Annotated in this window: 48 protein-coding genes and 1 pseudogene (1 of these 49 running past the window's edge); 28 read left to right on the top strand and 21 right to left on the bottom strand. The window is 67.7% G+C overall.

Features of this window, described 5'->3' with window-relative positions:
- Nucleotides 1-967 carry the 3' portion of a flavohemoglobin expression-modulating QEGLA motif protein gene (locus PSEK12I1_RS0109165; RefSeq protein ID WP_007162583.1) on the top strand. 332 nt of this gene lie to the left of the window's left edge, so only the last 967 of its 1299 coding nucleotides appear in the window; the start codon falls outside the window, past its left edge; its stop codon occupies nucleotides 965-967.
- A 71-nt stretch (nucleotides 968-1038) separates the two neighbouring features.
- Here the strand turns inward: PSEK12I1_RS0109165 and PSEK12I1_RS0109160 are convergent, their stop codons facing one another.
- Complete coding sequence (locus PSEK12I1_RS0109160) at nucleotides 1039-2967, bottom strand: AAA family ATPase (protein ID WP_027599065.1); 1929 nt, start codon at nucleotides 2965-2967, stop codon at nucleotides 1039-1041.
- A gap of 196 nt (nucleotides 2968-3163) precedes the next feature.
- Between PSEK12I1_RS0109160 and PSEK12I1_RS0109155 the strand changes: the two genes are divergently transcribed.
- The gene (locus PSEK12I1_RS0109155; protein ID WP_051399198.1) at nucleotides 3164-3937 is read left to right on the top strand and encodes an NAD-dependent deacylase; all 774 of its coding nucleotides are present in this window, start codon (nucleotides 3164-3166) and stop codon (nucleotides 3935-3937) included.
- A gap of 4 nt (nucleotides 3938-3941) precedes the next feature.
- On the opposite strand, the gene PSEK12I1_RS0109150 is transcribed toward PSEK12I1_RS0109155, so the two are convergent.
- Nucleotides 3942-4709 (bottom strand): hypothetical protein, encoded by a 768-nt coding sequence (locus PSEK12I1_RS0109150; RefSeq protein ID WP_007162580.1) that lies wholly within the window; start codon nucleotides 4707-4709, stop codon nucleotides 3942-3944.
- 152 nt (nucleotides 4710-4861) lie between these two features.
- Between PSEK12I1_RS0109150 and PSEK12I1_RS0109145 the strand changes: the two genes are divergently transcribed.
- Nucleotides 4862-5116 carry a hypothetical protein gene (locus tag PSEK12I1_RS0109145; protein ID WP_007162579.1) on the top strand — a complete coding sequence of 85 codons (255 nt, stop codon included), beginning with the start codon at nucleotides 4862-4864 and terminating at the stop codon, nucleotides 5114-5116.
- Between the two features lie 67 nt (nucleotides 5117-5183).
- Here PSEK12I1_RS0109145 and PSEK12I1_RS0109140 read toward each other — a convergent pair whose 3' ends face one another.
- The gene (locus PSEK12I1_RS0109140; protein ID WP_007162578.1) at nucleotides 5184-5456 is read right to left on the bottom strand and encodes a hypothetical protein; all 273 of its coding nucleotides are present in this window, start codon (nucleotides 5454-5456) and stop codon (nucleotides 5184-5186) included.
- A 124-nt stretch (nucleotides 5457-5580) separates the two neighbouring features.
- Nucleotides 5581-6393, bottom strand: coding sequence for an HDOD domain-containing protein (locus PSEK12I1_RS0109135; RefSeq protein WP_197027429.1), 813 nt, complete (start codon nucleotides 6391-6393; stop codon nucleotides 5581-5583).
- Nucleotides 6394-6734: 341 nt separating this feature from the next.
- Here PSEK12I1_RS0109135 and PSEK12I1_RS0109130 point away from each other — a divergent pair, with 341 nt between their 5' ends.
- Nucleotides 6735-7754 (top strand): GGDEF domain-containing protein, encoded by a 1020-nt coding sequence (locus tag PSEK12I1_RS0109130; protein WP_027601338.1) that lies wholly within the window; start codon nucleotides 6735-6737, stop codon nucleotides 7752-7754.
- A gap of 27 nt (nucleotides 7755-7781) precedes the next feature.
- Here PSEK12I1_RS0109130 and PSEK12I1_RS0109125 read toward each other — a convergent pair whose 3' ends face one another.
- Nucleotides 7782-9320 (bottom strand): sensor domain-containing diguanylate cyclase, encoded by a 1539-nt coding sequence (locus PSEK12I1_RS0109125; protein ID WP_027601337.1) that lies wholly within the window; start codon nucleotides 9318-9320, stop codon nucleotides 7782-7784.
- A gap of 205 nt (nucleotides 9321-9525) precedes the next feature.
- On the opposite strand from PSEK12I1_RS0109125, the gene PSEK12I1_RS0109120 reads away from it, so the two are divergent.
- Nucleotides 9526-9786 carry a hypothetical protein gene (locus tag PSEK12I1_RS0109120; RefSeq protein ID WP_007162574.1) on the top strand — a complete coding sequence of 87 codons (261 nt, stop codon included), beginning with the start codon at nucleotides 9526-9528 and terminating at the stop codon, nucleotides 9784-9786.
- Between the two features lie 21 nt (nucleotides 9787-9807).
- Here the strand turns inward: PSEK12I1_RS0109120 and PSEK12I1_RS0109115 are convergent, their stop codons facing one another.
- Nucleotides 9808-10878, bottom strand: coding sequence for an AbrB family transcriptional regulator (locus PSEK12I1_RS0109115; protein ID WP_027601336.1), 1071 nt, complete (start codon nucleotides 10876-10878; stop codon nucleotides 9808-9810).
- Between the two features lie 130 nt (nucleotides 10879-11008).
- Nucleotides 11009-12973 (bottom strand): choline BCCT transporter BetT, encoded by a 1965-nt coding sequence (betT, locus tag PSEK12I1_RS0109110; protein ID WP_177323744.1) that lies wholly within the window; start codon nucleotides 12971-12973, stop codon nucleotides 11009-11011.
- 247 nt (nucleotides 12974-13220) lie between these two features.
- Between betT and PSEK12I1_RS0109105 the strand changes: the two genes are divergently transcribed.
- From PSEK12I1_RS0109105 to PSEK12I1_RS23620, 3 genes and pseudogenes are all read left to right on the top strand, one after another.
- Nucleotides 13221-13625: a response regulator gene (locus tag PSEK12I1_RS0109105; protein WP_256204047.1), complete on the top strand. Its 405-nt coding sequence runs from the start codon at nucleotides 13221-13223 to the stop codon at nucleotides 13623-13625.
- A 73-nt stretch (nucleotides 13626-13698) separates the two neighbouring features.
- Complete coding sequence (locus PSEK12I1_RS24295; RefSeq protein ID WP_074584988.1) at nucleotides 13699-13989, top strand: nucleotidyltransferase family protein; 291 nt, start codon at nucleotides 13699-13701, stop codon at nucleotides 13987-13989.
- Nucleotides 13986-14326, top strand: a pseudogene (locus PSEK12I1_RS23620) (DUF86 domain-containing protein). Before PSEK12I1_RS24295 ends, PSEK12I1_RS23620 begins: the two are co-directional and overlap by 4 nt.
- Before the next feature lie 143 nt (nucleotides 14327-14469).
- Here PSEK12I1_RS23620 and PSEK12I1_RS0109095 read toward each other — a convergent pair.
- The 4 genes from PSEK12I1_RS0109095 to PSEK12I1_RS0109080 form a co-directional block, all read right to left on the bottom strand.
- The gene (locus tag PSEK12I1_RS0109095; RefSeq protein WP_027601333.1) at nucleotides 14470-16299 is read right to left on the bottom strand and encodes a glycoside hydrolase family 15 protein; all 1830 of its coding nucleotides are present in this window, start codon (nucleotides 16297-16299) and stop codon (nucleotides 14470-14472) included.
- On the bottom strand, nucleotides 16292-17095 hold the full coding sequence (locus PSEK12I1_RS0109090; RefSeq protein WP_027601332.1) for a glucose 1-dehydrogenase: 804 nt from the start codon (nucleotides 17093-17095) through the stop codon (nucleotides 16292-16294). The genes PSEK12I1_RS0109095 and PSEK12I1_RS0109090 overlap by 8 nt, the downstream gene beginning before the upstream one ends.
- 85 nt (nucleotides 17096-17180) lie before the next feature.
- A complete protein-coding gene (locus tag PSEK12I1_RS0109085) occupies nucleotides 17181-18827 on the bottom strand; it encodes a methyl-accepting chemotaxis protein (protein ID WP_027601331.1) in 1647 nt (548 codons plus the stop codon).
- A 128-nt stretch (nucleotides 18828-18955) separates the two neighbouring features.
- The gene (locus PSEK12I1_RS0109080; protein WP_007162567.1) at nucleotides 18956-20185 is read right to left on the bottom strand and encodes an MFS transporter; all 1230 of its coding nucleotides are present in this window, start codon (nucleotides 20183-20185) and stop codon (nucleotides 18956-18958) included.
- Nucleotides 20186-20488: 303 nt separating this feature from the next.
- On the opposite strand from PSEK12I1_RS0109080, the gene PSEK12I1_RS0109075 reads away from it, so the two are divergent.
- From PSEK12I1_RS0109075 to PSEK12I1_RS0109060, 4 genes are all read left to right on the top strand, one after another.
- Nucleotides 20489-21934, top strand: coding sequence for a cytochrome ubiquinol oxidase subunit I (locus tag PSEK12I1_RS0109075; protein WP_007162566.1), 1446 nt, complete (start codon nucleotides 20489-20491; stop codon nucleotides 21932-21934).
- Nucleotides 21931-22953, top strand: a complete 1023-nt coding sequence (gene cydB, locus PSEK12I1_RS0109070; protein ID WP_007162565.1) for a cytochrome d ubiquinol oxidase subunit II — start codon at nucleotides 21931-21933, stop codon at nucleotides 22951-22953. The genes PSEK12I1_RS0109075 and cydB overlap by 4 nt, the downstream gene beginning before the upstream one ends.
- Nucleotides 22953-23114 carry a DUF2474 domain-containing protein gene (locus PSEK12I1_RS24290; RefSeq protein WP_081737540.1) on the top strand — a complete coding sequence of 54 codons (162 nt, stop codon included), beginning with the start codon at nucleotides 22953-22955 and terminating at the stop codon, nucleotides 23112-23114. Before cydB ends, PSEK12I1_RS24290 begins: the two co-directional genes overlap by 1 nt.
- Before the next feature lie 277 nt (nucleotides 23115-23391).
- Entirely contained in the window at nucleotides 23392-24285 is an 894-nt protein-coding gene (locus PSEK12I1_RS0109060) for a proline iminopeptidase-family hydrolase (RefSeq protein WP_027601330.1), read from the top strand.
- On the opposite strand, the gene PSEK12I1_RS0109055 is transcribed toward PSEK12I1_RS0109060, so the two are convergent.
- Nucleotides 24282-25658: a GTPase/DUF3482 domain-containing protein gene (locus PSEK12I1_RS0109055; RefSeq protein ID WP_007162562.1), complete on the bottom strand. Its 1377-nt coding sequence runs from the start codon at nucleotides 25656-25658 to the stop codon at nucleotides 24282-24284. The two genes, PSEK12I1_RS0109060 and PSEK12I1_RS0109055, sit on opposite strands and share 4 nt — an antisense overlap.
- Complete coding sequence (locus PSEK12I1_RS0109050) at nucleotides 25655-27043, bottom strand: DUF2868 domain-containing protein (protein WP_027599053.1); 1389 nt, start codon at nucleotides 27041-27043, stop codon at nucleotides 25655-25657. Before PSEK12I1_RS0109050 ends, PSEK12I1_RS0109055 begins: the two co-directional genes overlap by 4 nt.
- Nucleotides 27044-27124: 81 nt before the next feature.
- On the opposite strand from PSEK12I1_RS0109050, the gene PSEK12I1_RS0109045 reads away from it, so the two are divergent.
- Together PSEK12I1_RS0109045 and PSEK12I1_RS0109040 are read left to right on the top strand one after the other, a co-directional pair.
- Nucleotides 27125-27640, top strand: coding sequence for a dihydrofolate reductase (locus tag PSEK12I1_RS0109045; protein ID WP_027601329.1), 516 nt, complete (start codon nucleotides 27125-27127; stop codon nucleotides 27638-27640).
- A 121-nt stretch (nucleotides 27641-27761) separates the two neighbouring features.
- The gene (locus PSEK12I1_RS0109040; RefSeq protein WP_027601328.1) at nucleotides 27762-28664 is read left to right on the top strand and encodes a hypothetical protein; all 903 of its coding nucleotides are present in this window, start codon (nucleotides 27762-27764) and stop codon (nucleotides 28662-28664) included.
- Between the two features lie 116 nt (nucleotides 28665-28780).
- Here the strand turns inward: PSEK12I1_RS0109040 and PSEK12I1_RS0109035 are convergent, their stop codons facing one another.
- The 4 genes from PSEK12I1_RS0109035 to PSEK12I1_RS0109020 form a co-directional block, all read right to left on the bottom strand.
- The gene (locus PSEK12I1_RS0109035; protein ID WP_007162558.1) at nucleotides 28781-29218 is read right to left on the bottom strand and encodes a hypothetical protein; all 438 of its coding nucleotides are present in this window, start codon (nucleotides 29216-29218) and stop codon (nucleotides 28781-28783) included.
- A gap of 321 nt (nucleotides 29219-29539) precedes the next feature.
- Nucleotides 29540-30547: a nucleoid-associated protein YejK gene (gene yejK, locus PSEK12I1_RS0109030; RefSeq protein ID WP_027601327.1), complete on the bottom strand. Its 1008-nt coding sequence runs from the start codon at nucleotides 30545-30547 to the stop codon at nucleotides 29540-29542.
- A 78-nt stretch (nucleotides 30548-30625) separates the two neighbouring features.
- Nucleotides 30626-31501, bottom strand: a complete 876-nt coding sequence (locus PSEK12I1_RS0109025) for a GntR family transcriptional regulator (RefSeq protein ID WP_027601326.1) — start codon at nucleotides 31499-31501, stop codon at nucleotides 30626-30628.
- Between the two features lie 88 nt (nucleotides 31502-31589).
- Entirely contained in the window at nucleotides 31590-33044 is a 1455-nt protein-coding gene (locus PSEK12I1_RS0109020) for an amino acid permease (RefSeq protein WP_007162555.1), read from the bottom strand.
- A gap of 218 nt (nucleotides 33045-33262) precedes the next feature.
- Between PSEK12I1_RS0109020 and PSEK12I1_RS0109015 the strand changes: the two genes are divergently transcribed.
- Both PSEK12I1_RS0109015 and PSEK12I1_RS24760 read left to right on the top strand, forming a co-directional pair.
- Nucleotides 33263-34306, top strand: coding sequence for a GlxA family transcriptional regulator (locus PSEK12I1_RS0109015; RefSeq protein WP_007162554.1), 1044 nt, complete (start codon nucleotides 33263-33265; stop codon nucleotides 34304-34306).
- Between the two features lie 173 nt (nucleotides 34307-34479).
- On the top strand, nucleotides 34480-34635 hold the full coding sequence (locus tag PSEK12I1_RS24760; protein ID WP_007162553.1) for a hypothetical protein: 156 nt from the start codon (nucleotides 34480-34482) through the stop codon (nucleotides 34633-34635).
- 69 nt (nucleotides 34636-34704) lie between these two features.
- On the opposite strand, the gene PSEK12I1_RS0109005 is transcribed toward PSEK12I1_RS24760, so the two are convergent.
- Entirely contained in the window at nucleotides 34705-35604 is a 900-nt protein-coding gene (locus PSEK12I1_RS0109005; protein WP_027601324.1) for a DMT family transporter, read from the bottom strand.
- A 97-nt stretch (nucleotides 35605-35701) separates the two neighbouring features.
- Here PSEK12I1_RS0109005 and PSEK12I1_RS0109000 point away from each other — a divergent pair, with 97 nt between their 5' ends.
- From PSEK12I1_RS0109000 to PSEK12I1_RS0108960, 9 genes are all read left to right on the top strand, one after another.
- A complete protein-coding gene (locus tag PSEK12I1_RS0109000) occupies nucleotides 35702-36562 on the top strand; it encodes a LysR family transcriptional regulator (protein ID WP_027601323.1) in 861 nt (286 codons plus the stop codon).
- A 166-nt stretch (nucleotides 36563-36728) separates the two neighbouring features.
- Complete coding sequence (locus tag PSEK12I1_RS0108995; protein WP_027601322.1) at nucleotides 36729-37919, top strand: MFS transporter; 1191 nt, start codon at nucleotides 36729-36731, stop codon at nucleotides 37917-37919.
- 217 nt (nucleotides 37920-38136) lie between these two features.
- Nucleotides 38137-39453 carry a sn-glycerol-3-phosphate ABC transporter substrate-binding protein UgpB gene (ugpB, locus tag PSEK12I1_RS0108990; protein WP_037006855.1) on the top strand — a complete coding sequence of 439 codons (1317 nt, stop codon included), beginning with the start codon at nucleotides 38137-38139 and terminating at the stop codon, nucleotides 39451-39453.
- A gap of 75 nt (nucleotides 39454-39528) precedes the next feature.
- Nucleotides 39529-40416, top strand: a complete 888-nt coding sequence (gene ugpA, locus PSEK12I1_RS0108985) for a sn-glycerol-3-phosphate ABC transporter permease UgpA (protein WP_027601320.1) — start codon at nucleotides 39529-39531, stop codon at nucleotides 40414-40416.
- Entirely contained in the window at nucleotides 40413-41258 is an 846-nt protein-coding gene (gene ugpE, locus PSEK12I1_RS0108980; RefSeq protein WP_027601319.1) for a sn-glycerol-3-phosphate ABC transporter permease UgpE, read from the top strand. Before ugpA ends, ugpE begins: the two co-directional genes overlap by 4 nt.
- A gap of 2 nt (nucleotides 41259-41260) precedes the next feature.
- On the top strand, nucleotides 41261-42343 hold the full coding sequence (locus PSEK12I1_RS0108975; protein ID WP_027601318.1) for a sn-glycerol-3-phosphate import ATP-binding protein UgpC: 1083 nt from the start codon (nucleotides 41261-41263) through the stop codon (nucleotides 42341-42343).
- A 194-nt stretch (nucleotides 42344-42537) separates the two neighbouring features.
- On the top strand, nucleotides 42538-43743 hold the full coding sequence (gene sbcD, locus PSEK12I1_RS0108970; protein WP_027601317.1) for an exonuclease subunit SbcD: 1206 nt from the start codon (nucleotides 42538-42540) through the stop codon (nucleotides 43741-43743).
- Nucleotides 43744-43843: 100 nt separating this feature from the next.
- A complete protein-coding gene (locus tag PSEK12I1_RS0108965; RefSeq protein WP_027601316.1) occupies nucleotides 43844-44683 on the top strand; it encodes an SRPBCC family protein in 840 nt (279 codons plus the stop codon).
- Nucleotides 44683-45858, top strand: a complete 1176-nt coding sequence (locus PSEK12I1_RS0108960) for a zinc-dependent alcohol dehydrogenase (RefSeq protein ID WP_027599041.1) — start codon at nucleotides 44683-44685, stop codon at nucleotides 45856-45858. The genes PSEK12I1_RS0108965 and PSEK12I1_RS0108960 overlap by 1 nt, the downstream gene beginning before the upstream one ends.
- A gap of 43 nt (nucleotides 45859-45901) precedes the next feature.
- Here the strand turns inward: PSEK12I1_RS0108960 and PSEK12I1_RS24560 are convergent, their stop codons facing one another.
- A complete protein-coding gene (locus tag PSEK12I1_RS24560) occupies nucleotides 45902-46039 on the bottom strand; it encodes a hypothetical protein (RefSeq protein WP_155951402.1) in 138 nt (45 codons plus the stop codon).
- Between the two features lie 172 nt (nucleotides 46040-46211).
- On the opposite strand from PSEK12I1_RS24560, the gene PSEK12I1_RS0108950 reads away from it, so the two are divergent.
- The 3 genes from PSEK12I1_RS0108950 (at nucleotide 46212) to treA (ending at nucleotide 53419) form a co-directional block, all read left to right on the top strand.
- The gene (locus PSEK12I1_RS0108950; protein ID WP_027601315.1) at nucleotides 46212-49637 is read left to right on the top strand and encodes an AAA family ATPase; all 3426 of its coding nucleotides are present in this window, start codon (nucleotides 46212-46214) and stop codon (nucleotides 49635-49637) included.
- Between the two features lie 125 nt (nucleotides 49638-49762).
- Nucleotides 49763-51676, top strand: coding sequence for a PAS domain-containing sensor histidine kinase (locus PSEK12I1_RS0108945; protein WP_027601314.1), 1914 nt, complete (start codon nucleotides 49763-49765; stop codon nucleotides 51674-51676).
- Nucleotides 51677-51775: 99 nt separating this feature from the next.
- Nucleotides 51776-53419: an alpha,alpha-trehalase TreA gene (gene treA / locus PSEK12I1_RS0108940; protein ID WP_051398732.1), complete on the top strand. Its 1644-nt coding sequence runs from the start codon at nucleotides 51776-51778 to the stop codon at nucleotides 53417-53419.
- A gap of 334 nt (nucleotides 53420-53753) precedes the next feature.
- Here the strand turns inward: treA and PSEK12I1_RS24755 are convergent, their stop codons facing one another.
- Nucleotides 53754-53906: a hypothetical protein gene (locus PSEK12I1_RS24755; RefSeq protein ID WP_007162537.1), complete on the bottom strand. Its 153-nt coding sequence runs from the start codon at nucleotides 53904-53906 to the stop codon at nucleotides 53754-53756.
- Nucleotides 53907-53971: 65 nt separating this feature from the next.
- Nucleotides 53972-55783: an ABC transporter ATP-binding protein gene (locus tag PSEK12I1_RS0108925; protein WP_027601313.1), complete on the bottom strand. Its 1812-nt coding sequence runs from the start codon at nucleotides 55781-55783 to the stop codon at nucleotides 53972-53974.
- Nucleotides 55784-55985 lie beyond the last annotated feature (202 nt).

The following is a 55985-nucleotide window of genomic DNA, read 5'->3' as shown; positions in this document are numbered from 1 at the left end:
GCTGCAGGCGCGCGGCACCCCGGACTTCGGCCTGATCTCCCAGGAACTCTATGGCGCGGCCTCGGATGCCTTCCACGCCGGCGATCCGACCCTGGCCGATCTGGGCATGATGATGTCCAGCTACCTCGACAACATCGCCCATCGCGGCGCCCTGGAAGACGAGCCCAAGACCCTGACCGCCAAGGACGCCGTGCCCATCCTGCAGGCGCGGCTCAACCGGGTGTTCGGCGAGACGGAAGGCACCATCCGGGTGTTCGAGTCCGACGGCATCGTCGCCGATGCCGCGGCCGGCGCCGACTACATCAAGGTGCGCGCCGACGCCCTGTTCAACGAGCGCGACGTCCGCGCCCTGGAGGTCCATGAAGGCCTGGTACACGTCGGCACCACCCTCAATGGCCAGAACCAGCCGATCTGCACCTTTCTGGCCAAGGGCCCGCCGTCGTCCACCGTGACCCAGGAAGGCCTGGCGATCCTCATGGAGGTGATCGCCTTCGCCTCCTATCCGACCCGGCTGCGCAAGCTGACCAATCGCACCCGCGCCATCCACCTGGCCGAGGACGGCGCCGATTTCCTCGAGGTCTTCCGCTTCTTCCAGGAGCAGGGCTACGACCTGGAATCGGGCTACCAGAACGCCAGCCGGGTGTTTCGCGGCTCGACGCCGACGGGGCTGCCCTTCACCAAGGACCTGTCCTATCTGAAGGGCTTCATCCTGATCTACAACTACATCCAGCTGGCGGTGCGCAAGGGCAAGCTGGAGCAGATCCCGCTGCTGTTCTGCGGCAAGACCACCCTGGAAGACATGCGCATCCTGCGTCAGCTGGTGGACGAAGGCGTGGTGGTACCGCCCAAGTACCTGCCGGCGCAATTCCAGGACCTCAACGCCCTGGCGGCCTGGATGTGCTTCTCCAACTTCCTCAACCACCTGAGTCTGGATCGGATCGAGGCGGATTACGCCAACATCCTCTGAGGCCTGCCCAGGCGCTGACATGAAAAAGCCCCGGCGGACCGAGGCTTTTTCGTTGCAAGGCGTCGCGGGTATCACTCGCCCTTGAAGGCGGCCGCGATGCTGCGTTCGCCGTCACCCGCGCGCGGGTCGGTCGAACGCTCCGGCACGAAGGCCAGGGCGCGATTGAGGGCGCCGCAGGCTTCCAGGCCGCTGGCGCGGGCGATGGCTTCGGCCACGGCGCTGCCGGGGATGGTCTCGTCGCGCAGCAGCTGGTCGGTGATGTCGTCCAGCGCCGGCTTGAGCTCGGTGATCAGCGCCAGGCAGCGATGATCCAGGCTGTGCAGCAGCTGATCGGCGGCGGCGATGCTGGGCGCGGCGTCGAATTCGATACCGGCATCGCGCAGGGCCTGCAGGCTGAGCAGCGAGCCGCTCGGACCCATGCCCAGGGAGGCGACCATGGACAGCGCCAGCTTGGAGGCTTCCTGCAGATCCTGGGCGGCACCCGAGGAGACCTCGTTGAAATACAGCTGCTCGGCGCAACGACCGGCCAGCAGCATCTGGATGCGGCCTTCGAGTTCCGACTTCAGATGCAGGCGCTTGTCTTCGGTGGGGGTGATCAGGGTCACGCCCAGGGCTTGGCCACGCGGCAGCAGGGTGACCTTTTCCACCCGACCGACATTGAGCACCGCGGCGACCAGGGCATGACCGGCTTCGTGCACGGCGATGCGGGTGCGCTCGGCCGAACCCAGCGGGGTGACGCCGACGGGTTGCTCGCCGATGCGGCAGGTCTCGATGGCCTCGACGAAGTGGGCCATGGTCACGGCGCTGGCGTTCTCGCGAGCGGCCAGCAGGGCGGCGTGGTTGCTGATGTAGGCGATGGCCGCCGGGGTCAGGCCCACGGTGCCGCGGGAGAGGGCGGCCAGATCCAGTTCGCCCTGGCAGGGCAGCTTGCCGGCATAGAGTTCGAACAGCGCGCGGCGGTCTTCCAGACTCGGCAGCGGCACGGCGATGGTGCGGTCGAAGCGACCTTCACGGCGCAGCGCCGGATCCAGGGAATCGGCGAAGTTGGTGGCACCCAGCACCAGCACGCCGCTGGTGCCGTCGAAGCCGTCCAGCTCGGTGAGGAACTGGTTGATGATGCGGTTGGCCTCGGCATCGCTGGAGCGCGACTGCTCGGCGCGGCGGCCGATACCGTCGATCTCGTCGATGAAGATGATGCAGGGCGCCTTCTTGCGCGCGGTGCGGAACAGCGACTTGACCTTCTGGATGCCGACCCCGAAGAACATCGAGGAAAAGTCGCTGCCGGTCACCTGGATGAAGTGGGCGTTGCACTCGGTGGCCAGGGCCTTGGCCAGCTGGGTCTTGCCGGTGCCGGGTTCGCCGGTCAGCAGCACACCCTTGGGCGGACGGGCACCCAGGGCAGCGAAGGCCTTGGGATTGCGCAGGCAGGTGGTGACGTCTTCCAGCGCCCGCTTGGCTTCGGCGGCGCCGACCACGTCCTTGAAGGAGATGCCGGTGCCCTTGCGGTGCAGCTTGAAGGGGCTGGCGAAACGCAGCGCCAGGGGCACGGCGAGCAGCAGCAGGAGCAGATAGCCCGGCAGGTTGATCAGCAGGGCGTCCAGCCAGGGATGGCGCTGCCCGGATTCGCTCCAGGTGGCGACCGGGAACAGCGGCTCGGCCTGGGTGGCGTAGTCGGCCAGCAGGCGATCGGCGATGCGGCCGCCGTTGTCGGCCACGGCGTAGTGTTCGCCGCGGGTGGTGTCTATGTAGAGGGTGTGATCCCCGATCACGGCGCCGCTGATGGCCTGGGCGCGCAGATCGGCCAGCAGCACGGAGAGGTCACGTGGCTGCCCGGTCCAGTGTTCGGGCGCCTGCTGCACGCTGGCGAGCATGGCGGTGGCGGTCGGGGCCGGCGTGGCGGGCTTGAGCCACAGCCAGCTGGCCAGGCCGAGGACGGTGACGAGGGCCAGAGCGCCGGCGACGAGCAGGCGCGGATACTTGGAAACGACGGACTTCTTCATTCACATACCGTTAGGGTCGGAGCGACATCGGACGCGGACTCCCGGATTATCGGCCTGTGGCGAAAAGGGTGAACCTCAGTTCCCCGGAAAACGATGAGTGGACTCACCATCCGTCGAGTAGCGTCACACTTCCGGCCTTTTTCGCGGTCCGCAAGACCCTGTTGTTTTGCCGCAGATGTCAGGAGTCAACGCATCCATGCCCGATCCCATCGATTGTCGAAGCGGTCTTGCCGCCTTGCCGGCGGTGTTGCTCGACCGCCTGCGCCAGGCCGACGAGGTGCTGGTCCTGACCGGTGCCGGCGTGTCGGCGGAAAGCGGCATCGCCACCTTTCGCGAAGCCCTGACCGGGCTCTGGGCGCGCTTCGACCCGGCGCAACTGGCCACCGCCGAGGCCTTTATCGAGGATCCGGTACGGGTCTGGAGCTGGTACGAGGGACGCCGCGCCCAGGTGCTGGCGGCCCAGCCCAACCCGGCCCACCGCGCCCTGGCGCAGTGGGGCGACAGGCACGGCCGCCTCCACCTGGTTACCCAAAATGTCGACGAGCTGCACGAGCGCGCGGGCAGTCGCGCGGTGATCCATCTGCACGGCAGCCTGCACGCGCCGCGCTGCTTCGAGTGCGCGCGCTCGCTGACGGCGCCGGCGTTGCCGGAAGCGGCGGAGCAACTCGTGGCGCCGCCGCGCTGTCCCGCCTGCGGCGGCCTGGCCCGGCCGGGCGTGGTCTGGTTCGGCGAGTCGCTACCGGAAGAGGCCCTGGCCAAGGCCTGGGCCCTGGCCGAGCGCTGCGACCTCTGCCTGGTGGTCGGCACCTCCGGCCTGGTGCAGCCGGCGGCCAGTCTGCCGGGGGTGGCGCGCCAGCAGGGCGCCACGGTGGTCCGCATCGATCCGCAGCCGGCGGCGGAATTCAGCCATGACTGGCAACTGCTGGGCGCGGCCGGGGTGATCCTGCCGGCGCTGCTGGAGCGCCTCTAGACCGTCAGTGCAGCGCCTGGCCACCGGTCCCCAGGGCATCCAGGGTGCGCTTGAGGGCGGTGTAGGCCTGGCGCTGGTCATCGTCTTCGGTCAGCAGGCCGTCGAACAGGGTGGCGACCAGCGCCGGATCCTGGGCGACGAAGCGATCGATGAGAACGTCGTTCTCCTGGCGCCCGGCGGTGATCAGCAGCACGGCGAGCTGGGCGACATAGCGCGCCGCCAGCGGATAGGCCTTGAGAAAGACCTTGAAGGGGGCATCGGCCAGCCCGGGGGCGAAGCCCTTGGCCAGGCCTTGCTGGGCGGCGGCGATGGCCTGGCGGACGGCGTCCTGCCAATTGCCGGCGGTCACGGCACCCGCCGGCAGGGCGCGGCGCATCTGGCCGAGCAGGCTGTTGAGAAAGATACGGCGATTGGCCTGGTAGTCGTCATCGGTGTCGAGCAATTCGCGGCGAATGCGGGTCAGCACGCGGTCGTCCTCGGCATCGGCGGTCACCGCCTGCTTGAAGGCCAGGGTCAGTTCGCGATCCAGCAGACCGGGCTTGCGGCCTTCCAGTTCGGCCTGCAGCAGCGGACCGCTGGAATCGGCGAAGAAGAAGCGCTCGGCGTGGGGCGCCAGGCGTTCGCGCAGGCGCGGCCAGAGCTCCGCCGCGAACAGTTGCTCGGCCGTGCCGCCGGAAACGATGACGCGGTGCTGCGGCGCCTCGGCCAGATAGTCGAACAGCGCGGGGGTATCGAGCGCGGTGCGATCGACGATGAGGTAACGGTGCTTCACGGCAACTCCTGAACGCGGCGGCCGCACCTGTCGAGGTACGGCGGGGATGGCCATTAGTCTATAGGAAGGTGGGAACGCTTGGCCCGGCCTTTGGCCTAACCAGCAGGGTGCAGCCCGCGACACCCTTCCTTTCGCGGCCGGAGGACACCAAGATGCGCAAGACCCCGCTGATCCTTGCCCTGAGCGCTGCCCTGGCCCTGGTGGCCGGTCCCAGCCTGGCCGCCAGCAACAACAACGACGCCGGGGTGACCGGCAACGGCATAGGCGCGCCGGGCAGCTCCAACACCAGCAACAGGGACAGCGCGGACGACACCTCCAGCGCCACGCCCTCGACCCAGAAGAAGGTCGACAAGACCCCGGCCACCAAGGCCCAGGGCAGTCAGCAGAAGCGCGTGCTCAACGATTGAGGGTCAAGCAAAAGGCGCCTCTCGCGGCGCCTTTGGGCTGGTTGGCATCTGACCGCAGGAAGCGGTTTCAGGAGGCGCGGGTGTAGCGTACCTGCCAGTCGAGTCGCTCATGGGTTGCCCGCTCGATACGGGCGCGACTGTCGCAGATGAAGGCTTCCAGCAGGGAGTTGTCCAGCAGATCGACCCGGGCGATGCGGCGTTGCAGGAGCGCCGTGCCGTTGGGCGCATAGACCTCGACGTTGAAGGTCGCCGGATCCTGGGCGGTCATGGCGCACAGCATCGGTTGAAAAGCGCCCTTGATAATGGTGTTCGCATCCGTGAACTTCAGCGGCTCGGCCATCGCAATCACTCCTGTCAGCTATAACGCTTCGACCGATTCTTGCGGTACCCGTTCGACTTTTGCCATGACCGGCTGGCAGATTTGTGATCCAGGCGGTGGCGCTGGCCCGGCAAGGGACGGCCGGTCAGTTGATCAGGGTACCAAAGGCCTTGTCCGCCTCTATGACCTCGGGCAGCTCGCTCAGCAGCAGCTCCAGATCCACGCCTTCCAGCAGGGGATTGGCCAGGGCCGCCTTGGCCTGGTCGTTGATGCCGCCATGACGACGCAGGACAAAGGACACCAGGCGGGCCTGGGCGACCATGCGCGCCTGAGTGGAATCCTCCGGCGCATCCTGGGGGTGCAACTGGTAGGCGATGGCATGCTGGATCACCACCGGCAGCTGCCAGCGACGGGCCAGCTCGGCGCCCACCTCCGGATAGCCGAAGCCGATGGCCTGGTCGGCGGGTACCGGGGCGCGCTGCTCGGCGTCGATGCGCACGGCGATATCGGGCGCCGCCGTCCTGATCAGCAGCTCGCCGATGCTGTGCAGCATGCCGCAGGTGAAGGCGGTCTCGGCATCGGCACCGGCCTGGCGGGCGAGGACGCGGCAGATGCTGGCCACGTCGAAGCTGTGCTGCCAGAAATCCCGCGGATCGAAGCTGGGGTTGTGGCGGAAGGCGGCGGTCACCGCCGAAGCCAGGACCAGGGTGCGCAGGGCATCGAAGCCCAGGCGGATGGCCGCGCCTTCGATGCTGGTCGAGGGGCGCACGCCGCGAAAGCGCACCGAGTTGGCCAGGCGCAGGACCTTGGCCGAAAGCACCGGATCCAGCGCCAGATTGCGGGCGACGTCTTCGATGCTGCTGTCGGGATCGTCGAACTGCTGGATCAGCTCCTGAGCCACCTTGGGAATGCTGGGAAGGGTATGCAGGTGATCGAACAGAGCATCGATTTCCATGATGGCGCCTGGTTGGTTCTTTACCGATGGTGGGAGCTGATGAGTCGTCGAAAGCATGAACGACGGCCTGGGCACTGCCAAGCCTAGTCGAAGATCCACGAGCGAAGAGCTTAGCGGGCCGGGCGAGCCGGTTTGCAGAGCGAGCTGACCGGTGGCGTCATTTCGCCGCCGTCCGTTTGCCTGGTTCGCGTGCGACCGTGGTCCTATGCGGTCTTGTCCAAGGCGAAGCGATGATCAGACGTCTATTGTCTTTCTTGAGTCCGCTTTCCGCCGACGGCGGGCCACGAATGGGATAGCATCAGGTGATATCAGTTGGCCACTAAATTTGGCGTTCGAGTTGTGCAATGACTTACCAGACTCACATTCGCCAGATGCTGCAACTACCCAATGCGCTGGCGCAGAGCACCGGCATCCTGGGCTGGTTGATCAGCGTGCTGATCAATCCCTTCCTGACCGCCGGGGTGCCGGCCTGGGGCTGGCTGGCCTTCGCCGGCATGATCGGCTCCTGCCTGGCCATGACCACCGCCCGGCGCTTTGCCGTCTGGCGCCTGTTCGCCCTGGTGTTCGTGCTGTTCGAGGCCCTGGCCTTCCGCTTCCAGATCCTGGGCATGGGCGAGGCCGGCCATGCCTGGATGATCCCCATGGCCATCGTCATCATCCTCGGCTCGACCATTCTGTTTTCCCATGTGCTCGACTACGGCATCGCGGCCGGCGCGGTCTGGCTGCTGCTGTTCTATGGCGAACTGGACAACATCACCGCAGCGGCCCTGCCGCTGTTCTGGGTGATGCTGGGGGCCAGCCTGGCACTGGGACTGCTGCTCAATGCCACCTTCGTACGCATCGTCGCCAGCACCCTGGAACTCAAGGAACGCTATCGGCTGCAGGCGGAAACCGATGCCCTCACCGGGATCAGCAACCGCAGGGCGCTGATGCTGGACATGGAGCAGGTCTGCCGGGATGGCTCGCCATCCTGGTATTTCGTCATGCTCGACATCGATGACTTCAAGCGGATCAACGACAGATTCGGCCACGACGTGGGGGACCAGGTACTCAAGGAGATGGCTGGTATCCTGATAAAGCACTTTCCGGATGGACGCTTCGGGCGCCTGGGCGGCGAGGAGTTCGGTGTGCTGCTCAAGCCCGAGGACGAGCGCCAGCTGGCGCAGCGGCTGCAGGCGCTGCTGGACGATATCCGCAGCAACACCCGCACCGGCAGCTGTTTTTCCTTCAGTGCCGGGGTGGCGCGCCTCGCCCCGGGCTATCAGCCCTCGGATCTGCTCAAGCAGGCCGATGGCGAGCTCTATCAGGCCAAGCGCGCCGGCAAGGACCGGGTGCACCACCGCGGCGGCATGATCTGCGGTTGAAGGTGGCTAGCCGGCGCCCAGTGGGCTCTAGCTGACGTCCGCCTTCGGCGGCGGATGGGAGCGATTGCGGCCCAGGTGCTTGGCCCGGTAGAGCGCGGCATCGGCGCTGGCCAGCAGGTCGGCGGGCTGGGGTGGCGGGGTCTGCCCGGGCGGCTGCACGGCGATGCCGAGACTGACGGTGATGCGGCCGAAGGGACTGGTGGCATGGGTCACTTCCAGCACCTGCAGGCGTTCCTGCACCGTGGCGGCCACGCGCTGGGCGCCGTGCTCGTCGCAGTTGGGCAGCAGCAGGACCATCTCCTCGCCGCCATAGCGCGCCGCCAGGTCGCCCGGGCGCCGCGCCGCCGAGGCCACCACGCCGGCCACCGCCTGCAGGCAGCGATCCCCCGCCGGATGGCCATAGTGGTCGTTGTAGGCCTTGAAGTGATCGATGTCGATCATCAGCAGGCTGAGCGGCTGGCCATTGCGCTGCGCGCGCGCCAGCTCCACCGGCAGCAGGTTGTCGAACTGGCGGCGATTGCCCAGCCCGGTGAGGCTGTCCTTGAGGGTCAGCAGGTGCAGCTCGTCGTGGGCCTGGCGCAGGGCTGCCGCGCTGCGCTCCCCGGCGCGGATCTCGCGGAGCAGCCGAAAGCCGAAGACCAGCATGCCGAGGATGATCAGGCCGACCACCGTCACCGATCTCAGCATGTCCTGGCGCCAGCCGGCGAGGATGTCGCGCCGGGAGATACCGGCCAGGGCCACCAGCGGATAGCCCTCCAGGTGCTGGAAGGCATAGAGGCGCTCCTGGCCATCGAGCAAGGCGCGCACCAGGGCGGTACCGTTGGGCGCCTGGTTCACGTACTGGCGAAACAGCTCGCCAGTGGCCAGCGGGGTGCCGACGTGCTCGGGCACATAGGGACGGCGGACCATCAGGGTGCCGTCGTCCAGCGCCAGGGTGATGGCGCCCCGGGCATCCAGCTTGAAGCGCTCGTAGTAGTCGACGAAATACTGCAGGCGGATGGTGGCGAGCAGGACGCCGGCAAAGCGCCCGTCGCGGTCTTCCAGGCGCCGCGACACCGGGATGATCAGCTCGTGGGTGCTGCGGCTCTCGATCACCGCGCCGACGTGCAGCACATCGGCCGGATGCTGCCGGTGAAACTGGAAATACTCGCGATCGGCATTGTTGGCCCGGGGCGGCTCGCTGCTCTTGTCGGTCACCCGCCATTCGCCGTCGCGATCGTAGACGAACAACCCGTGCAGTTGCGGCAGGAGGGCGGCCTGGCGCGCCAGCAGGCGATGCACCCGCAGGCGGTCCAGTTGCTCGAAGGGTTGATCCTCCAGGCGATCGCGAATGCTGACCAGCAGCGAATCGGCTTCCTTGATGGCGTCATCGGCGTGCTGGGCGGCGGCCACGGCGATGTTGCCGACGTCGCTGCGGGCACTGGCGAAGGCATTCTGGTAGTTGCGCCACACCTGCCAGGATTCCAGTGCCAGGATCACCGCAACGGCGCAGACCAGCAGCCACAGCGCCCGGCGCTGGGTGGCCGGATTGCGCGGTGGAAGGGGGGTGTCGTCGGCGTCGACCATGGCGGGGCTGTTTCCTCGTCCTCGGTGTGCAGGAGACCGCGAGTCGACCGATTCACGCCACCGCACAGGGATAAAAGTCAGACAAGTCTACAGTTTCGTCGGATTCTTGCAGAGCGCGCGAATCCCTGCGCCATCGCCGTGGTCACTAGCGATACAGCCGTCTCCGGGACGGCGCCCCGTCACTGCCCCGACCAGGAGGTCACAGATGTCGCAGATCGCCGAACAGATCGTCGAAGACGCCATGCAGCGCATCGAGGAAAACGAGTCGCAGCATGCCGCCGATCCCGTGCGCAATTTCTCCCTGACCCTGACCGATCCCGCGGAGATCCGGGTCGGCGCGGAGATCTACTTTCTCTTCGAACAGCGCCTCAAGGGTTTCTACCCGGATGCCCGGGTCGTGGTGCGCGGCCATGCCGCCGAAGGCTACAACATCACCGCCCAGGTCGAGCGCCGCCGCTCGGCCTGAGTGCCAGGCCCGCACCCCGGGTCAGGTGCGGGCCAGCTTGACCAGCTGCCGGGCCAGTAGCGGCCCGGTCAGCACCACCCCGATCAGCCGCAAGGCCTGCATGGCCAGTACCAGGCCGACATCGGCGTGGGCATCCACCGCGATGATGGCCATGGAATCCAGGCCGCCCGGACTGGTCGCCAGGTAGGCGGTGAGAAAGTCCACGTGCATCAGCCGCGCCATCAGCAGCGCCGACAGGGCGCAGAGCGCGATCAGCAGCAGCGAGGCGAAGATCATCTTGGGCAGGGCGCGCCAGACATAGGCGACCGTGGCCCGATCGAATCTCAGGCCCACATAGCAGCCCATGGCGCCATAGGCCGCCGCCAGCAGCAGATGGGGCAGGGTGATGTCCAGCCAGCCATTGAGTTGCAGCAGGGTACCCAGGGCGATGGGCAGCAGCAGGGCGCCGGCGGGAAACAGCCGACCGCCCAGCCAGCTGCCGGCCAGGGCCACCGCCAGGGTCAGCGCCAGATTGACGGCGAAGTGGCCGTCCAGGCTGACCACGGTGGCCTGATGGCCGGTGCCGCTGCCTTCGGCGCCCAGCAACCGGCCGACCAGCGCACTGATCAGCACCACGCAGACCACCCGCACATATTGCATGGTGGCGACGATGCGTGGATCGGCGCCGTATTCCTCGGCCATGGCCACCATGGCGGCCGCCGCGCCAGGCGTGGTGCCCCAGGCGGCGGTGCTGCCCGGCAGGCCACCGAAGCGCACCAGCAGGGCACCGGTGAGCAGGCTGAGCAACACGGTCAGGGCAGTGGCCAGCAGCATCACCGGCCAGTGCTCGGCGACGGTGAGCAGCACCGCGGCGGTCATGGCATGGGCGATCAGGCAGCCCACCACGCCCTGGCCGGTCTGGAACAGCCGGCGCGGCAGGCGGATGGTGGCGCCGCCGACGCCAAAGGCGATGGCCACCAGCATGGGACCGAGAAAGAGGGCCGCGGGCACCTGCAGCCAACTGAGTCCACCGCCGACCAGGGCGGAGCAGAGGATCAGGGCCAGCCATTGCACCAGGGGCGGATAGGGCGAGGGGAAAGAGGGGGTGGACAAAGCGGTCTCCGGACGGCGGGGAGCCGGCGCGGCGTACCGACCCCGGGGCCGGCTCGGGGCCGGCCCTGGAGGCGATTATACGACCTTTGCGGCTTTCAATGGCCTTTCAGTCGCTGAAAAAACCGCCCTGTCAGCGCACCAGATGCAGGAACTGCAGGTGGCGCTCGTACTGGTCGAGCATGTCGTTGAGGATCTGCTCGCGGTTGTAGCCCACCAGGTCATAGTCCTGGCTGCCCTCGGTCAGGTGCACCTCGGCGCGGTAGTAGCGCCGATTCTTCAGGTGCAGGCCGCCGATGCCGGCGCGGGCGAAGGAGGGCGTGAAATAGCCCTGCATGATCACCTGGTATATGAAGGGGTGCTCTTCGCCGTGGCCGATGGTCAGCTGCAGATTGGCGTTGGTGGAGTCGAACTGGGTCTCCACCACCAGGCCCTTCTCCCGCGAGACCTCGACCATCTCTTCCATGGCCGGGCGCACGGTGCTGTCCATGAAGCGATAGACCTCGTCCCGCGAGGGGAAGTACACCGCCTGGGACAGCCGCTGGCGCCAGCCGCCATGCCGGGCCTTGCCATTGGTCGCCACCGGCGCGAGGGAGTGCAGCCGCGCCCGCTGGCGCTGGGACTCCAGGTGCAGCGCCTTGTGCAGGCCCCACATCATCAGCAGCACCACCACCGAGAAGGGCAGCGAGGTCAGCACCACCGCCGACTTCAGGGCATCCATGCTGCCGGCGAACAGCAGGCCGCCGGTGACCACGGCCACGGCCGCGCCCCAGAACACCCGCAGCCACTTGGGACCGTCTTCGTCGGCCTCGCCGCCCTTGGACGACAGGGTCGAGAGCACCACGGTGCCGGAGTCGGCCGAGGTGACGAAGAAGACGAAGCTCACCAGCACGGCGACGCTGATCACCACGCGGCTGGCCGGATAGGTCTCCAGCACCTGGTAGAAGGCCATGGCCGGATCGGTGAGGGCGGTCTGCGCCAGGCCGGTCATGCCCTGGCCGAGGACCAGTTCCAGGGCGCTGTTGCCGAAGATCGACAGCCAGGCCAGGGTGAAGCCCAGCGGGATGAACAGCACGCCAAAGACGAATTCACGGATGGTGCGGCCGCGCGAGATGCGCGCGATGAACAGCCCGACGAAGGGCGCCCAGGCGATCCACCAGGCCCAGTAGAACACCGTCCAGCCGCCCAGCCAGTCGGAGGGCTCGTCATAGGCATAGAGGTCGAAGCTCTTGCCCGGCAAGGCCGAGAGGTAGTCGCCGATGTTCTGGATCAGGGTATTGAGCAGGTGCTGGGTCGGCCCGGCGAACAGCACGAACAGCAGCAGGGCGACGGCCAGCACCATGTTGATGTCGGACATGATGCGCACGCCCTTGTCGACGCCGGACACGGCGACGGCGATGGCCGCGCCCATCATCAGCACGATGAGGATCAATTGCACCCAGTGGCTGTGGCTGATGCCGAACAGGTAGTCCAGCCCGGCATTGAGGTGCAGCACGCCAAAGCCCAGATCGGCGCCCAGGCCGAAGATGGTGGCGATGATGCCGAAGGCGTCCACGGCGTGGCCGATGGGCCCGTTGATGCGCTTGCCGATCAGCGGATAGAGCGCCGAACGCAGGGCCAGCGGCAGATTGTGGCGGTAGGCGAAATAGGCCAGGGCCATGGCCACCAGAGCGAACACTCCCCAGCCGTGCAGGCCCCAGTGCAGGAAGAGGATCTGCATGGCCTGCCGCGCGGCTGCCGGATTGCTCCCTTCGCCCGCCGGCGGCTGGGCGAAGTGGGTCAGGGGTTCGGAGACGCAAAAGAAGAACAGGGTGATGCTGATGCCGGCGGCGAACAGCATGCCGGCCCAGGACAGGTAGCTGAATTCGGGTTGGTCGTGGTCGGCACCGAGCTTGATCTTGCCGTAGCCGGACAGCGCGGTGACCACCACGAACACCAGATAGAGCGACATGGCCAGCAGGTAGTACCAGCCGACCGTATTGGCGGCCCAGGTCTGCGCCTGCAGCAACCAGGCGCCGGCCTGTTCGGGACGGCCGATGACGGCCAAGGAAAACAGCAGAATCACCGCGGCCGCACAGTAGAAGGCGGGGGGATTCAGTTTTACGGTGCCGGATGAGGGCGTCGCACTCATGAGGACTCCTTGCGCACTGCCAAAGGGAAGAATGCTTTTTTAATTGATCGTTCGATTAAAAAAGAATACCACAGGCGACCCCTGAGGTGAACGCTTCGAGTCAGCGCTGCGTTGAAAGTTGCCGTCTAGAGGTCTTGCCTATGCCGGTGGTCGACTTTGGTCGAGACCAGGCCGAACGGTCAGAACCGCGACCCCTTGGCAAAGTCTGTTGGTTATGACCCAGGCATCTTCTCCATTCGGCTCCTATCGTCCGCTACTGCTATTGGTAGAGGATGAGCCGTTGCTGCGGGAACTGGCGACCGAGGCCTTGGAGTCGCTGGTGGACCTGCAGGTGGTGGCCGTGCCGACCGCCGATGCGGCCCTGAGCTACCTGGAGCAGACCGGTGCCCGCATCGACGTGCTCTTCACCGACGTGCGCATGCCGGGGCGCCTCGACGGCGAGGCCCTCGCACAGCTGGTCTCCCAGCGCTGGCCCCATATCCCGGTGATCCTCACCTCCGGCGACCGCCTCACCGTGCCTCGCGGTGCCGGCCGTACTCGCTTCATGCCCAAACCCTGGCATATCGACGACATGGCCAATTGCGTCAACGAGGCGCTGGGGCAGAGTCGGGTGGCGTGAGGGTAGCCCGATCGGTTGTAAAGCCGCGACCTATGACCCACTATTCCGGGACTGATCTAGCTGGAGTCATGCCATGCGACCTTCTCTTGTCCTGGACCTGAAACGAGCTGTCATACGGGATGTTGCGTCACGTTTTCGAGTGGCCAATCCGCGAGTGTTCGGTTCAGTTCTCGAAGGTACCGATCAGGACGGCAGCGATTTGGATCTGTTGGTGGATGCCCTGCCAGGGGCAACACTGTTCGACCTGGGAGGGTTGCAGGACGAGCTTGAGGAATTACTGGGCGTTCCGGTAGATCTGGTGACCCCCGCCGATTTACCCGGATCCTTTCGCGCGCAGGTTCTGCTGGGGGCACGACCGATATGAATCGCACGGCGGACTATCTGGCTCATATGCAACAGGCGGCCAGCGAGGCACTGGGCTTTATTGAGGGTCTCACTCGGGAAGACTTCCTCGAAGACCGCCGGACACAGCAAGCGGTGGTCATGAGCCTGATCATCATCGGCGAAGCGGCAACCAAGATCATGGCTGTGGACGAAGCCTTCACCCAGGTGCATCCAAACATCCGTGGCGCAATATGAGAGGCATGCGTAATCGTATCGCCCACGGTTATTTCGACATCAACCTCGATGTGGTCTGGGAAACCGTCGTTACCGCCCTGCCCGAGCTTCTGGAACAATTGCGTCTGTTATCGGGAAGGTAGCTTCGTACCACGCTGTGCCCTCACCCCAACCCTCTCCCAAGGGGAGAGGGGGCTATCCGAGCGGGTTTCCGGCTTTATCCGCTCCGGCAGGATTGTGATCAGCTATCGGGCTGCACCCGCAGGGGCGGCCGCATCGACCCACCCTACGGCTGCCACTGCGGATCCTTGCCGCTCAGCTTGCGATCCAGGAAGAAGGCGGTACTGATCAGCGCCAGGTGCGACAGGGCCTGGGGCAGGTTGCCGAGGGGGTAGCCGCGCTTGTCCAGCTCCTCGGCATAGAGACCCAGAGGGTTGGCGTAGCCCAGCAGCTTTTCGAACTCCAGGTGGGCTTCGTCGACGCGACCGGCGCGGGCCAGGCATTCGACGTACCAGAAGGAGCAGGCGACGAAGGCGCCTTCTTCGCCCTTGAGGTTGTCCGCTGGCGTGTCCGCCGGGTTGTAGCGACGGATCATGCCGTCGTAGGCCAGGTTGGTCTTGATGGCGTCCAGGGTGGACAGCCACATGGGATCGGTGGCGCTGACGAAGCGCACCAGCGGCATCAGCAGCAGGGCGGCGTCCAGGCTCTTGCCGTGGCGGGTCGAGGTGAAATGACCCAGCTCGGCGTTCCAGAAGTTGTCCCAGATGTCTTCCTGGATGGTGGCGCGGGCGGCGTACCAGCGTTCGTAGGGCATCGGCAACGAGCGCTTGACCGACAGCCGCATCGCGCGGTCGATGGCCACCCAGCACATCAGCCGCGAATGCAGGAAGTGCTCGGGATCGCCGCGCATTTCCCAGATCCCGGCGTCGGGCTGGTTCCAGTGCTCGCAGACGTGGTCGATCATCCGCACCACCTCCTTCCAGCCCTGGTGGGAGATGGCTTCGCCATACTTGTTGGACAGGTAGATGGCGTCCATCAGCTCGCCATAGATGTCCAGCTGGATCTGCTTGTAGGCCTCGTTGCCGATGCGCACCGGACTCGAGTCGGCATAGCCGGCCAGGTGGTCGAGGGTTTCCTCGGGCAGGTCCAGGCCGCCGTCCAGGCGATACATGATCTGCAGCTTTTCCGGGGCGCTGTGGCTGTTTTCCACGCACTGGCCCACCCAATGGGTGAAATCCTTGGCCTCCTGGGTGTAGCCCAGGCGCATGAAGGCATAGACGGTAAAGGAGGCGTCGCGGATCCAGGAGGCGCGATAGTCCCAGTTGCGTTCACCGCCCAGGGCTTCGGGCAGGCTGAAGGTGGCGGCCGCGGCGATGGAGCCGTGCTTGCAGGAGGTCAGCAGCTTCAGCGCCAGGGCCGAGCGGGTGACCATCTCGCGCCAGCGCCCCTGGTAGTGGCTCTTGGCGGCCCAGGAGGTCCAGTAGGTCAGGGTGTCCTCGAAGCAGAGATCGCTCTGGCCGGCGACGACCTTGTCGTCCTTCTCGCAGCCAAAGACGAAATCCAGCTGCTCACCCTGTTCCAGTTCGAATTCGGCCAGGGCGGCGTTGCCGTCCACCTGCAGGGTGACGCTCGACGCCAGGCGCAGGGTCGGCTGGCCCGCGGCCTCGAACAGGGCGCCGCCGTCCACCAGGCGGGCGCGGGTCTCGGCGCGGGCATAGTCGTGGGCCGGGGCGCAGACCAGGCGGAAGCGGCAGCGTCCGGCCACCACCTGCACGCGGCGGACGATGCGCGGCTGGGTGTCCTCGCTGCTGCACACCGGCATCAGATCGGTGATCTCGGCGACGCCTTCCGCCGACAGCCAGCGGGTCTGCAGGATATTGGTGTCCGGCAGATAGAGCTGCTGCTCGCGGGCGTCTTCCCAGACCGGCGCCAGGCTGAAGTAGCCGGCCTTTTCCGAGTCGAGCAGGGCGGCGAATACCGAGGGGCTGTCCAGATTCGGCCAGCAGAAGTGGTCGATGGTGCCGTCGGTGGCGACCAGGGCGCAGGTGCGCAGGTCGCCGATGACACCGTGGGCGCCGATACTGCGGCGGGCGTGCACGGAGGTGGAATCAGCCATTGTCTTCGAATCCCGGATAGAGGCACATGCCGCCGTCGACGAACAGGGTGGTGCCGACGATGTAGTCGGCCAGGTCGCTGGCGAGAAAGACCGCCACATTGCCCACGTCGTCGACGTGGCCGACGCGCTTGTAGGGGATCAGCTTGAGCAGTTCGCGGGCCTTGGCCTCGTCACCGGTCACCTCTTCGTTGATGGCGGTGGCGATGGCGCCCGGGGCGATGCTGTTGACGCGGATGCCCTCGGCGGCGACTTCCTGGGCCAGGCTGCGCATCAGCAGATTGACCCCGCCCTTGGAGGCGGCGTAGTTGACGTGGCCGGCCCAGGGAATGACCTCGTGGACCGAGCTCATGTGGATGATCTTGCCCAGGGCGCGGGAGATGCTTTCGTCGCGACCTTGCTTGCGGAACTGCCGGATCGCCGCCCGGGCGCAAAGGAACTGCCCGGTGAGGTTGGTGTTGATCACCGTGTTCCAGTCCTTGAGCGACATGTCGGCCACGGCCGCATCCTTTTGCAGGCCGGAGTTGGCGACCAGGATGTCCAGGCGGCCGAAGGCTTCCAGGGTGCGGTCGAACAGCGCCTGGACCGCGGCCTCGTCACCGACGTCACCGCCGACGGCGATGGCGCGACCGCCGGCGTCCTGGATGCGCTTGGCCAGTTCCTCGGCCGGTTCGGCGCTGGAGTGGTAGTTGATGGCGACGGCGGCACCGGCCTTGGCCAGGGCCTCGGCGACGGCGGCGCCGATCCCGGAGCTGCCGCCGGTGACCAGGGCGACCTGGCCGTTGAGGGAAAGCTGCATGTCCAGACTCCTGCACGGGAAAAGGTGTCTGACTGCTGACCGTCACGCGCGCGTCTAGGTTCAGCCCGCGAGCGTTGCCGGATATTCAGGCCGAGGCCGTGCGGAACAGGCTCATGCGGCGCTCCAGGTCCTCGGCCAATTCGGCCAGCTGGCGACTGGCGCCGGCGATCTGCTGCGAACCGCTGGCGGTTTCCAGGGTGGCCGCGTGGATGCGGTTGATGTTCTCGTTGACCTCTTCGGCCACGGCGGTCTGCTGGGCCGCAGCGGTGGCGATCTGGGCATTCATGGCGTTCACCGAGCCGACGTCCGCCTGGATGGCCGCCAGGGCCGCGACGGCGCGCTGGGTCAGTTCGGCGGTCTCGTGGGCCTGGCCGCGGCTCTCCTCCATCTGCGCCGCGGCGCGTCCGGCGCCTTCCTGGAGGGTGGCGATCATGGCGCGGATCTCGCGGGTCGACTCCTGGGTGCGGGTGGCCAGGTTGCGGACCTCGTCGGCGACCACGGCGAAGCCGCGACCCTGCTCGCCGGCCCGGGCCGCCTCGATGGCGGCGTTCAGCGCCAGCAGGTTGGTCTGCTCGGCGATACCGTTGATGACGGCGACGATGTTCTCGATGCTGGCGCTGTCGCTGGAGACCTGCTGCACGGTGACGCTGGCCTGTTCCAGGGCCTGCACCAGCTGGCCGATGGCCTGGCCGGAACTGGCGACCAGCCGGTTGCCGGTGTCCACCTGGGCGCTGGCATTGCCGGTGGCCTGGGCGGCCTGGGCCGCGTAGCCGGCAACCTGGCCGATGGTGGCGGCCAGCTCGGTGACCGCGGCGGCCATGTGCTGGGCCTGGTTGGATTGCACATCGGTGTGGCGCTGGTTGGTCTGGGCGGTGCCTTGCAGCTGGGCCGCCGCCGCGGCGACCGAGCTGGCGGTATGGCGTACCTGGACGATGGTCTCGCCGAGGTGCGCGGTGGCGCTGCCCAGGGTGCCCATGACGCTGTCCGGATGACGGGTGGCGGGGCGCTCGTCCAGGCGGCCCTCGGCCAGCCGGCGGATGGCGGCGGCCACGGCGTGGGGTTCGCCGCCCAGGGTGGCACCCATCTGGCGAATGATCAGGATGGAGACGGTGACGCTCAGCAGCAGGGCGAGGGCGCAGGTGACCAGCATCAGCCAGCGGAAGCCGCCGGCGATGCCGCGGACCTCGCCCAGGTGGCCGCTGGCGATGGCTTCTTCGTGATCGATGAGCGCATTGATGCGCTTGAGCCACTCGACATAGGCCGGCGAGACGCGCTCCAGCAGGAACACCCGGGCGCCTTCCAGATCGCCGGCCTGGCGCAGCTGCAGCAGGCGCTCGGTCAGCGGCAGGGCGGTGCCTTCGATGTCCTTGATGGCCGCCAGCAGGCGCTGTTCCTCGGCCGTGGCGCCCTGGCTGGCGAACAGCTGATCCATGGGCTCGGCGGACTGGCGATAGAAGGCCTTGAGCCGGTCGATGTCGGCCAGGCGACTGGCCAGGGGCGCGGCGTCGTGGATCAGCACCGTATCGCGAATGGCGATGGCGCGGTCGTGCACGCTGCCGCGGAAGTTGATGGCGTAGCGCTGCTTGACGCTGGCGCCCTGGCTGACGGCGGTCAGGGTGTCATCGATGACGCCGACGCGCTGGACGCCGACGAGGGTGATCAGCAGCATCAGCACCAGGATCAGGCCGAAGCCCAGGCCCAGGCGGGCGGCCATGGAAAGAGGGGTACGCATGAAAACCTCAACGCTTCAAAGTGTGTGACATGGATCACATTTTGCGTTAAAGGTTTGCGCGATAAGTTTACTTCGGGCCGAGCGGTCATCCCCCAGGTATGAATGGCCCGTTGGCGGCAGGGCTGGATTCAACTGTCCTGGCGCGGCTCCGTCAGCCGGTCACGCCTGGCCAGACCGGGGAACAGCTTCATCCAGACCCCGGTGATCACCAGGGTACCGACACCCCCCAGCACCACCGCCGGCACCGTGCCGAAGAAGTGCGCGGTAACCCCCGACTCGAACTCGCCGAGCTGGTTGGAGGCGCCGATGAACAGGCCGTTGACCGCACTGACCCGGCCGCGCATGGCATCGGGGGTTTCCAGCTGGACGAAGGAACTGCGGATCACCACGCTGACCATGTCGGCGGCGCCCAGCACCACCAGGGTGGCCAGCGAGAACCACAGCGAGGTGGACAGCCCGAAGGCGATGGTGGCGACGCCGAACAGCGCCACCGAACCGAACATGATGCGGCCCACGTGGCGATTGAGGCTGACGTAGGCGAGCAGAAAGGACATGCCCAGGGCGCCCACGGCCGGTGCCGAGCGCAACAGGCCCAGGCCCCAGGGACCGGTGAGCAGGATGTCGGCGGCGAACACCGGGAGCAGGGCGGTGGCACCGCCCAGGAGCACGGCGAAGAGATCCAGGGAGATGGCGCCGAGCACGTCCGGGCGACTCTTGATGAAGCGGATGCCGGCCAGCAGGTTGTCCAGGGTCGGCTTTTCCTTCTGGCTGGGCGTCTGCCGCGCCGGCAGGCTGGAGACCAGCAGGATGGCGATGCCGTAGAGCACCAGCGCCGGGCCATAGACCCAGGCGGCGCCCAGGGCATAGAGCAGGCCGCCCAGGGCGGGGGCGATGATGGTGGCGCCCTGCATGGCCGAGGCCGCGGCGGCGATGGCGCGGGGAAAGATCGCCGGCGGCACGATGTTGGGCAGCAGCGCCTGGGTGGTGGGCTGTTCGAAGGCGCGCGCGGTACCCAGGCAGAAGGCCAGGATGAAGATCAGTTCGCGGGTCACCGCCTGATTGAGGCTGCCCACCAGCAGCACCAGGGCGATCAGGCCCTGGCCGGTCTGGCAGAGGGCGGCGACCCGGCGGCGGTCGTAGCGATCGGCGACATGCCCGGTGTGCAGCATGAACAGTACCCGCGGCAGGAATTCCACCAGCCCCACCAGGCCGAGATCGAGCACGTTGCCGGTGAGGGAATAGAGGTGCCAGCCGATGGCGACGGTGAGCATCTGGAAACTGCCGGCGGTGCAGATGCGGGCGAACCAGAAGGCGACGAAGGGACGGTGGTGACGCAGCTGCAGGGTATCGCCGGACATGACTGGGGCTCGCAGGGACAGAGGCGGCATCTTAAGCCACCCGGGGACTGATCGTCATACAACTGCGGGGTGCGACAGCCTGCCCGATGCGACATCCAACCACGTAAGCAAATGTATCGAGGAGGTCTATCCTAAAGCCTGACGTTGATCCACGTCAGCTTCCGACCTGGTCCAATGGGCTAGCGGCGGTGGCGCCTTTTTAGCGTCCCGCTAGAACCCCAGGCGACGCCGGAGGTTCGAACCTCGGTCAGCGTCAACTCGACCGGCTACCCTCGATGGCCGGCGTGCCTGAGAGGAAAAGCTATGTTCGGCCTCGAAGCCCTGGATCTCGCCCGGATCCAGTTCGCCTTCACCGTGTCCTTCCACATCGTCTTCCCGGCGCTGTCCATCGGTACCGCGAGCTTTCTCGCCGTGCTCGAAGGGCTGTGGCTGAAGACCGACAACCACGTCTACAAGGATCTGTATCACTTCTGGCTGAAGATCTTCGCGATCTTCTTCGGCATGGGCGTGGTGTCCGGTCTGGTGATGGCCTATGAGTTCGGCACCAACTGGAGCGGCTTCGCCGACTATGCCGGCGCCGTGACCGGTCCGCTGCTGACCTACGAGGTGCTGACCGCCTTCTTCATCGAAGCCGGCTTCCTCGGCGTCATGCTGTTCGGCTGGAATCGCGTGGGTCGCGGCCTGCACTTTTTCTCGACGGTGATGGTGGCCATCGGCACCCTGATGTCGACCTTCTGGATCCTGTCCTCCAACAGCTGGATGCACACCCCGAGCGGCTACGAGATCGTCGATGGGCGCATCGTCCCGGTGGACTGGCTGGCGGTGATCTTCAACCCGTCCTTCCCCTTCCGCTGGGCGCACATGACCATCGCCGCCTACCTGTCGGTGGCCTTCCTGGTCGGCGCCTCGGCGGCCTGGCACCTGCTGCGCGGCAACGACAACCCGGCGGTGCGCAAGATGTTTTCCATGGCCATGTGGATGGCCCTGCTGGTGGCCCCGGTACAGGCCTTCGTTGGCGACGCCCACGGCCTCAACACCCTGGAGCACCAGCCGGCCAAGATCGCCGCGATGGAAGGCCACTGGGAGAACCCCCCGGGCGAAGCGACCCCGCTGATCCTGTTCGGCTGGCCGGACATGGAGCGCGAGGAAACCCGCTTCAAGGTGGAAATCCCGGTACTGGGCAGCCTGATCCTCAAGCACAGCCTCACCGAGCCGATCCCGGCGCTCAAGGACTTCCCCAAGGAAGACCGGCCGCCGGCCTATGTGGTGTTCTGGTCGTTCCGCATCATGGTCGCCCTGGGCATGCTGATGATCGCCGCCGGCCTGTGGAGCGCCTGGCTGCGCTGGCGCGGCAAGCTGTTCGAGACCCGCGCCTTCCTGCGCCTGGTCACCTGCATGGGACCGGTCGGTCTCATCGCCCTGCTGGCCGGCTGGTTCACCACCGAGGTGGGCCGCCAGCCGTGGATCGTCTACGGCCTGTTGCGCACCAAGGACGGGGTATCCAACCACAGCGTCACCCAGCTCAGCATCACCCTGGTGGCCTTCGTGGTGGTCTATTTCGCCGTGTTCGGCATCGGCACCCTCTATGCGCTGCGCATGATCGGCAAGGGTCCGCACACCGGTGAAGGCGACCTGCCCACCTCCGGCGGTCCGGGCACCGATCGCCATCCCAAGCGTCCGCTGTCCGGCGCCGATGGCGGCCTGGAAGAAGACAACCCCACCGACCAGCTGACCGGAGACCGCACATGAACGGCATCCCTGGCATCGACCTCCCGCTGATCTGGGCGATCATCATCATCTTCGGCCTCATGATGTACGTGGTCATGGACGGCTTCGACCTGGGCATCGGCATCCTCTTTCCCTTCGTCAAGGGCAAGGAAGACCGCGACGTCATGATGAACACCGTGGCGCCCATCTGGGACGGCAACGAGACCTGGCTGGTACTCGGCGGGGCGGGGCTCTATGGCGCCTTCCCGCTGGCCTACTCGATCATCCTGCCGGCGCTGTACCTGCCGCTGATCTTCATGCTGATCGGCCTGATCTTCCGCGGCGTGGCCTTCGAATTCCGCTTCAAGGTCCAGGAAGGCAAGGAAGCCCTGTGGGACAAGTCCTTCATCTTCGGCTCGCTGCTGGCCAGCTTCTGCCAGGGCGTGGCCCTGGGTGCCTTCATCGAAGGTTTCCCGGTGGAAAATCGCCAGTACGTCGGCGGTCCGCTGGACTGGCTGACGCCCTTCTCGGTGTTCTGCGGCCTGGGCGTGATCGCTGCCTATGCGCTGTTGGGCAGCACCTGGCTGATCATGAAGACCGAGGGTCCGCTGCAGGCGACCATGCGCCGCCTGACCAAGCCGCTGCTGTTCCTGCTGCTGGCCTTTACCGCGGTGGTGAGCATCTGGACCCCGCTGAGCCAGGCGGCCATTTCCGCCCGCTGGTTCAGCATGCCCAACCTGGTCTGGTTCCTGCCGGTGCCGATCCTGGTCGGCGTGGTGACCCTGGCCCTGCTGCGCGCCATCCTGCGCGAGGATTCGCACCATGCGCCCTTCCTGCTGACCCTGGCGCTGATCTTCCTCGGCTACAGCGGTCTGGGCATCAGCCTCTGGCCGAACATCATCCCGCCGGCGGTTTCTATCTGGGAGGCCTCGTCGCCGCCGCAGAGCCAGCTGTTCCTGCTCATCGGCACCCTGTTCATCATCCCCATCACCCTGATGTACACCTTCTGGGGCTACTACGTGTTCCGCGGCAAGGTACGCGCGGGGGAGGGCTACCACTGATGCCCGGCCGCTCGCGCGAACCCAATCCCGCGGACAACAAGCCGCTCTGGCAGCGGCTGGCCTGGATGGCCGGCATCTGGGCCTGCAGCCTGGTGGCGCTGGGCGTGGTGGCCTGGGTGCTGCGCCTGGCGCTGACGGCGGCGGGGCTCAAGTCGCACTGACCCCTCGGGTGTTTCGGTGGATGAGGCTGCGCCGTCATCCACCCTACGCGGGGTTTGCCCTTTCGTAGGAGGCTTATCCCTCACACCGGATTACCCCCTCTCCCGCTTGCGGGGGAGGGGGCTGTCCGGCACGAAGGGATCGAACGCCGCGAATCAGCCCGGCTGCCGATCAAAACTGCAACGCGGCCCAACCCCAAACCTACAACTTTTCCCAGTTATCCCCCTCCCACCCGCCCGTTAGCCTGACCCCGTTCCCATCGCGACGAGGAAGGCATCCATGCAGGTTCAAGAAGGCTACGCCGATTTCCACGGCCATCAGACCTGGTACCGGGTCACCGGTGAGCTGGCCAGCGGGCGGTTGCCGCTGGTGGTGGCCCATGGCGGTCCCGGTTGCACCCATGACTATGTGGACAGCTTCAAGGACCTGGCCGAGCGCGGCTGGCCGGTGGTGCATTACGACCAATTGGGCAACGGCCGCTCCACCCACCTGCGCGGAATAGACCCCGGCTTCTGGACGGTGGCGCTGTTTCTCGACGAGCTAGACAACCTGCTGCGCCACCTGGGTATCCGCCAGTACGTGCTGCTCGGCCAATCCTGGGGCGGGATGCTGGCCGCCGAGCACGGGGTGCGCCAGCCTGAAGGACTGCGGGGGCTGGTCATCGCTAATTCGCCGGCGTCCATGGCGCTCTGGCGCGAGGCCGCGGCCGGGCTGCGGGCCGAATTGCCGGCCGAGGTGCAGGCCACCCTGGAGCGCCACGAGGCCGCCGGCACCACCGACTCGCCGGAGTACCGCGCTGCCAGTGAGGTCTTCTATGCCCGCCATGTCTGCCGCGTGCAGCCCATGCCGGCCGAGGTGGCGCGGACCTTCGCCGCCATCGACGCCGATCCCACCGTCTATCACGCCATGAACGGCCCCACCGAATTCCATGTGATCGGCAGTCTCAGGGACTGGAGCGTGATCGAGCGGCTCGAGCGGATCCAGGTGCCGACCCTGCTGATCTCCGGGCGTCACGACGAGGCCACCCCGGCCTGCGTGGAGCCCTTCGATAGACTCATCCCGGATGCCCGCTGGCGCATCTTCGAGCATTCCAGCCACATGCCCCACGTGGAAGAACGCGAAGCCTGCATGGCCACGGTGGCGGTCTTTCTCGCCGAGCTGGAGCGCCGCTAGGCGTCCGCATCCAGGGCGGCGGCAATCTCGTCGATGCGGGTCTGGCGGTCGTCGGCCTGCAGGCGCGGGCGCGGATTGAGCGCCGACCATTCCGGATGGGCCCGGGCCACCTGCACGGCGGCGGGCAGCTTGCCCTCGCGCCAGCGCTGCTCGTCGGGGGCGGCCACCTCGATGGCGCCCTGGGCGGCATGGCCGCGGGTTTCCAGCGCCGCCAGCAATTGTCGCTGCCGGACGGCCAGCAGCCGCAGCACGGCATCGTCGATGGACAGTTCCCGTCCGCCGCGCAGCTTGCCGAACAGCCGCCGACCATAGTGGCCGCCGGTCTGCGCCAGGCCGCCGGCCAGGGCGCCCAGCACCGTGGCGGCGCCCAGGGTCAGACCGCCGGCGAGCAGGTCCAGGCCGACCCCGGCCGCGGCGCCGGCCGCCACGCCGCCGCCTAGGCGGATGCCCAGCAGGCGCAGGGTTTCCGGATTGAAGAGATCGTCGCCCCAGCGCCCGTCCAGCAGCGGCAGGTCGCTGGCGTGGGCATCGCCCGGGCGAAAGCCGAACAGCCGCAGCAGGTCTTCCACGCAGCGCTGTTCGCGGGTGCGCAGGGCGTCGCGCAACTCGGCGGTCGCGGTATTCACCTCGGCTTCGCCAGGCGCCACGCTGCGCCGCGCGGCGGCGGCGTCCACCAGCAGTTCGGCGATCAGCCGCACCCCCTGCTGATGGCGGCGGCGGGCCTGCTCGGCGTGATCGGCGATCAGTCGTTGCAGCGCCGGGCGGCCGCTTTCCAGTAGGGTCGCCAGGCTTTCGTAGAGGCGCGCCTCGCCGTCCGCCGGCGGGGCGACGCTGTCGAAGCGCACCAGGGCGTGCAGGCCGAGGCGGGCCAGGGTGGCGCGCCAATCGTCGGCGCGGTGGCCGTCGGCGGCGACGAAATTGAGCACCGGCACCAGCGGACGACCGCAACCGGCCAGCACCGCCAGTTCGTCGCGGTACTTGGCCAGCACCGGCTCACGGGCGTCGATCACATAGAGACCGGCATCGGAGGCGCGCAGCTGGCGAATCACCTTGGCCTCCTGCTCGAATCGCTGGCGGGCTTCCACGCTGTCGAGAAAGCGGTCGAGCAGGGTGGCGGCGTCCAGGCGTTCGCCGGGGCGCTCCAGTTGCTCGAGGTAATCGCGCAGGGCGATGGCGTCTTCCAGGCCGGGAGTGTCGTAGAGCTCCAGCAGGGCTTCGCCATCCACCGACAGCCGCGCGCCCTCGACATGGCGGGTGGTGCTGGGGCGATGGGAGACCTCGCCGAAGTCGACGTCGCGGGTCAGGGTGCGCAGCAGCGAGGTCTTGCCGACATTGGTGTGACCGACCAGCGCCAGGCGCAGGGGGCCGCTCATGGATTCGTCTCCAGCCAGGCCAGTTCTTCGAGATCGCCGGTGCAGTGTGCCAGGCGCAGGGCATCCAGCGCCTGGCGCCAGTCGTCCAGGCGCACCGGATCGAGCTTGCCGCCCAGGGGCGCGGGCAACAGCCAGACGCGGGTGGCCGTGGCGCAGCGCGACAATTCGGCCAGCAGGGTCAGGGTACCGCGATCCGGCGAGCGGCGGGGATCGCAGGCGATCAGCAGGCGGCGGGCCGGATAGCGGGTCAGCTGTTCGAGCAGATGGCGCCGGCCCTGGCCGTCGTCGAGCACGCCGGCGTCACGCACGCCTTCGGGCAGCGGCGGCGGCCAGGTATGGTCGGTGAGTTCGATGCCCACCAGCAGCGCCTCGTCGCCGGTGCGGGCGAGGCTGCCGGCATCCTGCTGGGGCAGCTGCGCGGGGGCGGCGTCGTTCACCCCGAGGCGTTCGCTGGTGGGCAACAGGCGTTCGCGCAGGTGCAGATAGCCGGGGCGCTCGACGTCCAGCCGCAGCCGCTGGCGACCGCGTCGCCAGCGCCACAGGCAGAGCAGGGTGAGCAGCAGCCGGGGCAGCAGGCCATAGACCAGCACCACGCCGAGCAGCCAGCCGGCCCAGGCCTGGCGTGCCGCGGCCAGGGGGCTGGCGGCATCGCCACTGGCGGCGATGCTGGCCGGGTCGGGCAGCGGAAAGCCCAGTAGCTGGGGCAGGGCGCCGAGCGCCTGGGTCAGCAGCACGAAGGTGTCGCTGCCGAGCAGGGTGGTCTCCCAGACGAACAGATAGCTGCGTCCGGAGAGCAGCGCCAGCAGGGTCGCCAGGGCACTGCCGAGGATCAGCAGCCAGAGGCCGTGGACTAGACCGCCCAGCGCCCAGGGCAGCAGGCGGGCGCGACCGAGCAGCCCGACCAGCGCCGGACCCAGGTGCAGGGCGCGGGCATCCCGCGCCAGGCGGCCGGAGAGCCACAGCCAGAGGCGTGCCAGCGGCGAGGCCAACTGCCGGCCACCCCCCAGCAGGCCAAGGGCCCAGACCAGCAGGCTGAGGAGGTTGAGGCCGAGCAGACTGCCTAGCGCCCAGAACACATTGACCGGACGACTACCGTCGCCCAGCGCCCCGGCGGCGAGACCCGCGCCGCAGAACAGCGCCACGATGCCCAGCAGCCAGGCGGCCAGCAGCGCGCCCTGGCGCCAGCGACGCCGTGCCGCCAGCAGACCGTCGCGCTGACCGAGCAGACGGGCGCGCGTCACCAGTCGCGCCTCGAAGGGACCGCCGGCCGCGCGTGCCTGGCGATTGGCCTCGGCGTCTTCCAGCGGGCCGCTGTCTTCTTCGGTCAGGCGCAGGGCTTCGGTGAGCCAGAGATCCTCGAAGGCGGGAGAGGGGGTTGCGGTCACGCGTCGGCGCCCTTGCGGCAAAAACGCCGAGCATAGTCCCTGGCGCCCTGGCTGTTAACGCCTCTGTTATGCTCTGTCACCATGAAAACCTCTCTCCCCCTGAGCCTGATCGTCGCCGTGGCCGACAACGGCGTCATCGGCATCGACAATCGTCTCCCCTGGCACCTGCCGGCGGAGCTCAAATATTTCAAGGCCGTGACCCTCGGCAAGCCGCTGGTCATGGGTCGCAAGACCTGGGACTCCCTGGGCCGCCCGCTGCCGGGTCGGCTGAATCTGGTGGTCTCCCGTCAGACTGATCTGGTGGCCGAAGGTGCCGAGGTGCGGACGTCGCTGGCCGCTGCCGTGGAGCGTGCCGAGGCCTGGGCCCGGGAACGCGAGGCCAGCGAGATCATGCTGATCGGCGGCGCCCAGCTGTTCGCCGACGCCCTGCCGCTGGCCCAGCGGCTCTACCTGACCCGCGTCGCCCTGGCGCCGGACGGGGACGTGTTCTTTCCCGCCTGGAACGAGGCCGACTGGGAACTCGTCTCGCGGCAGCAGCATGCCGCCGAAGACGACCGTCCCGCCTATGCCTGCGAGGTCTGGGAGCGCCGGGCCTAGGGTCGGTCGTGACACCTGCGTGCTCTTGCCGATGTCTTCCGGTGCTAAGCAAAGCCTAAGGTTGCCCTGGCATAAAGGAGGCTGAGGCGAGCCGCCCGGGCGGCCGGAGGGTGCAGACGTGATGGCGATCGACAGCCAGATGCAGGCGACAACGGCAGGCACCCAACCTGCCCGTCCAGGCGCGACGGGCAATCCGACTACCTCGGCGGCCGACAGTGGCCAGACTGGTGCTGCGTCCAGTGGCAGCGCCGTCGCCGTGGACCTGTCGCCTGCCGCCCAGTTGATCGCCGGTCTGCTGCCGGGGCAATCGAACGGCAATGCCGATCTCGACGGCTTCATGCAGATTCTCCAGCAGCAGATCCGCAGCCAGGGTACCGATGCCGCCGTGCTCGGCGAGATGCCCGAGGGGGCCAGTCCCGACCGTATCCAGTTGGCGAAGCAGGCGGCCAATCACCTGCTGGTGAGCTATTACCATGACGACAGTCGCTATGCCGATGCCTCCACGCAGGATCCCTTCGCCAACCTGGACAGCAACAGCCTGGCGCGTATCGCCAGCGACGATTCCGGCACCTTCACCTCGGCTGAACGTCAGCTCGCCTATTTTGAGGGTGCGCAACGTGGCACCGATGCGGCCAATGTGGCCTTCTCCGGGCTCTCCCCGCAGGATCAGGGTGCCGCGTCCTGGAACTGGGCACCCGCCGCCACGGAAGACGCCGGCATCCTCGGTACGCTGAATCCCGGCATGCCGGATTGGCAACCCAATCAGTTGAGCAGTCAGCTCATCGATAGCCTGAGCCCCAGCGGCGTGGCGACCGCTGCCGCTCAGGAAACCGCCCAGCTATCGGCGCCGACCTTCAACGTCAGCACTGGTGCCGATGGTGCCCCCCAGTGGACGGTGCTGCCTACGGACGGACAGGGCGCAGGGGCAAACACCGCGCTGAATGGCAGTATCCTCACCCAGATGACGGGCACGACAGCCGCGCCGGCGCTGTCGCTCTATCGCCAGATCGCCGCGTTCGGGTGAGTAGGTTGTTGGGCTCAGGTCTGCCTGTTGGGCTTCGACGATGAAGCTGTCTCAGTCCAATCTCCGGGGCGGTAGGTTGGGCTGAGCGCCAGCGAAGCCCAACATCGTGGCGTCGCTCAGATCGCCCGCAGCTTCTTGGCCGGCAGGTAGTCGCGATGAACGCGCTCTTCCACCAGGTACAGCCAGCAGGGACCTTCCACCTGGGGAAAGAGGCGCACTTCCTGGATGCTGCTGGGCTTGGGTTCGCCATTGCCGACCTGCACGGCCACGCTCTGGCCGAGGCGGAAGCGCGGCACCACACCGGCGTCCACCACGCTCTGCTCGGCCTTGGTGGCCGGGCGGCCCAGGTATTCGCCCAGGTCCACCGGACCGGAGGGGCCTTCGGCCACGGTGTCCACATGGAAGCTGTAGGCAGTGGCCAGGCCTTCGTCGCCACCGTGGATCTCGCCCTGCTTGATGCGCGACACGGCCTGGTCGAGGGCTGCGTCGAGCGTCAGTTCGTTGTTCGATTGCAGGGTGATGACGATGCGGCGTTCGAAGGGGTACTGGCTCATGATTTCGACTTTTTCGGCAGAGAGGGAAAAGAAGGGACATCTTGTGCCCCCTTTGGCTGGCCGCTGTCCAGCCGGGGGCGCCCGATCGGTGACCGCGTTTGCAACCCCGGGTGTCCAGGGGCCAGGCGGTCGCTAGGTTCTGTACCAAAAAGCGCCGAGCGAAGGTCAGGCGAGGCCTAGGCGGCCCCGCGAAAAAGGCTGAGGAAGCGGATCGGACTCGCGCTCGAGTTTACGAGCGGTAAATGAGCATTCCGATCGGACTGGCGATCCAGGCCTTTTTCAACGAAGCATCACCGAGCGCAGGCATTTTTCGTACAGAACCTAGTCCTTGCGCCGCTTGAGCTGGTCCTTCAGCTGGGTCGGCACCTCGCGAATGATCAGCAGATCCTGGCCTTCGTCGTATTCGATGCGCGAGCCCAGCAGGTGCGCCTCGAAGCTGATCGATAAGCCCTCGGCGCGGCCGGTGAAGCGGCGGAATTGGTTGAGGGTGCGCTTGTCCGCCGGGATCTCCGGCGCCAGGCCGTAATCCTTGTTGCGGATGTAGTCGTAGAAGGCGCGTGGCGCCTCGTCGTCCATCAACTCGGAGAGGGCGTCCAGGGCCATGGGCTCACCGCGCTTGGCCTGGCTGCTGGCGTAGTCCACCAGGGTGTCGGTCTTTTCCTTGGCGGCCTCTTCCGGAAGGTCCTCGCTCTCCACATAGTCGCTGAAGGCCTTGAGCAGGGTACGGGTCTCGCCCTTGGCGTCGACGCCTTCCTGGCAACCGATGAAGTCGCGGAAGTAGTCCGAGACCTTCTTGCCGCCCTTGCCACGGATAAAGGAGATGTACTGGCGCGACTGCTTGTTGTTGCGCCACTCGGACAGGTTGATGCGCGCCGCCAGGTGCAGCTGGCCCAGGTCCAGGTGCTTGGCCGGCGCCACCTCCAGCTTTTCGGTGACGGTCACCCCCTCGCTGTGGTGCAGCAGGGCGATGCTCAGGTAGTCGGTCATGCCCTGCTGGTACTGGGCGAACAGCACATGGCCGCCGGTGGAGAGGTTGCTGCTCTCCATCAGGCCCTTGAGGTGCTCCACCGCCTGGCGACTGAAGGCGACGAAATCCTGTTCGCCTTCCAGATAGGCATGCAGCCAGCCACTGAAGGGATAGGCGCCGGATTCCTCGTGGAACAGGCCCCAGGCCTTGTTGGGCTTGGCGTTGTAGCTGTCGTTGAGATCGGCCAGCAGATTCTCGATGGCCTGGGAGTCGGCCAGTTCGGCGTCCCGCGCGTGCAGGGTCGCGGGCTGGCCGTCGGGCTTCTTGTCGATCAGATGGACGATGGCGTGACGGATCGGCATGGCGGACTCGGGTAACGGGAAAAGTCGGCCAGTCTAACGCTCCCGCGTCCTGACGGGCAGGCCCCTGGCGCCGCAGGCTCAGCGCGCCGGCGCCGTCTGCTTTTCCTGCAGCGCATTGCCCAGGTGCCGGGTCATGAAGACCGCGGCCTCTTCACGGCGGTCCTCCAGCAGCAGATCGATCAGTTGCAGGTGCTCCTGGCAGCGGCGCTGGGCCTGCTCGCGATCCACCGACTTCTGGTATTCGATCAGCCGGCGCAGGCGATTGAGCCGGCGCAGCGCATCGAGGATGAAGGCATTGCCGGAACAGCGGGCGATGGTCTCGTGCAGGCGGGTGTTGGCGTCGAAGATCTCCGCCGGCGAAGCCTCGAACACCCGGCCCGCGGCCAGCAGCGCCTGCTCGTCGCGGCAGCGCCGCAAGGCCTCGGCATCCAGGGTGAAGTCGGCTTCCCGGATGCCGGCCGGTTCCAGCAGCAGGCGAAAGCGGTAGCTCTGGGCATAGGCATCGGGCGAGGTGAGGCCTTCGACGAAACTCCAGCCGTAGCCCGGCAGGCGCTCGGCCCAGCCTTCCTGGACGATGCGCCTCAAGATGTCGGCCAGTTGCCCGCGGGTGACCTGGTAGCGGCGGATCAGCTCGTTTTCCGTGACCTTGAGCGGCAACTCGCCTTCGATGCGATCGCGGGCGATGGTCAGGTACAGCCGCTCGCTGGCGGAGACCTCTTCGCGCGCCTGGGGCGTGGCATCCAGGGCCGCGGCGGCCACGGCGAAGCCGCCCTCGGGATGCCGCGCCAGCAGGCTCCGGTCGGCCATCTGCTGCAGGGCGCTGCGCACCGGCGAGCGCGACACCCGCAGGCGTTCGGCCAAGGCGCGCTCGGGCAGTCGGGTGCCCACCGCCAGCTGGTGCGAGGCGATGTAGGTGAGGATGTCGGGAATCAGTTGGGAGGCGAGGGTGCCCATGGCAGCGCTGGCGAATCGACCGTAAAGGCCAGGATGCTAGCACGGGACCCGCCGGGCGCAGCCGGCGCGGCGGGTTTCGCGGGGTCGTTCAGTCGCCGCTCGGGCTGACGTCCATGTCCTTGAGCTTCACCAGGCGGCTGCGGTGCTTGAGGCGATAGCCGAGCCAGACGGCGAGAAACAGCGGCAGGCTGATGTAGGTGGCGGCCAGGCCCAGCCAGTCCACGCCGTTCGGTCCGAACAGGGCGGCATAGTTCTGCCCCAGGGTGATCACCAGGCAGAGGGCGAAGGCCAGCAGCGGTCCGAAGGGAAACAGCTTGGCGCGATAGGGCAGGTCTTCCAGGCGGCGACCCTGGGCCAGGTAGCCCTGGCGGAAGCGATAGTGGGACACGGCGATGCCCAGCCAGGCGATGAAGCCGCACATGCCCGAGGTGTTGAGCAGCCAGCCATAGAGCGCCTTGTCGCCCACCAGGGAGGTGAAGAAGCACAGGGCGCCCACTGCGGTGGTGGCGAGCAGGGCGTTGCGCGGCACGCCATTGCGCGCGACGCGGGCGAACAGGCGCGGCGCCTTGCCCTGTTCGGCCAGGCTGTGCAGCATCCGCGTCGAGGCATACATGCCCGAGGTGCCGGCGGAGAGCACCGCCGAAAGGATCACCGCGTTCATCAGGCTGGCGGCGAAGGCCAGGCCGGCGCGCTCGAACAGCAGGGTGAACGGCGAGACGGAGACGTCGGTGGCGTCGTTCTGCAGGAGTCGCGGATCGGTGTAGGGGATCAGCATGCCGATGACGAAGATCGCCAGCACATAGAACATCAGGATGCGCCAGAACACCTGGCGGATGGCGATGGGCACGTTCTTGCGCGGATTTTCCGACTCGCCTGCGGCGATGCCGATCAGCTCGGTGCCCTGGAAGGAGAAGCCGGCGATCATGGCCACCCCGACCATGGCCTGCAGACCGCCGACGAAGGGCGCCTCGCCCTGGGTGAAGATGGTCAGCCCCGGCGGCTCGATGCCGCTGAAGATGCCGAGGATGGCGGCCAGGCCCAGGCCGATGAAGACCACCACGGTGGTCACCTTGATCAGCGCGAACCAGAATTCGCTCTCGCCGAAGCCGCGCACCGATACCGCATTGAGCAGGAACATCAGGCCGAGAAACAGCGCGCTCCAGAGCAGCCCCGGCACCTCGGGAAACCAGAAGCCCATCACCAGCTGCGCCGCCACCAGCTCGGCGGCGATGGTCACCGCCCAGTTGTACCAGTAGTTCCAGCCAAGGGCGAAGCCGAAGCCGTCTTCGACGAAACGACTGCCATAGATGGAGAAGGAACCCGACACCGGCTGGTAGGCGGCCATCTCGCCGAGACTGGTCATGAGGAAATAGACCATCAGGCCGATCAGCGCATAGGCCGCCAGGGCGCCGCCCGGACCGGCGGTGGCCACGGTGGCGCCGGAGGCGACGAACAGGCCGGTGCCGATGGAGCCGCCGATGGCGATCATGTTGAGGTGACGGGGCTTGAGCCGGCGCTGCAGACTCGGAGAGGCGGTGGACATGGGGTTTCCAGCTGGCAGTTGAAGGGGCCGGACGTTGGCTCTGGCGGCCATTCACGGTCATGGGGCGCAGGGCGGTGCACCCACCGGCTGCGGCGACCTGCACGCGCAGGTGGCAAAAAAGCGGCGAAGCTTAGCAGGCTAAGGGCGTCAGGTGGGATGGCGGTCGTCGGTGCGCCGCTGTCGCAGTCCGATCATCGCCGGGCCGCGCTTCGGCTAGCATGACCCAGGGTCCCAGCAGGCAGCGCAGCGTGATCGATTCCAGAACCTTTGGCAGCGGTATCCAGGGCAAGAACTACCTGCAATTGCAGTCGATGCGACCGCGGCCGGAATTTTCCCGGCTGGTCGGCTTCATCCTGCTCGATCACTTTTCCCTGCCGTCCTTTACCCAGGCGCTGGATACCCTGGTCACCGCCAACCTGCTGGCCGCCGGCACCTTCGCCACCCGCACCTACAGCCCGACCGGCGCCGAGGTACTCAGTGACCTCGGCATCGTCATCCGCCCGGACGGCGACTACCGTGCGGCGGAGGGCGCCCGCTTCGATCTGCTGGTGGTCTGCGGCGGCCTGCGGACGCCGCTGGAACTGGATCCACGGCTCAAGGCGCTGCTGCTGCGCGTGGCCCGGCAGCAGGTGACCCTCTGCGGCCTGTGGAACGGCGCCTGGCAACTGGGCCAGGCCGGGCTGCTGGACGGCTATCGCTGCGCCATCCATCCCGAACAGCGCAGCGCCTTCAGCGAACGGGTGCGCGGGTGCAAGACCTCGGCGGAAAGCCATGTGCTGGATCGCGATCGGCTCACCGCGGCCAGTCCCAGCGGTGCCTTCCACCTCTTTCTCGAATGGATCGGCGCCCAGTGCGGGAGCGCCCTGGCCGATGGCCTGGTCAACATCCTGGCCTTCGAAGAATCGCGCTTTCGCCAGGTCAATCCGACGCTCAAGGTGCAGATGACCCCGCCGCTGCGCGAGGTGGTGACCTTGATGGAGGCCAACATCGAGGAGCCCCTCACCATCGAGCAGCTGTGCGACTACGCCGGCCGCTCGCGGCGCCAGGTCGAGCGACTGTTTCGCGAGCAGCTCGATACCGCGCCCATGCGCTACTACCTGGAGCTGCGCATCACCGAGGGGCGCCGGCTGCTGCAGCATTCCACCCTGTCGGTGCTGGAGGTGGCGGTGGCCTGCGGCTTCACCTCGGTCACCCACTTCAGCAAGAGGTATTCGGCCTACTTCGGCTATCCGCCGTCCAAGGAGCGGCGGCTCAAGTACTAGGCTGCAGCAGGCCCGCAGCACGCGCGCGGAGCGGCCGGAAGGGCCCGCCTCAGAGCGTTTCGTCGGCGTACCGGAACGGCTCCGCGCCGTCTCGCTCGAAACTTCACCCCGGGCATCTCGGCCTGCGTGCTGCGGCGAAGGGGGCTGACTGTCCTAACGAGCGAGGAAATGCCATGACCGATCCACGTAACGTCGCCCACGACAAGAAAGTGCAGCAGGAAAAGAAGCATCAGGGCGAGGACATCGCACCCGATGCCGAGCACGCGCCGCAACCGGGCAAGAAACCCGCGCTCAAGGACCACGACGAGCAGGCCGACGACAAGGCCTGACCGCCCGCCGGCCTCGCCACGCGAGGCCTTCGCCGATGCTGACGGCCGTCGGCATCGCACCCCAGAGAGTCACCCGCCCAGCGCCGGCTCCGGTTGCCGGGTCCGCTCCGCCGCATTCAGGCACAGCAATCCCGCCAGGGCGAACAGCAGGCCGAGCAGCATGCCCGGCGCCAGGGGTTCGTCGAAGCAGGCCCAGGCCCAGAGCAGTGCCACCGGCGGACTCAGGTAGAGCGCGCCACTCACCGCCTGCGGGCTGCCCTGACGCAGGCACAGCCAGTAGAGGCCGAAGCCGAGCAGGGTCGGGATCAGCAGCCAGAGCACCGCCAGGGCGAAGCCGAGGGTCAGCGGTGGCGTCAGCGGGCCTTCCACCCCGGCCACCCCCAGCATCACCAGACTGCTGGCCGCGAGCTGGATGAACAGCTGCGTCCGCAGCGCCAGTCGACTCGGCGGCAGGCGACTCTGCACCAGGGTCGCCAGCGCCAGGGCCAGGGCACTGCCCAGGGGCAAGGCATAGGCCCAGGCGGGGGCCACGCCCAAACCCAGTCCCGCGCCGGTGGCCAGCAGGACGCCCGTCAGGCCCAGGCCCAGGCCGAGCCACTGGCGGCCGTTGGTGCGCTGGCCCGGCAGCAGGCAGCAGCCCAGCGCCACCAGCAGCGGCGACAGATCCGACAGCAGCGCCGCCAGCCCGGGTGAGACGCCCAGTTCGATGGCCTTGGCCGCCGGTCCTACCGCGCCGGCAAAGGCCAGCACGCCGATGCCCGCCTGCTGACCGATGATCTTCAATGGCAAGCGCCGCACCTCGGCCCAGGCGAAGGGCAGCAGCAGGAGGGCGGCCAGCAGCAGGCGCCAGCAGGTCACCAGCAGGGTAGGGGCCTGGTCCGCGGCGTAGCGATAGCCGACGAAACCGGCGCTCCAGCAGAGCACCAGGGCGAGTTGGCGCAGCAAGTGGGAAGACAGGATGGCAGACATGAGCGGACTCCAGCTGACGGGATGCCTTGAGCCTGACCCAGGGTGGTAATACACTCAAACGACATTATCGGTAGCTATGGTTCGATAAAAACGCATCATGCCCGCACCTCTCGATATCGACGTCCTGCGTACCTTCCACACCATCGTGCGGCTGGGGCAGTTTCGCGCCGCCTCGCTGCAGCTCAATCGCAGTCCCTCGGCGGTGAGCAGCCAGATCCGCCGACTGGAGGAGCAGACCGGTGGCCGGCTGTTCGAGCGCGACAACCAGGCCGTGACCCTGACCCCGCTCGGACGCCGCGTGCTGCTGGAGACCGCCGACCTGTTGCAGACCCATGACCGCATCCTCGCCGGTCTCACCGGCCAGCCGGTGGTGGGGGAGGTGCGCCTGGGCGTGGCCGAGGACTATGCCGCGCGCCTGCTCAAGGCCGTCTTGCCGCGCTTGCAGGGCGAGCATCCCGGAATCGTCCTGGAGGTGCTCACCGGCAACAGCAGCCAATTGCGGCGCTGGCTCGGTCAGGGCCTGCTGGACCTGGCGCTGCTGGTGGGACCGCCCCGCACCGACCGGGCGGACGGCCAGAGATTCGGCCATACCCAGCCGGTGTGGGTCGCCGGTCCCGGGCTGCAACTGAGCGCGGAGGCCAGCGTGCCCCTGGCGCTGCACGGCGAGGGCTGCAGCTATCGCGAACTGGGCATCGACCTGCTGATCCGCCAGGGCCGGCGCTGGCATGCGGTGGTGACCAGCGCCGCCTCTTCGGCGCTGGAAGCGGCGGTCGAACTGGGGCAGGCGGTGGCCATCACCGACCGGGCACGCATGACCCCGCCGATGCGCGAACTGACGCCGGAAGAAGGCTTTCCCGCGTTGCCGGTGCACGAGTTGCGACTGGCCTCGCCACCGGGCGAGCGCAGCCCCGCCTGCGCCTCTCTGGCCGGGCTGATCGCCGAGGATTTCCGCATCTAGCCCGGCGGCCCGGCGTTTGACCGGGCCCTGGCCCAGCCACTAAGGTGGCCGCCTTGCCGCTCGACCCCTGGGCCTGCGCTCCCACCTTCGGCATGCGCGCCCCCTGTCCGCACGTCCGGTCCGCTACCGCCGCTCCTGTCCGCTGTTCTGGAATGTTTCGCCTGTCATGACTGCCTCACCCGCCATCCCCCGTCTCATCTATCTGCTGGCCCTGACCATCTTCGCGCTGACCACCGCCGAATTCATGGTGGCCGGCATGATGCCGGCGCTGGCCGCCGATCTCGGTGTCTCCCTCGGCCAGATCGGCTATCTGATCTCCTGGTATGCACTGGGCATGGCCCTGGGCGGCCCGCCGCTGACCCTGTTGCTGCTGGCCCTGCGCCTGGCGGAAAAGTCGGCGCTGCTGTGGCTGCTGGCGCTCTATCTGGTCGGCGCCGTGGTGGCCGCGCTGGCCGTCAGCTATCCGGTGATGGCGGCGGGGAGGGTGCTCATGGGCATCGCCAGCTCCGCCAGCATCGGCCTCTGTCTGACCCTGGGCGCCAACCTGGTCACGCCGGATCGCCGCGGCCGGGCGGCCTCGCTGATCCTGTCCGGACTCATGCTGGCGCCGGTGTTCGGGGTGCCGGGTACGGTACTGATCGAGCAACTGGCCGGCTGGCGCGCCAGCTTCTGGGCGGTCGCCCTGCTGGCGGCCTGCTGCACCCTGCTGGTCGGCCTCTGCGTGCCGCGGGCGCCGGCGCGCGCGGCCGGGCAGTTGGGCGGGGAGCTGCGGACCCTGGTCAGTGGCAGACTCTGGGCGGCCTACCTCACCAGCGGCCTGATCATCGGCGCGACCTTTGCCGGCTTCAGCTACTTCTCGCCCATCCTCATCCAGGTGACGGGTTTCGCGGCCACCACCATTCCCTGGCTGCTGATGGGGTATGGCCTCGCCAACGTGCTGGGCAATCTGCTGGTGGGTCGCCTGGCCGATCGCTACACCCTCAAGGTGCAGGGCGTCGGGCTGGCGGTGCTGGCGCTGGGCTTTGCCCTCTTCGTCAGCTGCGCCGACAGCGCCGCCGCCAGCCTGCTGGCCCTGGCGCTGATCGGCCTGACCGGGGTGGCGCTCAACCCGGCCATGGTCGCTCGGGTCATGGCCGCGGCCACCCCGGGCCCGTTGGTCAACACCCTGCACACCTCGGTGATCACCGCGGGCCTGGCGGTGGGCGCCTGGGCCGGCGGCGCGGCCATCGATGCCGGCCAGGGCCTGCGCGCACCCCTGTGGGTCGGTCTGGGCATGGCGCTGCTGGGCGTGCTGAGTCTGGTGCCCAGCCTGGTGCAGCGACTGGTGCTGTCGTCATCGCCAGCGGGTCGCTGCTAGTACCTGGCAGCTGGGGCGACCTGGTCGCGTCGGGCTGCCGCCGCGCGCGCCCGGGTTTCGTCGCTGAATGGCTCTACGGCGCACCTTTCGGCGGGATTGCGTGTGCCGCCTTCACTGTAGCCTGACTGTCATCTTTCCCTGGCATGTTGCCTTCCGAACACGGGAGGCGCGTTTTCGCGCTTTCGATTCCTGGACCTTCGACAAGGGCGGTACGGACATGCAGGCTTCGCTTCGCGGTATGACGTTGGGTGTGGTGCTCGGGCTGCTGAGCGGCGGCCCGGTTTGGGCGGCGACGCCCATTCCCTTCTGGCATTCGATGGATGCGGAGCTTGGCAAGGAGGTCGACTCCCTGGCCCAGCGCTTCAACCAGACGCACCCGGAATTCCAGGTGCAGCCGGTGTACAAGGGCAACTACGAGCAGAATCTGGCGGCTGGCATCGCGGCCTTCCGGACCGGCAAGCCGCCGGCCATTCTGCAGGTCTACGAAGTGGGCACCGCGACTATGATGGCGTCCAACGCCATCGAGCCGGTCTACCAGGTGTTCAAGGATGCGGGTGTGAAGCTGGATGAAGCGGGCTTCGTACCCACCGTCGCCAGCTACTACAGCGACGCCAAGACCGGTCAGCTGCTGTCCATGCCGTTCAACAGCTCCACCCCGGTGCTCTACTACAACAAGGCGGCCTTCAAGCAGGCCGGCCTCGATCCGGAAGCGCCACCCAAGACCTGGAAGGAGCTCGCCGACGACAGCGCCAAGCTGCGCGCCGCTGGCCTGAAGTGCGGCTATACCAGCGGCTGGCAGAGCTGGGTCCAGCTGGAAAACTTCAGCGCCTGGAACGGCCTGCCCTTCGCCAGCCAGGACAACGGCTACCTGGGCAGCGATGCCGTGCTGGAGTTCAACCAGGCGCCGCAGGTCAGGCACATCGCCCTGTTGCAGGCGATGGGCAAGCGCGGCGACTTCACCTACGTCGGTCGCAAGGACGAACCCACGGAGAAGTTCTACAACGGCGACTGCGCCATGCTGACCACCTCGTCCGGCTCGCTGGCCAACATCCGCCACTACGCCAAATTCGACTTCGGTGTGGCCATGATGCCCTATGACGGCGACCTCAAGAGCGCTCCCCAGAACGCCATCATCGGCGGCGCCAGCCTCTGGGTGTTCAAGGGCCAGGATGCGGCGGTGAAGCGCGGCGTGGCCGAATTCCTCGCCTTCCTGGCGCAGCCGGAGATCGCCGCCGAATGGCACCAGCTGACCGGCTACCTGCCGATCACCAAGGCGGCCTACGACCTGACCCGCGAGCAGGGCTTCTATACCAAGAATCCGGGGGCCGACATCGCCACCCGGCAGATGTTGAACAAGCCGCCGCTGGCCTTCACCAAGGGCCTGCGCCTGGGCAACATGCCGCAGATCCGCGCGGTGATCGACGAAGAGCTGGAAAGCGTCTGGACCGGCAAGCAGGCCCCGCAGCAGGCGCTGGATGCCGCTGTGCAGCGCGGCAACGTGCTGTTGCGCCGCTTCGAGAAATCCACCCAGTAAGCCTGGGATCCGCCCTGGCGGCGCCGGCCGATGACTGCCGGCGCCGCTCCTCTTTTCGCGACGATGCGTGCGCCCATGTCCACATCCCGTCAGGTCTTTCCCACCGGCTGGCTGCCCTATGCGCTGCTGGCACCCCAGCTGGCGATCACCGCCGTGTTCTTTCTCTGGCCCGCCGGCAAGACGCTCTGGTATTCGCTGCAGAGCGTCGATCCCTTCGGCCTGTCCAGCCAGTTCGTCGGCCTCGACAACTTCCGTCAGCTATTCCAGGACCCGCTGTATCTGGCCTCCTTCTGGACCACCCTGACCTTCAGCGCCCTGGTGACCGGCTGCGGCCTGCTGGTGTCTCTGGTGCTGGCGGCGCTGGTCGACCTGGTGGTGCGCGGCAGTCGGGTCTACCAGACCCTGCTGCTGCTGCCCTATGCGGTGGCGCCGGCCATCGCCGCGGTGCTGTGGATCTTTCTGTTCAACCCCGGTCTCGGTCTGCTCACCCTGCTGCTGGAGCGCTACGGCTATCACTGGAACCACGCCCAGAACGCCGGCCAGGCGATGTTCCTGGTGGTGCTCGCCTCGGTGTGGAAGCAGATCAGCTACAACTTCCTGTTCTTCTTCGCGGCGCTGCAAGCCATCCCGCGCTCGCTGCTGGAGGCAGCCGCCATCGACGGCGCCGGGCCGCTGCGCCGCTTCCTGCAGCTGTCGCTGCCGCTGATCGCGCCGGTCAGCTTCTTCCTGCTGGTGGTCAACCTGGTCTACGCCTTCTTCGACACCTTTCCGGTGATCGACGCCGCCACCGGCGGCGGTCCGGTGCAGGCCACCACCACGCTGATCTACAAGATCTACCGCGAGGGCTACACCGGGCTCGACCTCTCCGCCTCTGCTGCCCAGTCGGTGGTGCTGATGCTGCTGGTCATCGTGCTCACGATGGTGCAGTTCCGCTATGTCGAACGCCGGGTACGCTATCAATGATCGAGAATCGCCGCGGACTGACGCTGCTGTGCCACCTGATGCTGGTGCTGGGCATCGGCGTCATCCTCTTTCCACTCTATGTGGCCTTCGTGGCCGCCACCCTCGATGACCGGGCGGTGTTCGCCACGCCCATGAGCCTGATCCCGGGGCGCCATCTCTGGGACAACCTCAGCCTGATCTGGACCCAGGGCGTGGGCAACAGCACCGCGCCGTTCTGGCGGTTGCTGCTCAACAGCTTCCTGATGGCGCTGGGCATCACCCTGGGCAAGCTGTCGGTGTCCATCCTCTCGGCCTTCGCCATCGTCTGGTTTCGCTTTCCACTGCGCACCCTGGCCTTCTGGCTGATCTTCATCACCCTGATGCTGCCGGTGGAGGTGCGCATCTTTCCCACCGTGGACACCATCGGCCATTTGGGAATGATGGACAGCTACGCCGGCCTGACCCTGCCGCTGATGGCCTCGGCGACCGCCACCTTCCTGTTCCGCCAGTTCTTCCTGACGCTGCCCGACGAGTTGCTGGAAGCGGCGCGCATCGATGGCGCCTCGCCGTTGCGCTTCTTTCGCGACATCGTCCTGCCGCTGTCGCGGACCAACCTGGCGGCGCTGTTCGTCATCACCTTCATCTACGGCTGGAATCAGTACCTCTGGCCGCTGCTGATCGTCAGCAACCCCGATCTCGGCACCGCCGTGGCCGGCATTCGCGGCATGCTCTCGCTCGGCGAGCGGGCGCCGCAGTGGAACCAGGTGATGGCGGCCATGCTGCTCACCCTGATCCCGCCGGTGGCGGTGGTGCTGGTCATGCAACGTGCCTTCGTGCGCGGTCTGGTGGATAGCGAAAAATAACCATGGCAAACCTCGAACTCAGAGCCGTCTCCAAGAGCTGGAACGGCAAGACCCAGGTCATCCAACCGCTCGATCTTCAGGTGGCGGATGGCGAATTCATCGTGCTGGTGGGCCCTTCGGGCTGTGGCAAGTCCACCCTGCTGCGACTGGTGGCCGGGCTGGAGCGGGTCAGCGCCGGTAGCATCCACATCGGCGGGCGGGACGTCACCGCGCTGGAACCCAAGGCGCGCGGCATCGCCATGGTGTTCCAGAACTATGCTCTCTATCCGCGTATGAGCGTGGCCGAGAATCTGGCCTGGGGCCTCAAGATCGCCGGTCTCGGCCGCGCCGAGATCGCCACCCGGGTCAAGGAGGCGGCGCGCATCCTGGAACTGGATGGCCTGCTCGAACGGCGGCCGCGAGAGCTGTCCGGCGGCCAGCGCCAACGGGTGGCCATGGGCCGCGCCCTGGTGCGCGATCCGGCGGTGTTTTTGTTCGACGAGCCGCTGTCCAACCTGGACGCCAAGCTGCGGGTGCAGATGCGCCTGGAGTTGCAGCAGCTGCACCAGCGACTCGCGACCACCAGCCTCTATGTCACCCACGACCAGGTGGAGGCCATGACCCTGGCCCAGCGGGTGGTGGTGATGCAGGCAGGGGTGGTCGAACAGCTCGGCACCCCGGTGGAGGTCTACGAACGCCCGGCGACGCGCTTCGTCGCCAGCTTCATCGGCAGTCCGGCAATGAATCTGCTGGACGGCCAGGTCGACGCCGCGGGCAGTCACTGCGACGTGCCGGGCGGTCTGCGGCTGCCCCTCGGGCCGGGCTATCGCCACCTGGCCGGACGCCCGGTCTGCCTGGGCATCCGGCCCGAGCACCTGCAACCCTGCAGCGACCCCGAGCAGGGGCTGCCGCTGGTGGTCCGCACCCTGGAGATCCTCGGCGCCGACAACCTGGCCCATGGGCGCTGGGGCGAGCAGGGGCTGGTGGTGCGCCTGCCGCATCAGCAGCGGCCGGCGCCGGGCCACGTCCTGCAGCTGCGCGCGCCGCAGGAGCACCTGCACCTGTTCGATGCCGCCTCCGGTCAGCGTCTAGAGCCGCGGTACTAGGCTTCAGGCACTGGGCACGCCGGTCCGGTCAGGGCGTGGGGCGGTTTCCCTCCGGCGCCCCGGAGAGGATACTGCGCCCTTTGCCGCGCTGACCGCCGATACCCATGGAAAACCTCCCGCTGTTCGATCTGCCCGCCGCCCCCGAGGAAAAACCCAAGCCCAGGCGCGCCCGCAAGGCTTCGCCCGCCAGCGGCCTGCGCCTGCTGCACACCTCCGACTGGCACCTGGGGCAGCATTTCCTCGGGCGCACCCGCGAGGCCGAGCATCGCGCCTTTCTCGCCTGGCTGGTCGACCAGGTGGCGGAGCAGGAGGTGGACGTGGTGCTGGTGGCGGGAGACATCTTCGACACCGCCACGCCGCCGAGCTACGCCCGCGAGCTGTACAACGGCTTCATCGTCGCCCTGCGCGCTACCGGCGCCAGCCTGGTGGTGCTCGGCGGCAACCATGATTCCGCCGCGGTGCTGGCCGAGTCCCGCGAATTGCTGGCCTGCCTGGACACCCGGGTGATCCCCTGCGTCAGCGCGACGCCGGCCGACCAGCTGCTGGAATTGCGTCGCCGCGACGGCGAGCTCGGCGCGCTGCTCTGCGGCATTCCCTTCGTGCGGCCGCGTGACGTGCTGCAGAGCCAGGCCGGGCAGAGCGCCGATGACAAACGCCAGGCGCTGCAGCAGGCCATCCAGGGCCACTACGCCGAGCTCTACGCCCTGGCCGAGGCGCGCCGCGCGGAATTGGGCGCGACGCTGCCGATCATCGCCACCGGCCACCTGACCACCGTGGGCGCCAGCGCCAGCGAGTCGGTGCGGGAGATCTATGTCGGCAGTCTCGACGCCTTTCCCACCAGCGCCTTTCCGCCGGCGGACTACATCGCCCTCGGCCATATCCACCGACCCCAGCGGGTTGGCGGCCTGGAGCAGGTGCGCTACAGCGGCTCGCCGCTGTGCCTGAGTTTCGACGAGCAGCGGGACAAGGAAGTCCTGCTGGTGGAGTTCGGCAGTGCCCTGGAGCGGATCACGCCCCTGGCGGTGCCCTGTTTCCAGCCGCTGGCCGTGGTGCAGGGCAGCCTCGACACCCTGGGCGCGGCTCTGATCGAGGCGGCCGCCGATGGCAGTCCCGCGTGCCCGGTGTGGGCCGAGGTGGTGGTGGCCGGTGACGACTACCTGGCCGATCTGCAGCCGCGCATCTCGGCACTGGTGGCCGACCTGCCCCTGGAAGTGCTGCGGGTAAGGCGTGCGCGCAGCCTGGTAGCGCCTACCTTGCAGGGCAATCCGCGCGAGACCCTGGAGGAGCTCAGTCCGCTGGACGTCTTCAGCCAGCGCCTGGCCGCCGAGACCCTGGATGACGAGCTGCGCAGTCGTCTGGAAGGCCTTTACCGCGAGGTTCTCGGCGAGTTGCCGGCCTGATCGCAGCGAAACGCTTCCATCGGACCAGCTTTTTCGTCCGGAACAAGGCCCGTTTGCCCGGGGTCACCCTCTCTATGTAGCCCATACCGGAGGAGACCCCATGCACGACCTATCGCAACCCCTCGCTGCCACGCGCCATGAGCGCACCGACAACCAGGTACCCAATGTCCAGGGCACCGAACGCCTGGTGTCCCTGCTGGGCGGCGGCCTGCTGATCCTTGGCGGTCTGCGCCGCGGTGGTCTGACCGGCTGCGTGAAGCTGGCCCTGGGCGCCATGGCCCTCAGCCGTGGGGTGCGCCAGCGGTGCGAGCTCAAGGCCGCCTTGCAGCCTTCGCCCTTCGAGCAGGCCCTGGCCGAGCGCTGGGGCTGGCGCAATCCCACCGCCATCCAGCGCAGCGTCACCATCGCCAAGCCGCGTGAAGAGGTGTTCGCCTACTGCACCGACCTGCAGCACCTGCGCGAGCTGCTGCCCTTCGTCGACCGCATCGAACTAGGCGCCGATGGCGACAGCCACTGGCATGCCTCCGGTCCCCTGGGGCGCACCCTGAGCTGGACCCTGGAGCAGAGCGAGCGTCGCGAAAACGAATTCCTGCTGTGGAGCACCGTGCCCGGCACGGTCATGGCGCACAAGGCCAGTCTGACCTTCAGCGACGCGCCCCAGGGCCGCGGCACTCTGGTCCAGGCGGTACTGGCCTGCGAAGCCCCGGCCGGCCTGCTCGGCCATGCGGTCACCGAAGGCATCAGCCGCTTCACCGGCAAGGCGGTCAACCTGGGTCTGCGGCGCCTCAAGCAGCAACTGGAGACCGGCGAGATCGCCACCCCCGAGGTCACCCGCAGCGGTCGACCCTTGGCGCCCCCCCATCCGCCGGTGAGCCGTCCGGCCGACGAACCCCAGGCCGACCTCGACGCCGGCCTGGGCACCCAAGCGAGGACCGAATGATGCGCGCCCTGACCTGGCAAGCCCCCAACCGTCTGCAGGTGGAAACCGTCCCGGATCCGGAGATCCTCAACCCGCGTGACGCCATCGTGCGCGTCATCATGTCCTCGGTATGCGGCTCGGACCTGCATCTGCTGGGCGGCTACGTCCCGGCGATGAAGCCGGGCGACATCATCGGCCACGAATTCCTCGCCGAGATCGTCGAACTGGGCAGCGGCCTGCGCAATCAGGGCCTGGCCATCGGCGACCGGGTGGTGACGGTCTCCATCCTCGGCTGCGGTGACTGCGAGCACTGCCAGCGCGAAGACTACAACTGCTGCGACAACAGCAATCCCAAGCCCGAGCTGACCGAATTGGCCTATGGCCAGCCCTGCACCGGCATCTTCGGCTACAGCCACGCCTTCGGTGGCTATGCCGGCAGCCATGCCACCTATGTGCGGGTGCCCTATGCCGACGTCAATCTGTTCAAGGTGCCCGACGGGGTCAGCGACGCCCAGGCGGTGTTCGTTTCCGACGCCGTGCCCACCGGCTACTACGCCGCCGACATCGCCGACATCCAGCCCGGCGACACCGTGGCGGTCTGGGGCTGCGGCGGGGTCGGGCAGATGGCCATTCGCAGCGCCTACCTGCTGGGCGCCGAACGGGTCATCGCCATCGACCGCTTCAGCGATCGCCTGCAACTGGCGGCCGAGAAAGCCGGCGCCATCGTCCTCGACTACGAGACCACCAACATCCATGAGGCGCTGCTGGAGCTAACCGGTGGCCGAGGTCCGGATCGCTGCATCGACTGCGTCGGCATGGAGGCCCATGGCACCCAGGTCGACTACGCCTACGACAAGACCAAGCAGCTGCTGCGCCTGCACACCGAGCGCGGTTCGGCGCTGCGCCAGGCCATCCGCGCCTGTCGCAAGGGTGGCACGGTCTCGGTGATCGGGGTCTATGGCGGGGTGATCGACAAATTCCCCATGGGCGCCATCGTCAACAAGGCCCTGACCCTGAGATCGGGCCAGCAGCCGGGCCAGCGCTATGTGGAGCGGCTGTTCGAACACATCCAGAAGGGCGAACTGGATCCGTCCTATCTGCTCACCCATCCGATGAGCCTGGAAGAGTCGCCCTATGGCTACGAGCTGTTCAAGTCCAAGGACAAGAACTGCATGAGGGCGGTATTCATGCCGTGAGGGGTCGCCCGGTGATCTAAGGGCTCACCGGGCTTTCCAGCACCTAGACCAGCCAGGTCGCCAGCGGCTGCCACAGCGCGGCGACCTTGTGGCCGCCACTGCAGCTGACCAGCGCCAGGGTGCCCAGGCCGACCAGCAGGGGCATGCCGAGAAAATCTAAGGGAGACAGGGGCGAGCGCACGACGAATCCTCCTGGGATACGTGGTTGCAGAGCGATACCTTGCAGTTGAGAGCGGAGGCGGGGGCAAGTTCAGCGGTGGGCACGACCACAGGTCGAGTGGTCGGTTGGCATGGGCGAGCGCGCCCAACAATGCCAGAATCGGCGGTTCGCCGAGTCGTCCTGGAAAAGCCCGATGAAGATCCTCACCCTGCGCCTGAAGAACCTCAATTCCCTCAAGGGTGAGTGGAAGATCGACTTCACCGCCGAACCCTTCGCCAGTAGCGGCCTGTTCGCCATCACCGGGCCGACCGGGGCGGGCAAGACCACCTTGCTGGACGCCATCTGCCTGGCGCTCTATCACCGCACGCCGCGCATGAGCAAGGTGGGCGGAGAGAGCAACGAACTCATGACCCGTCACACCGGCGACTGCCTCGCCGAGGTGGAATTCGCCGTGCGTGGCGAGCGCTATCGGGCCTTCTGGAGCCAGAGACGCGCCCGCGACCGCGCCGATGGCGCCCTGCAGCCGCCCAAGGTGGAACTGGCCAGGCTCGACGGCAGCATCCTCGCCGAAAAGACCGGCGACAAGCTCAGACTCACCGAAGAACTCACCGGCCTCGACTTCGAGCGCTTCACCCGTTCCATGCTCTTGGCCCAGGGGGGGTTCGCCGCCTTCCTGGAAGCCAGCGCCAGCCAGCGCGCCGAATTGCTGGAAGAGCTGACCGGGACCGCGGTGTACGGGCAGATCTCCCAGCGGGTGTTCGAACGCGCGCGCGAGGCCAAGGGCGTGCTGGAGGGCCTGCGCCAACGCGTCGCCGGGGTCGAGGTGATGGATGACGAAAGCCGCCAGGCACTGGCCGCCGAAGGCACCGGCCTGGCGCAGCGCGAAGAACGCCTGGGCGCGGACCTCAAGACCTTGCAGGTCCAGCGCCAGTGGCTGAGCGCCCTGGAGCAGGCGACGGCGGGCGAGCAGCAGGCCGCCACCCGGCTGGCTGCGGCGCAGCAGGCCTGGGACGCCGCCGAGCCGCAGCGCCAACGGCTGGCCGCGGCCGAGCCGGCGGCGCGGCTGCTGCCCATCGAACAGGCCTGGCGTGAGGCCGCGGCGCGTGAACAGCGCAGCCGGGACGAACTGGCCCAGCTCGACCAGCGGATCCAGACCCTGGCCAGCCGCCGCGACGCCGCCCTGGCCCAGGCCCTGGGCGCCAGTGGCGAACAGCTGCGCCAGGCCGAGGCGGAGCAGGCGCAGGCGCTGGATGAACAACAGCGCCTGGAGCAGAGTCTGGCCGAGCGGACCCGCCATGCCGAACTCGGCGAGCGCCTGGGCGACTGGCGCAGCCAGCTGGCCCTGCGCGACGAAAGAGCCGAGGCCCTGGCGCGCCTGACGCGCCGCCAGGAGGAACAGACCCGTCAGCTGCAGCTGCTGGCCGAGGAACGCGAGGCCCAGCAGGGGGCGCTGACCCGCGCGCAGGCGCAGGCCGCCCAGGCCCAGACGGCGGAGCAGGCCCAGAACGAACGCTGGCAGGCCGCACTGGACGGCCGCGACGAAAAGGCCTGGCGCGCCCTCTGGCAGGCGGCGCTGGGACGGGTCAACGAGGTGGACCAGCTGGACCAACTGGTCGAGCGTCGGCGTCAGCTGCAGGCCCAGCTGGAGCGCCTGGCGCGCAGCCAGGGTGAACGCCAGCGCCAGCATGGCGAGCATCAGGTGCGCCTGGAGGCCCTGCGTGGACGCTATCGTGAAGTCGCCCAGCAGGTGCGCGAGCGCGAAAAGCTGCTCGAACAGGAAAGGGTCATCCGCAGCCTGGAAGCCCAGCGCGCCGAGTTGCAGCCCGACGAACCCTGTCCGCTGTGCGGCTCCCGCGAACACCCCGCGGTGGCCGACTATGCCGCCCTGGACGTCTCCGCCACCCAGACCGCCCTGCAGGACGCCAAGGCCGAGCTGGAGCGCCTGACCCAGGAAGGCAAGGACCTCAGCGAAGCCCTGGCGGCGCTCAAGGCGCAACTCGATCAGGCCAACGAGCAGCAGGCCGAGGCCAGTCAGCAGCTGGACCAGTTGGGCGAACTCTGGCGCCAGCGTTGCACGGCCCTGGGCGCCGATCCCGAGGCGCCCGGTGCCATCGCCGAATTGCGCCGCCGGCAGGATCAGGAACTGGCGCGCATTCAGCAGGTGCTCGCCACCCTCGATGGCCTGCGTCAGCAGGGCGAGGAGAGGCGCAACGAAGCCCAGCGCCTGGCGCGTCAGCAGGCCGATGCCGAACAGCGCCTGGCGCTGGCCGAGGCCGCCTGGGAGCGGGCGCGCCAGGCGCTGGCCGAAGGTGCCGAGGAGCTGCGTCAGGCCCAGGCACAACAGGCCAGGGCCGAGCGGCAGCTGGGCGAGGAACTGGCTGGCTGGGGTCATGAAGTCCCCGGTCGTGCCGGCGAATGGCTGGCCCAGCGCGACCAGGAGTGGCGGCTCTGGCAGGCCGACAGCCAGCGCGCGCAGGCCTTGCAGCAGCTGCACAGGGACCTCGCCCAGCGCCTGGCCACCCTGACCCCGCTGGTCGCGACCTGGCGCCAGCGCGCCGGCGAGGTCGTCCCCGCCCCGGTAGCGCCGGAGGCCGCTACGGCCGTGCTCGCCGAGGCGACCGCGACCTGGGAAGACTGCCGCGAGCAGGGTGCGGCGCTGCAGGGCACGCACCAGGCGCTGCACGAGCGGCTGGCGGGTGAGGTGCAACTGGCCCGCGAAGCCGGCGAGCGCTGGCAGGCCGCCCTGGCCGCCAGTGCCTTCGCCGATGCCGACTCCTGGCGCGCCGCGCAACTGGACGACCACCAGCACAGCGCCCTGACCGCGGAGCGCACCCGCCTCGAGACCGCCCTGACCGAAGCCCGCGCCCTGGCAGGGGCCGCGCGGGAGCGGCACGCCGCCCTGGCTGCCGAGCCGCTCACCGAGCGCAGCGCCGCCGAGCTGGATGCCGAACTGGCCGCCGCCGGCGCCGAATTGCGCGCCCTGGGCCAGCGCCAGGGCGAGGTCAATGCCGCCCTGCGCGAAGACGAACGGCGGCGGGACGGCCTGCAGGCGCTGCTCGGCGAGATCGCCGCCCAGGAGCGCGATCATGATCTCTGGCAGCATCTCAACGGCCTGATCGGCTCGGCGGATGGCGCCAAGTTCCGCAAGTTCGCCCAGGGCTTGACTCTGGATCACCTGGTGCACTTGGCCAATGGTCAGCTGATGCGCCTGCACGGTCGCTATCGACTCTTCCGGCGCCAGGCCGCCGAACTGGAGTTGCAGATCCTCGACACCTGGCAGGCCGATGCCCTGCGCGACATCCGCACCCTTTCCGGCGGCGAGAGCTTCCTGGTGAGCCTGGCCCTGGCGCTGGCCCTGTCGGATCTGGTCAGCCAGCGCACCGGCATCGATTCGCTGTTTCTCGACGAAGGCTTCGGCACCCTGGATGGCGAGACCCTGGAGGTCGCTCTGGATGCCCTCGACCAGCTCAATGCAAGTGGCAAGACCATCGGCATCATCAGCCACGTGGAGGCCCTCAAGGAGCGCATCCCGGTGCAGCTCAAGGTGCGCAAGGGCGTCGGCCTTGGCCATAGCGGCCTGGAGCGGCGCTATGCGGTGGAGAAAAACGCTACCGAGTGAGTAATTTTTCCGGTGCAGTGGTCGAAGCCCAGCGCGAAGCGAAACGTCGAAACTGTTAACGTAGACGGGTTCGCCTCGTCTGCTGGCGTTATGACATCTCCTTCTCCTACCGGCCACTAACCACCATGTCCCAGTTCCTTGCCGTCGGCCTGTTCGAATACGATCCCAGCCGCGCCAGATGGCGCGCGGATGCTGCCTGCGCGGCCATGCTGGAACGGGACGCCGAGGTACTGGCCCGGGGGCTCGCGCCTGCCGAGTTGCTGAGCGATCTGCAGAGCCGCAGCGCGCCACCCGAGGGCCTGCTGCCCGCCCCGGGGCAGGTCTGGGAGGCCTGGCGCCAGGGCGCCGATGGCCAGCTGCGCTGCCTGCAGTTCCAGCGGCGCGAGGCCGGCGGCGTACTGCTGGACGTCACCGCGCAGCGTCGCCATGAAGCCGAACTCTGGCAGGGCGAGGCCTTCAAGCGCAGCGTGATGGTCTGCAGCGTCGACTGCATCAAGCTGATCGATCTGGAAGGGCGCCTGGAGTACATGAATCCGGGCGGTCTCATGGTCATGGAGATCGACGACTTCATTCCCTTCCAGGGCCGCCTCTGGGCCGAACTCTGGCCCGAGGAGCAGCGCCATGAGGTGACCGCCGCCATCGAGGCGGCGCGGCAGGGTGGCATCGGCCGCTTCACCGGACTCGCGCCCACCGCCAAGGGCACCCGGCGCTGGTGGGACGTGGTGGTCACGCCGATCCTCGGCGATGACGGCAGCCCGCTGAAATTCCTCTCCATTTCCCGCGACGTCAGCGAAGCCGTCCACACCCGCGAGGCGCTGGACGAACTCAATCGCAACCTCGAAGAGCGCATCGAGGTGCGCAGCCAGGAACTGGTGGCCCTGGAAGAAGAGTTGCGCCAGGCGCAGAAGATGGAAGCCATCGGCCAACTCACCGGCGGCATCGCCCACGACTTCAACAACCTGCTGACCGGCATCGTCGGCTCCCTCGACCTGATGCGTCGCCGGGTGCAACAGGGCCGTATCCAGGAGCTGGAACGCTACCTGGACACCGCCACCCGCTCGGCGGAGAACGCCGCGGCCCTGACCCAGCGGCTGCTGGCCTTCGCCCGCCGCCAGGTGCTCGAACCCCGCCCGGTGGATGCCGGCCAGCTTGTGCAGGGCATGCACGAATTGCTGCGCCACAGCCTGGGCAAGAAGATCCGCAAGGACGTCCAGCTCGACACCGACCTCTGGCTGCTGCACTGCGATCCGCACCAGCTGGAAAACGCCATCCTCAACCTGGCCATCAACGCCCGCGACGCCATGCCCGAGGGCGGCAACCTGAGCATCCGGGTGGACAATGTCAGCGGACCCCTGAGCATCGGTCTGCCGATCGAGACGGTGGACGGCGATTTCGTCCGCATCCAGGTCTGCGATACCGGCACCGGCATGGACGCCGATACCCTCAAGCGCGCCTGCGAACCCTTCTTCACCACCAAACCCAGCGGGCGCGGCACCGGACTCGGGCTGTCGATGATCTACGGTTTCGTCCGCCAGTCCGGTGGCCAGGTGGAGATCCACTCGGTGGTGGGCGAGGGCACCTGCATCAGCCTCTATCTGCCGCGGCTGCTGGCCCGGCCGGCGCCGGAAAGCGCACCCAACGACGCCGAGGGCCCGGTGCTGCCGGAAGTCTCCGGCGACTGCGCGCTGATCGTCGAAGAAGAGCGCGAAGTCCGCGTCATCATCGGCGAGGTGTTGGCGGAACTGGGCTACACGCCGTTGGCGGTGGCCGACAGCGCCACCGCTGTCGCGCTCATCGCCTCCGGCACCCTGCGCATCGACCTGCTGGTGACCAGTCTCGGTCTCGCCGGGCTGGACGGCCGGCAACTGGCCGAGCAGGCGCGAGCCACCACGCCCGGACTGCCGGTGCTCTATCTGTCCGGCCAGGCGGATCCGGCGTCCCTGCCGGAGCTGGCGGAAGAGGGCGTCGAACTTATCGGCAAACCCTTCGGCCTGGAAGAGCTGGCGCGCTGCGTGAGGCGTCTGCGTCCGGGCGGCTGAGCCGGTCGCGGCGAACTGTCGCGGCGCGCCAGGGTCGATCCTTTCGAGTCGCAACCTCCGTTGCGGCTGCTGTCGTGTCGACAAGAAAAGGAGCGCTTCATGAAACGCCTGCCACCTGCGCCACCCGCGCGGATGCTCGTCCTGTCCCTGTCCATCGCCTTTCTCGCCGCCTGCGCCCATGAGGGCAGCAAGCCGGAAACCCCGACCTGGAGTTGGCGCGATGCCAGCAACGCCCGCGCCGTGCCGCCGGACCAGGCCTATCCCGAGCTGTTCACCGCGGTACAGCAGGGCAAGCTGTTCAGCGACCAGAAGCACTTCGTCGATGCCCTGCCCAAGCGCAATCCAGCCGACATCCGCCAGGACTACCTGGCCCAGCGCGACAAGCCGGGCTTCGACCTCAAGGCCTTCGTCAGCGCCAACTTCGAAGAATCCGATCCGATCAAGGCCGCCCCGCCCAAGGCGGGGGCCGACCTGCCCACCCACGTCAAGGACCTCTGGCCGGTGCTGACCCGCCATTACGAAGAGGTGCCGGCCTACAGCAGCCTGCTGCCGCTGCCCAAGCCCTATGTGGTGCCGGGTGGCCGCTTCCGTGAGGTCTACTACTGGGATTCCTACTTCACCATGCTGGGGCTGGCCAAGGACGGGCGCACCGACCTGGTCCGCGACATGGTGGACAACTTCGCCCATGAGATCGACGTCTACGGTCACATCCCCAACGGCAACCGCAGCTACTACCTGAGTCGCTCGCAACCACCGTTCTTCGCCTATATGGTCGATCTGCAGGCCAGCCTGGAAGGCGACTCCGCCTATCGTCGCTACCTGCCGCAGCTGCAGAAGGAATACGCCTACTGGATGGCCGGCGCCGAAGGCCTGCAACCGGGCCAGGCCAATGCCCATGTGGTCAGGCTGGCCGATGGCACCCTGCTCAATCGCTACTGGGATGCCCGCGACACCCCGCGTCAGGAGTCCTACATGGAAGACCTGGCCACCGCCGCCCAGGCCAAGGGCCGACCGGCCGGCGAGGTCTATCGCGACCTGCGCGCCGGCGCCGAGAGCGGCTGGGACTTCTCCTCGCGCTGGCTGGGCGACGGCAAGACCCTGGCGACCATCCGCACCACCGCCATCGCGCCGGTAGACCTCAACAGCCTGCTCTATCACCTGGAGCAGACCATCGCCAAGGCCTGCGAGAAGACCGGCGAGGCCAGTTGCGTCCAGGCCTACAGCCAGAAGGCCAAGACCCGTCAGCAGGCCATCGACCGCTACCTGTGGAATCCCGCCGGTTACTACACCGACTTCGACTGGCAGGCCAAGCGCCGCACCGACAAGCTCTCCGCCGCCACCCTGTTCCCGCTGTTCGTGGGCGCCGCCAGCCAGAGCAGCGCCGACCAGACCGCGGCCACCGTGGCCAACCAGCTGCTGCGTCCGGGCGGCATCGCCACCACCACGGTCAAGACCGGCCAGCAGTGGGACGAACCCAATGGCTGGGCACCGCTGCAGTGGGTGGCCGTGGACGGCCTGCGCCGCTACCAGCAGGACAAGCTGGCCGCCGACATTGGCACCCGCTTCCTGACCCAGGTGCAGAACCTCTACGCCCGCGAGCAGAAGCTGGTGGAGAAATACGACCTCACCGGCGGCCAGGGTGGCGGTGGCGGCGAGTACGAGTTGCAGGACGGCTTCGGCTGGACCAATGGCGTCACGCTCAAGCTGCTCGAACTCTACAAACCGCAACCCGGCGCGAAATAGGGCAAAAGAAAAGGTCCGCTACGGCGGACCTTTTTCATCGCGTGAGACCCGTAGGTTGGGCTGAGACAGCTCTATCGTCGAAGCCCAATAATCCAGAAGTGATGACTCACCCGTTGGGCTTCGCTGCGCTCAACCCAACCTGCGAGCCGCTCTTTCCACTCTCCCTCCGGGAGAGGGCCGGGGTGAGGGCAAACCCTACGCCAGAGCCATCCGGATACTGACGCCAGATTTCACAGCGGATCCACCGGCGGCGCATCGTCCTCGTCGGCCGGCAACTCCGCCGGATGCAGCCCTTCCGGGTCTTCATCCTCGGGCAGCGGCAGGATGGCGTTCATCAGCTGTACTCCGGATTGCGCGGATTCTTCTGCGGCAGGCGCTCCTCGACCGGCTTGTCATCCGGATCTTCGCCCACGGGCTCCTCGGGATCGGGCGCGATGTCCGGATCGATGTCCAGGTCGTCGGGGTTTTCCTTGATCTGATCGTTCATGCGGCCTCCGCGAGTGGTTGTCAAACGTTGGGCAGACCCCCTGGCGCGAAGTTCGCCACCGGCGATCAGCGATAGCCTCTGGCCTGCAGATCGAACAGCTGGGCATAGCGACCACCGCTCGCCAGCAACCCCTCGTGATCGCCCCGCTCGCGGATCTCCCCATCTTCCAGCACCAGGATCTGGTCGGCGTTGCGCACGCTGGAGAAGCGATGGGATATCAGCAGGGTCATGCGTTGCTGCGCCTGGGCGCGAAAGCGCTCGAAGATCACCGCCTCGGCCGCGGCGTCCAGCGCGGCGGTGGGTTCGTCCAGCACCAGGATGTCGGCGTCCTCGCGCATGTAGGCGCGCGACAGGGCAATCTTCTGCCACTGCCCGCCGGACAGTTCCTGGCCGCCCATGAACCAGCGTCCGAGCTGAGTCTCGTAGCCCTCGCGCAGACCGGCGATGACCTCGTCGGCCAGCCCCTGCTCGGCCGCCTTGCGCCAGCGCGCCTCGTCATTGAAGGCCTGGGTGTCGCCGACGCCCAGGTTTTCACCGGCGGTGAGCTGGTAGCGGATGAAGTCCTGGAAGATGACGCCGATGCGCCTGTGCAGGGCCGCCGGCTGCCACTCCTGCAGATCGCTGCCATCGAGCAGGATACGGCCTTGCGTCGGGCTGTGCAGGCGGGTCAGCAACTTGATCAGGGTGGTCTTGCCCGAACCGTTGGCCCCCACCAGCGCCAGGCTCTGGCCCGGCGCCAGGTGAAAGCCGATGTCCTTGAGTGTCGGCGCGGCCGCACCCGGATAGGTGAAGCCGACCCCTTCGAATCTCAGGCCGTCGCCAGGCTGGCTGCCGGCGGTGAGGCTGCCGCCTTCGGCGCTGGTCGGCTGGCCCAGGTAGTCATAGAGATTGCTCAGGTAGAGGCTGTCCTCGTAGAGGCCGCCCAGGGCGGTCAGGCTGGCGCTGACCGCGGCCTGGCCCTGGCGGAACAGGGTGAGATAGAGGGTCATCTGGCCCAGGCTCAGGCGGCCGCGCACGGTATCGAGCACCACCCAGGCATAGGCGGCATAGAAGGCGAGGGTGCCCAGCAGGCCAAAGACGAAACCCCAGCCGTCACGTCTCAGCGTCAGGCGGCGGTCCTCGGCGTAGAGCTTGGCGAAGGTGGTGCGATAGCGCTCCAGCAGCAGCGGCGCCAGGCCGAACAGCTTGACCTCCTTGATGTAGGCCTCGTGGGAAAGCAGCGTCTCCAGATAGGTCTGGCGGCGGGTCTCGGGCGCACGCCGGCTGAACAGGCGAAAGGCATCGCCGGAAAAGCGCGCCTCGGCCAGGAACACCGGTAGGGCGCCCACCACCAGCAACAGCAGCGCCCAGGGCGAGAAATGCACCAGCAACACGGCGAAGCTGATCAGGGAAATGAGGTTCTGCAACAGGGTCAGGGACTTGGTCACCAGCGCCAGGGGCCGGATGGAGGCCTCGCGCCGGGCCCGCACCAGCTTGTCGTAGAAGTCGGCGTCCTCGAACTGCGCCAGCGACAGGGTCTGGGCCTTTTCCAGGATCAGCAGATTCACGGTCTGCCCAAGGCGTACCCGCAGCAGCGATTGCTGCACCGACAGCAGCCGCTGGGCGCCCGCCAGGGCCGCCAGTACCCCGGCTTCGGCCAGCACGAACTTCAGTACCGGCCACAGCGGTGCCTGGCCCTGGTCGGCATGCAGCCGCATGGCCGCCACCACGGCATCGACGATGCGCTGCCCCAGCCAGGCGGCCAGTGCCGGCAGCAGGCCGGCGACGAGGGTCGCCAGGATCAGGCCGATCATCAGCGCGGGAGAGGTACTCCAGACCAGGCCGGCAGCGCGGCGCATCTGCTGTTGCACGATAGCGAAGGAGGTCGAGAGGGCCATGGCGGATCTTCGGCGGGGGTCAGCATTAGTCGAGGCGGCGGTCGCCATGTTCCCCAGGCTATGGCAAAAGGCTTACATCGACTGGTGTCACCTGGCCATGTTGCCATCTGCGGGTGCTGCGTAATCTACACCCATCAGCCGCGCAGGATGCGCAGCCCTGAGGTCACGGACGAAGACCAGGCCAGGATGGCGCCTGACAGGA

It is taken from the genome of Pseudomonas sp. MOIL14HWK12:I1, from assembly GCF_000510705.1.
Lineage (GTDB): Bacteria > Pseudomonadota > Gammaproteobacteria > Pseudomonadales > Pseudomonadaceae > Chryseomonas > Chryseomonas oryzihabitans.
Note: the sequence above shows the minus strand (reverse complement) of the source record. Positions and strands in the feature narration are given on the sequence as shown.

Coding starts and splice junctions, on each gene's coding strand:
- PSEK12I1_RS0109160 (WP_027599065.1), bottom strand. CDS start 2,967: ATGAAGAAGTCCGTCGTTTCCAAGTATCCGCGCCTGCTCGTCGCCGGC.
- PSEK12I1_RS0109155 (WP_051399198.1), top strand. CDS start 3,164: ATGCCCGATCCCATCGATTGTCGAAGCGGTCTTGCCGCCTTGCCGGCG.
- PSEK12I1_RS0109145 (WP_007162579.1), top strand. CDS start 4,862: ATGCGCAAGACCCCGCTGATCCTTGCCCTGAGCGCTGCCCTGGCCCTG.
- PSEK12I1_RS0109140 (WP_007162578.1), bottom strand. CDS start 5,456: ATGGCCGAGCCGCTGAAGTTCACGGATGCGAACACCATTATCAAGGGC.
- PSEK12I1_RS0109130 (WP_027601338.1), top strand. CDS start 6,735: ATGACTTACCAGACTCACATTCGCCAGATGCTGCAACTACCCAATGCG.
- PSEK12I1_RS0109125 (WP_027601337.1), bottom strand. CDS start 9,320: ATGGTCGACGCCGACGACACCCCCCTTCCACCGCGCAATCCGGCCACC.
- PSEK12I1_RS0109120 (WP_007162574.1), top strand. CDS start 9,526: ATGTCGCAGATCGCCGAACAGATCGTCGAAGACGCCATGCAGCGCATC.
- PSEK12I1_RS0109105 (WP_256204047.1), top strand. CDS start 13,221: ATGACCCAGGCATCTTCTCCATTCGGCTCCTATCGTCCGCTACTGCTA.
- PSEK12I1_RS24295 (WP_074584988.1), top strand. CDS start 13,699: ATGCGACCTTCTCTTGTCCTGGACCTGAAACGAGCTGTCATACGGGAT.
- PSEK12I1_RS0109095 (WP_027601333.1), bottom strand. CDS start 16,299: ATGGCTGATTCCACCTCCGTGCACGCCCGCCGCAGTATCGGCGCCCAC.
- PSEK12I1_RS0109090 (WP_027601332.1), bottom strand. CDS start 17,095: ATGCAGCTTTCCCTCAACGGCCAGGTCGCCCTGGTCACCGGCGGCAGC.
- PSEK12I1_RS0109085 (WP_027601331.1), bottom strand. CDS start 18,827: ATGCGTACCCCTCTTTCCATGGCCGCCCGCCTGGGCCTGGGCTTCGGC.
- PSEK12I1_RS0109080 (WP_007162567.1), bottom strand. CDS start 20,185: ATGTCCGGCGATACCCTGCAGCTGCGTCACCACCGTCCCTTCGTCGCC.
- PSEK12I1_RS0109075 (WP_007162566.1), top strand. CDS start 20,489: ATGTTCGGCCTCGAAGCCCTGGATCTCGCCCGGATCCAGTTCGCCTTC.
- cydB (WP_007162565.1), top strand. CDS start 21,931: ATGAACGGCATCCCTGGCATCGACCTCCCGCTGATCTGGGCGATCATC.
- PSEK12I1_RS24290 (WP_081737540.1), top strand. CDS start 22,953: ATGCCCGGCCGCTCGCGCGAACCCAATCCCGCGGACAACAAGCCGCTC.
- PSEK12I1_RS0109060 (WP_027601330.1), top strand. CDS start 23,392: ATGCAGGTTCAAGAAGGCTACGCCGATTTCCACGGCCATCAGACCTGG.
- PSEK12I1_RS0109055 (WP_007162562.1), bottom strand. CDS start 25,658: ATGAGCGGCCCCCTGCGCCTGGCGCTGGTCGGTCACACCAATGTCGGC.
- PSEK12I1_RS0109045 (WP_027601329.1), top strand. CDS start 27,125: ATGAAAACCTCTCTCCCCCTGAGCCTGATCGTCGCCGTGGCCGACAAC.
- PSEK12I1_RS0109040 (WP_027601328.1), top strand. CDS start 27,762: ATGGCGATCGACAGCCAGATGCAGGCGACAACGGCAGGCACCCAACCT.
- PSEK12I1_RS0109035 (WP_007162558.1), bottom strand. CDS start 29,218: ATGAGCCAGTACCCCTTCGAACGCCGCATCGTCATCACCCTGCAATCG.
- yejK (WP_027601327.1), bottom strand. CDS start 30,547: ATGCCGATCCGTCACGCCATCGTCCATCTGATCGACAAGAAGCCCGAC.
- PSEK12I1_RS0109025 (WP_027601326.1), bottom strand. CDS start 31,501: ATGGGCACCCTCGCCTCCCAACTGATTCCCGACATCCTCACCTACATC.
- PSEK12I1_RS0109020 (WP_007162555.1), bottom strand. CDS start 33,044: ATGTCCACCGCCTCTCCGAGTCTGCAGCGCCGGCTCAAGCCCCGTCAC.
- PSEK12I1_RS0109015 (WP_007162554.1), top strand. CDS start 33,263: ATGACCCAGGGTCCCAGCAGGCAGCGCAGCGTGATCGATTCCAGAACC.
- PSEK12I1_RS24760 (WP_007162553.1), top strand. CDS start 34,480: ATGACCGATCCACGTAACGTCGCCCACGACAAGAAAGTGCAGCAGGAA.
- PSEK12I1_RS0109005 (WP_027601324.1), bottom strand. CDS start 35,604: ATGTCTGCCATCCTGTCTTCCCACTTGCTGCGCCAACTCGCCCTGGTG.
- PSEK12I1_RS0109000 (WP_027601323.1), top strand. CDS start 35,702: ATGCCCGCACCTCTCGATATCGACGTCCTGCGTACCTTCCACACCATC.
- PSEK12I1_RS0108995 (WP_027601322.1), top strand. CDS start 36,729: ATGACTGCCTCACCCGCCATCCCCCGTCTCATCTATCTGCTGGCCCTG.
- ugpB (WP_037006855.1), top strand. CDS start 38,137: ATGCAGGCTTCGCTTCGCGGTATGACGTTGGGTGTGGTGCTCGGGCTG.
- ugpA (WP_027601320.1), top strand. CDS start 39,529: ATGTCCACATCCCGTCAGGTCTTTCCCACCGGCTGGCTGCCCTATGCG.
- ugpE (WP_027601319.1), top strand. CDS start 40,413: ATGATCGAGAATCGCCGCGGACTGACGCTGCTGTGCCACCTGATGCTG.
- PSEK12I1_RS0108975 (WP_027601318.1), top strand. CDS start 41,261: ATGGCAAACCTCGAACTCAGAGCCGTCTCCAAGAGCTGGAACGGCAAG.
- PSEK12I1_RS0108965 (WP_027601316.1), top strand. CDS start 43,844: ATGCACGACCTATCGCAACCCCTCGCTGCCACGCGCCATGAGCGCACC.
- PSEK12I1_RS0108960 (WP_027599041.1), top strand. CDS start 44,683: ATGCGCGCCCTGACCTGGCAAGCCCCCAACCGTCTGCAGGTGGAAACC.
- PSEK12I1_RS0108950 (WP_027601315.1), top strand. CDS start 46,212: ATGAAGATCCTCACCCTGCGCCTGAAGAACCTCAATTCCCTCAAGGGT.
- PSEK12I1_RS0108945 (WP_027601314.1), top strand. CDS start 49,763: ATGTCCCAGTTCCTTGCCGTCGGCCTGTTCGAATACGATCCCAGCCGC.
- treA (WP_051398732.1), top strand. CDS start 51,776: ATGAAACGCCTGCCACCTGCGCCACCCGCGCGGATGCTCGTCCTGTCC.
- PSEK12I1_RS24755 (WP_007162537.1), bottom strand. CDS start 53,906: ATGAACGATCAGATCAAGGAAAACCCCGACGACCTGGACATCGATCCG.
- PSEK12I1_RS0108925 (WP_027601313.1), bottom strand. CDS start 55,783: ATGGCCCTCTCGACCTCCTTCGCTATCGTGCAACAGCAGATGCGCCGC.